The organism is Hymenobacter sp. YC55, assembly GCF_029433095.1.
In the GTDB taxonomy this organism is placed as follows: domain Bacteria; phylum Bacteroidota; class Bacteroidia; order Cytophagales; family Hymenobacteraceae; genus Hymenobacter.
Genome location: NZ_JARNTX010000001.1, coordinates 229844 through 286797, shown reverse-complemented (window position 1 = coordinate 286797; position 56954 = coordinate 229844). Strand labels below are relative to the sequence as shown.

54 protein-coding genes and 1 pseudogene (2 of these 55 running past the window's edge) are annotated in these 56954 nt (G+C 55.2%); 23 read left to right on the top strand and 32 right to left on the bottom strand.

The window, feature by feature from the left end; translation table 11 throughout:
* Window positions 1-732, top strand: partial view of a xanthine dehydrogenase family protein subunit M gene (locus P1X16_RS01340; RefSeq protein WP_277225689.1) — the 3' portion only. It extends 252 nt beyond the left edge of the window; 732 of the gene's 984 nt are visible here — the last part of the coding sequence; its start codon lies beyond the left edge, outside the window; the stop codon is at window positions 730-732.
* A gap of 12 nt (window positions 733-744) precedes the next feature.
* A complete protein-coding gene (locus P1X16_RS01335) occupies window positions 745-2985 on the top strand; it encodes a xanthine dehydrogenase family protein molybdopterin-binding subunit (RefSeq protein ID WP_277225687.1) in 2241 nt (746 codons plus the stop codon).
* Between the two features lie 111 nt (window positions 2986-3096).
* Here P1X16_RS01335 and P1X16_RS01330 read toward each other — a convergent pair whose 3' ends face one another.
* The 5 genes from P1X16_RS01330 to P1X16_RS01310 all read right to left on the bottom strand — a co-directional run bounded on the left by P1X16_RS01330 (window position 3097) and on the right by P1X16_RS01310 (window position 11922).
* Window positions 3097-3429, bottom strand: a complete 333-nt coding sequence (locus tag P1X16_RS01330; RefSeq protein ID WP_277225686.1) for a hypothetical protein — start codon at window positions 3427-3429, stop codon at window positions 3097-3099.
* Between the two features lie 276 nt (window positions 3430-3705).
* Window positions 3706-4719, bottom strand: a complete 1014-nt coding sequence (locus P1X16_RS01325; protein WP_277225685.1) for a DUF4249 domain-containing protein — start codon at window positions 4717-4719, stop codon at window positions 3706-3708.
* Window positions 4720-4788: 69 nt separating this feature from the next.
* Window positions 4789-7191 (bottom strand): TonB-dependent receptor, encoded by a 2403-nt coding sequence (locus P1X16_RS01320; RefSeq protein WP_277225684.1) that lies wholly within the window; start codon window positions 7189-7191, stop codon window positions 4789-4791.
* Between the two features lie 314 nt (window positions 7192-7505).
* The gene (locus tag P1X16_RS01315; RefSeq protein WP_277225682.1) at window positions 7506-10985 is read right to left on the bottom strand and encodes a PAS domain-containing protein; all 3480 of its coding nucleotides are present in this window, start codon (window positions 10983-10985) and stop codon (window positions 7506-7508) included.
* Window positions 10986-11268: 283 nt separating this feature from the next.
* Window positions 11269-11922 carry an OmpH family outer membrane protein gene (locus tag P1X16_RS01310; RefSeq protein WP_277225680.1) on the bottom strand — a complete coding sequence of 218 codons (654 nt, stop codon included), beginning with the start codon at window positions 11920-11922 and terminating at the stop codon, window positions 11269-11271.
* Window positions 11923-12078: 156 nt separating this feature from the next.
* On the opposite strand from P1X16_RS01310, the gene P1X16_RS01305 reads away from it, so the two are divergent.
* Window positions 12079-14124, top strand: a complete 2046-nt coding sequence (locus tag P1X16_RS01305) for a S9 family peptidase (RefSeq protein WP_277225678.1) — start codon at window positions 12079-12081, stop codon at window positions 14122-14124.
* Between the two features lie 75 nt (window positions 14125-14199).
* Here P1X16_RS01305 and P1X16_RS01300 read toward each other — a convergent pair whose 3' ends face one another.
* From P1X16_RS01300 to P1X16_RS01280, 5 genes are all read right to left on the bottom strand, one after another.
* Complete coding sequence (locus P1X16_RS01300; RefSeq protein WP_277225676.1) at window positions 14200-15270, bottom strand: succinylglutamate desuccinylase/aspartoacylase family protein; 1071 nt, start codon at window positions 15268-15270, stop codon at window positions 14200-14202.
* Window positions 15271-15366: 96 nt separating this feature from the next.
* Window positions 15367-16314 (bottom strand): 30S ribosomal protein S6--L-glutamate ligase, encoded by a 948-nt coding sequence (gene rimK / locus P1X16_RS01295; protein ID WP_277225675.1) that lies wholly within the window; start codon window positions 16312-16314, stop codon window positions 15367-15369.
* A 79-nt stretch (window positions 16315-16393) separates the two neighbouring features.
* On the bottom strand, window positions 16394-16870 hold the full coding sequence (locus P1X16_RS01290) for an ATP-dependent zinc protease (protein WP_277225673.1): 477 nt from the start codon (window positions 16868-16870) through the stop codon (window positions 16394-16396).
* A 114-nt stretch (window positions 16871-16984) separates the two neighbouring features.
* Entirely contained in the window at window positions 16985-18115 is a 1131-nt protein-coding gene (locus P1X16_RS01285; protein WP_277225671.1) for a PQQ-dependent sugar dehydrogenase, read from the bottom strand.
* A gap of 123 nt (window positions 18116-18238) precedes the next feature.
* A complete protein-coding gene (locus tag P1X16_RS01280; protein ID WP_277225670.1) occupies window positions 18239-18517 on the bottom strand; it encodes a 2TM domain-containing protein in 279 nt (92 codons plus the stop codon).
* Window positions 18518-18688: 171 nt separating this feature from the next.
* Here P1X16_RS01280 and P1X16_RS01275 point away from each other — a divergent pair, with 171 nt between their 5' ends.
* Both P1X16_RS01275 and P1X16_RS01270 read left to right on the top strand, forming a co-directional pair.
* Entirely contained in the window at window positions 18689-19258 is a 570-nt protein-coding gene (locus tag P1X16_RS01275) for an O-acetyl-ADP-ribose deacetylase (RefSeq protein WP_277225669.1), read from the top strand.
* Window positions 19259-19362: 104 nt separating this feature from the next.
* Window positions 19363-19821, top strand: a complete 459-nt coding sequence (locus P1X16_RS01270) for a DoxX family protein (protein WP_277225668.1) — start codon at window positions 19363-19365, stop codon at window positions 19819-19821.
* Between the two features lie 7 nt (window positions 19822-19828).
* Here the strand turns inward: P1X16_RS01270 and P1X16_RS01265 are convergent, their stop codons facing one another.
* The 8 genes from P1X16_RS01265 to P1X16_RS01230 form a co-directional block, all read right to left on the bottom strand.
* Window positions 19829-20620 (bottom strand): alpha/beta fold hydrolase, encoded by a 792-nt coding sequence (locus tag P1X16_RS01265; RefSeq protein WP_277225666.1) that lies wholly within the window; start codon window positions 20618-20620, stop codon window positions 19829-19831.
* Between the two features lie 101 nt (window positions 20621-20721).
* A complete protein-coding gene (locus tag P1X16_RS01260; RefSeq protein ID WP_277225665.1) occupies window positions 20722-21270 on the bottom strand; it encodes a DUF502 domain-containing protein in 549 nt (182 codons plus the stop codon).
* Window positions 21271-21379: 109 nt separating this feature from the next.
* The gene (locus tag P1X16_RS01255; RefSeq protein WP_277225664.1) at window positions 21380-22264 is read right to left on the bottom strand and encodes a 4-hydroxy-3-methylbut-2-enyl diphosphate reductase; all 885 of its coding nucleotides are present in this window, start codon (window positions 22262-22264) and stop codon (window positions 21380-21382) included.
* Between the two features lie 107 nt (window positions 22265-22371).
* Complete coding sequence (gene cmk / locus P1X16_RS01250; protein ID WP_277225663.1) at window positions 22372-23100, bottom strand: (d)CMP kinase; 729 nt, start codon at window positions 23098-23100, stop codon at window positions 22372-22374.
* Between the two features lie 2 nt (window positions 23101-23102).
* Entirely contained in the window at window positions 23103-23513 is a 411-nt protein-coding gene (locus P1X16_RS01245; RefSeq protein ID WP_277225661.1) for a hypothetical protein, read from the bottom strand.
* Window positions 23514-23627: 114 nt separating this feature from the next.
* Window positions 23628-24029 (bottom strand): hypothetical protein, encoded by a 402-nt coding sequence (locus P1X16_RS01240; protein ID WP_277225660.1) that lies wholly within the window; start codon window positions 24027-24029, stop codon window positions 23628-23630.
* A 9-nt stretch (window positions 24030-24038) separates the two neighbouring features.
* Window positions 24039-24443 (bottom strand): hypothetical protein, encoded by a 405-nt coding sequence (locus P1X16_RS01235; protein ID WP_277225659.1) that lies wholly within the window; start codon window positions 24441-24443, stop codon window positions 24039-24041.
* A gap of 317 nt (window positions 24444-24760) precedes the next feature.
* On the bottom strand, window positions 24761-25432 hold the full coding sequence (locus tag P1X16_RS01230) for a hypothetical protein (protein WP_277225657.1): 672 nt from the start codon (window positions 25430-25432) through the stop codon (window positions 24761-24763).
* A 295-nt stretch (window positions 25433-25727) separates the two neighbouring features.
* On the opposite strand from P1X16_RS01230, the gene ade reads away from it, so the two are divergent.
* Window positions 25728-27383, top strand: coding sequence for an adenine deaminase (gene ade / locus P1X16_RS01225; protein ID WP_277225655.1), 1656 nt, complete (start codon window positions 25728-25730; stop codon window positions 27381-27383).
* An 81-nt stretch (window positions 27384-27464) separates the two neighbouring features.
* On the opposite strand, the gene P1X16_RS01220 is transcribed toward ade, so the two are convergent.
* Both P1X16_RS01220 and P1X16_RS01215 read right to left on the bottom strand, forming a co-directional pair.
* Window positions 27465-27875: a response regulator gene (locus P1X16_RS01220; protein WP_277225653.1), complete on the bottom strand. Its 411-nt coding sequence runs from the start codon at window positions 27873-27875 to the stop codon at window positions 27465-27467.
* Between the two features lie 69 nt (window positions 27876-27944).
* Window positions 27945-28919: pseudogene (locus P1X16_RS01215) on the bottom strand (pyridoxal-phosphate dependent enzyme); the annotation flags it as partial.
* A 510-nt stretch (window positions 28920-29429) separates the two neighbouring features.
* Between P1X16_RS01215 and sucD the strand changes: the two are divergent.
* Window positions 29430-30311 (top strand): succinate--CoA ligase subunit alpha, encoded by an 882-nt coding sequence (gene sucD / locus P1X16_RS01210; RefSeq protein ID WP_187314684.1) that lies wholly within the window; start codon window positions 29430-29432, stop codon window positions 30309-30311.
* Window positions 30312-30388: 77 nt separating this feature from the next.
* Here sucD and P1X16_RS01205 read toward each other — a convergent pair whose 3' ends face one another.
* On the bottom strand, window positions 30389-31111 hold the full coding sequence (locus P1X16_RS01205) for a hypothetical protein (protein WP_277225652.1): 723 nt from the start codon (window positions 31109-31111) through the stop codon (window positions 30389-30391).
* Between the two features lie 237 nt (window positions 31112-31348).
* Window positions 31349-32113, bottom strand: a complete 765-nt coding sequence (locus P1X16_RS01200) for an outer membrane beta-barrel protein (RefSeq protein ID WP_277225651.1) — start codon at window positions 32111-32113, stop codon at window positions 31349-31351.
* 142 nt (window positions 32114-32255) lie between these two features.
* On the opposite strand from P1X16_RS01200, the gene P1X16_RS01195 reads away from it, so the two are divergent.
* The 3 genes from P1X16_RS01195 to P1X16_RS01185 all read left to right on the top strand — a co-directional run bounded on the left by P1X16_RS01195 (window position 32256) and on the right by P1X16_RS01185 (window position 34796).
* Window positions 32256-33656: a mercuric reductase gene (locus P1X16_RS01195; protein ID WP_277225650.1), complete on the top strand. Its 1401-nt coding sequence runs from the start codon at window positions 32256-32258 to the stop codon at window positions 33654-33656.
* A 61-nt stretch (window positions 33657-33717) separates the two neighbouring features.
* Window positions 33718-34278: a GNAT family N-acetyltransferase gene (locus tag P1X16_RS01190; protein ID WP_277225649.1), complete on the top strand. Its 561-nt coding sequence runs from the start codon at window positions 33718-33720 to the stop codon at window positions 34276-34278.
* A gap of 53 nt (window positions 34279-34331) precedes the next feature.
* Window positions 34332-34796, top strand: coding sequence for a hypothetical protein (locus tag P1X16_RS01185; RefSeq protein WP_277225647.1), 465 nt, complete (start codon window positions 34332-34334; stop codon window positions 34794-34796).
* 2 nt (window positions 34797-34798) lie between these two features.
* On the opposite strand, the gene P1X16_RS01180 is transcribed toward P1X16_RS01185, so the two are convergent.
* From P1X16_RS01180 to radC, 7 genes are all read right to left on the bottom strand, one after another.
* On the bottom strand, window positions 34799-35560 hold the full coding sequence (locus P1X16_RS01180; protein WP_277225646.1) for a hypothetical protein: 762 nt from the start codon (window positions 35558-35560) through the stop codon (window positions 34799-34801).
* Between the two features lie 193 nt (window positions 35561-35753).
* Window positions 35754-37451, bottom strand: a complete 1698-nt coding sequence (gene rny / locus P1X16_RS01175; protein WP_277225644.1) for a ribonuclease Y — start codon at window positions 37449-37451, stop codon at window positions 35754-35756.
* Window positions 37452-37584: 133 nt separating this feature from the next.
* Complete coding sequence (locus P1X16_RS01170) at window positions 37585-37875, bottom strand: cell division protein ZapA (RefSeq protein ID WP_245121825.1); 291 nt, start codon at window positions 37873-37875, stop codon at window positions 37585-37587.
* A gap of 36 nt (window positions 37876-37911) precedes the next feature.
* On the bottom strand, window positions 37912-38208 hold the full coding sequence (locus P1X16_RS01165; protein ID WP_243800066.1) for a hypothetical protein: 297 nt from the start codon (window positions 38206-38208) through the stop codon (window positions 37912-37914).
* 429 nt (window positions 38209-38637) lie between these two features.
* Window positions 38638-41073 carry a phenylalanine--tRNA ligase subunit beta gene (gene pheT, locus P1X16_RS01160; RefSeq protein ID WP_277225638.1) on the bottom strand — a complete coding sequence of 812 codons (2436 nt, stop codon included), beginning with the start codon at window positions 41071-41073 and terminating at the stop codon, window positions 38638-38640.
* A 285-nt stretch (window positions 41074-41358) separates the two neighbouring features.
* Complete coding sequence (locus P1X16_RS01155; RefSeq protein ID WP_277225635.1) at window positions 41359-42006, bottom strand: DUF1684 domain-containing protein; 648 nt, start codon at window positions 42004-42006, stop codon at window positions 41359-41361.
* A gap of 165 nt (window positions 42007-42171) precedes the next feature.
* Window positions 42172-42927, bottom strand: a complete 756-nt coding sequence (gene radC, locus P1X16_RS01150; RefSeq protein ID WP_277225632.1) for a DNA repair protein RadC — start codon at window positions 42925-42927, stop codon at window positions 42172-42174.
* A gap of 156 nt (window positions 42928-43083) precedes the next feature.
* On the opposite strand from radC, the gene P1X16_RS01145 reads away from it, so the two are divergent.
* From P1X16_RS01145 to P1X16_RS01125, 5 genes are all read left to right on the top strand, one after another.
* Window positions 43084-44343 (top strand): metallophosphoesterase, encoded by a 1260-nt coding sequence (locus tag P1X16_RS01145; RefSeq protein WP_277225630.1) that lies wholly within the window; start codon window positions 43084-43086, stop codon window positions 44341-44343.
* Between the two features lie 198 nt (window positions 44344-44541).
* Window positions 44542-45171, top strand: coding sequence for a hypothetical protein (locus tag P1X16_RS01140; RefSeq protein ID WP_277225627.1), 630 nt, complete (start codon window positions 44542-44544; stop codon window positions 45169-45171).
* Between the two features lie 190 nt (window positions 45172-45361).
* Window positions 45362-45964 carry a carboxypeptidase-like regulatory domain-containing protein gene (locus P1X16_RS01135; RefSeq protein WP_277225624.1) on the top strand — a complete coding sequence of 201 codons (603 nt, stop codon included), beginning with the start codon at window positions 45362-45364 and terminating at the stop codon, window positions 45962-45964.
* Between the two features lie 250 nt (window positions 45965-46214).
* Window positions 46215-47258 carry a UV DNA damage repair endonuclease UvsE gene (gene uvsE, locus P1X16_RS01130; RefSeq protein WP_277225621.1) on the top strand — a complete coding sequence of 348 codons (1044 nt, stop codon included), beginning with the start codon at window positions 46215-46217 and terminating at the stop codon, window positions 47256-47258.
* A gap of 47 nt (window positions 47259-47305) precedes the next feature.
* Window positions 47306-47641, top strand: a complete 336-nt coding sequence (locus tag P1X16_RS01125; protein WP_277225619.1) for a hypothetical protein — start codon at window positions 47306-47308, stop codon at window positions 47639-47641.
* A 194-nt stretch (window positions 47642-47835) separates the two neighbouring features.
* On the opposite strand, the gene P1X16_RS01120 is transcribed toward P1X16_RS01125, so the two are convergent.
* The 3 genes from P1X16_RS01120 to P1X16_RS01110 all read right to left on the bottom strand — a co-directional run bounded on the left by P1X16_RS01120 (window position 47836) and on the right by P1X16_RS01110 (window position 52717).
* Window positions 47836-48237 carry a hypothetical protein gene (locus tag P1X16_RS01120; RefSeq protein WP_277225616.1) on the bottom strand — a complete coding sequence of 134 codons (402 nt, stop codon included), beginning with the start codon at window positions 48235-48237 and terminating at the stop codon, window positions 47836-47838.
* 252 nt (window positions 48238-48489) lie between these two features.
* The gene (locus P1X16_RS01115) at window positions 48490-51105 is read right to left on the bottom strand and encodes a T9SS-dependent M36 family metallopeptidase (RefSeq protein ID WP_277225613.1); all 2616 of its coding nucleotides are present in this window, start codon (window positions 51103-51105) and stop codon (window positions 48490-48492) included.
* 1162 nt (window positions 51106-52267) lie between these two features.
* Window positions 52268-52717, bottom strand: coding sequence for a helix-turn-helix transcriptional regulator (locus P1X16_RS01110; RefSeq protein ID WP_277225612.1), 450 nt, complete (start codon window positions 52715-52717; stop codon window positions 52268-52270).
* Between the two features lie 126 nt (window positions 52718-52843).
* Between P1X16_RS01110 and P1X16_RS01105 the strand changes: the two genes are divergently transcribed.
* The 8 genes from P1X16_RS01105 to P1X16_RS01070 form a co-directional block, all read left to right on the top strand.
* Window positions 52844-53110 (top strand): hypothetical protein, encoded by a 267-nt coding sequence (locus tag P1X16_RS01105; protein WP_277225610.1) that lies wholly within the window; start codon window positions 52844-52846, stop codon window positions 53108-53110.
* Window positions 53111-53223: 113 nt separating this feature from the next.
* Window positions 53224-53463, top strand: a complete 240-nt coding sequence (locus tag P1X16_RS01100) for a hypothetical protein (protein ID WP_277225607.1) — start codon at window positions 53224-53226, stop codon at window positions 53461-53463.
* 40 nt (window positions 53464-53503) lie between these two features.
* Window positions 53504-53842 (top strand): hypothetical protein, encoded by a 339-nt coding sequence (locus tag P1X16_RS01095; protein ID WP_277225604.1) that lies wholly within the window; start codon window positions 53504-53506, stop codon window positions 53840-53842.
* A gap of 92 nt (window positions 53843-53934) precedes the next feature.
* Window positions 53935-54351 (top strand): hypothetical protein, encoded by a 417-nt coding sequence (locus tag P1X16_RS01090; RefSeq protein WP_277225602.1) that lies wholly within the window; start codon window positions 53935-53937, stop codon window positions 54349-54351.
* On the top strand, window positions 54348-54566 hold the full coding sequence (locus P1X16_RS01085) for a hypothetical protein (protein WP_277225600.1): 219 nt from the start codon (window positions 54348-54350) through the stop codon (window positions 54564-54566). Before P1X16_RS01090 ends, P1X16_RS01085 begins: the two co-directional genes overlap by 4 nt.
* Window positions 54563-55582: a hypothetical protein gene (locus tag P1X16_RS01080; protein WP_277225598.1), complete on the top strand. Its 1020-nt coding sequence runs from the start codon at window positions 54563-54565 to the stop codon at window positions 55580-55582. Before P1X16_RS01085 ends, P1X16_RS01080 begins: the two co-directional genes overlap by 4 nt.
* Complete coding sequence (locus tag P1X16_RS01075; protein ID WP_277225595.1) at window positions 55575-56552, top strand: hypothetical protein; 978 nt, start codon at window positions 55575-55577, stop codon at window positions 56550-56552. Before P1X16_RS01080 ends, P1X16_RS01075 begins: the two co-directional genes overlap by 8 nt.
* Before the next feature lie 168 nt (window positions 56553-56720).
* Window positions 56721-56954, top strand: partial view of a hypothetical protein gene (locus P1X16_RS01070; protein ID WP_277225592.1) — the 5' portion only. Its footprint extends 231 nt past the window's final position; the window shows 234 of its 465 coding nt (coding positions 1-234); the start codon lies at window positions 56721-56723; its stop codon lies beyond the right edge, outside the window.

The following is a 56954-nucleotide window of genomic DNA, read 5'->3' as shown; positions in this document are numbered from 1 at the left end:
GAAAAGCTGCCTCTCCTGGCGCAGGCGCTGAACGCTGGCGCTTCGGCCCAGTTGCGCAACATGGCCACCATCGGCGGCAACATGCTGCAACGCACCCGCTGCCCCTACTTCTACGATACGGCCCTGCCCTGCAACAAGCGGGAGCCTGGCTCGGGCTGCGGCGCCCTTGAAGGCTACAACCGCATGCACGCTATTTTCGGCTTTTCCGACAAGTGCATTGCCGTGCACCCATCCGACATGAGCGTGGCCTTGGTAGCACTGGATGCCACCGTGCTAGTGAGTGGCCCCAAAGGCGACCGGCGCATTCCTTTTGGGGAGTTGCACCGCCTGCCCGGCGACATGCCGCAGAAAGACACTACGCTGGAGCCCGGCGAACTAATTACGGCTGTGGAAGTGCCTGAGGGCCCTTTTACCAAAAACGTGCATTATCTGAAAGTGCGCGAGCGGGCTTCCTACGCCTTTGCGTTGGTGTCGGTAGCGGCAGCGCTGCAACTCGAAAACAACATCATCAAAGATGCCCGCCTGGCCATGGGCGGTGTGGCGCACAAACCTTGGCGCCTGACCGAAGCCGAGAAGTCGTTGGTGGGCAAACCGGCCACGGAAGCAACCTTCCAAGCGGCGGCAGCTATTGCCATGCAAGGAGCCAAGGCTTTCAAGCACAATGCCTACAAACTAAAGTTGGGTCCTAATGCCATTGTGCAGGCCCTCAAAAACGCTACTAATGTGGCGTAAGCCTCTATCCCTATGAACGAGCAACCTCTCTTCAAAGACGGCGTGGTAGGCGACCGAATGAACCGCGTAGACGGCCGACTGAAAGTAACCGGTGCGGCCCAATACTCGGCGGAATATCAGCTACCGGGCCTCGTGCACGGCTTTTTGGTGGGCAGCACCATTGCCAAAGGCCGCATCAAGAGCATCGATACCAAAGCAGCCGAGCGGGCCCCTGGCGTACTGGCCGTTATTACTCACGTGAATTCAATTAAGGTGCCTGGCTTTGCTAACCGCAGCCAGCCCGATGAGCCACCAACAGCCGGGCAACCGCTACGTGTATTTCACGACGAGAAAATCCTCTTCAACGACCAGCCCATTGCCATTGTAGTGGCCGATACACTGGAGCGCGCCCGTTATGCCGCTGGCTTGGTAAAAACGCAGTACGAAGCGGACCAGCACGCTACCAACTTCAACGCCCACATGGACCGGGCCAAGGTGCCAGCCCAGGCCAAAAAGAACCCGAAGTCGCCGCAGGCCGACCACGACCGTGGCCAGGTGGATGGCTACAAAACGGCTCCTGTGAAGCTGGAAATGGAATACGTGATTCCCACGGAGATGCACAACCCGATGGAGTTGCAATCCATTATTGCCCATTGGGAAGCACCCGACAAGCTCACGGTGTACGACAAAGTACAGGCCGTGAAAGGCACGCAACGCGCCTTTGCCAAAGATTGGGGCATTCCCGAGCAAAACGTGAAAGTAATTGCCACGTTTGTGGGCGGCGCATTCGGCAACGGCCTGCACAACTGGCCCCACGAAACGGCCGCCATTATTGCTGCCAAAACCGTGAACCGCCCGGTGAAGCTGGTGCTCACGCGCGAGCAGATGTTTACGATGGTAGGCTACCGCCCTTACACCTGGCAGCGCATCGGCATCGGGGCCACGCCCGATGGCAAGTTGGTGGGCATCACGCATGAGGCCACCGGCCAGACCTCTACTTATGAGGACTTCACCGAATCGACGGTGCAGCAGACGCGCATGATGTACCAGAGCCCCAACATAAGCACGCGCTACCGGATTTTGCCGCTGGATATCAGCACGCCCATCTGGATGCGCGGCCCCGGCGAGGCCACGGGTGCTTTCGCGCTGGAGTCGGCCATGGATGAGCTGGCGCACGCACTGAACCTGGACCCCATGGAGTTCCGCCTGCGCAACTACACCGATACTGACCCCGACAACGGCAAGCCCTGGTCGACCAAGTATCTGAAGGAGTGCTACCAAATGGGTGCCGAACGGATCGGCTGGAAAAACCGCCAAATGCAGCCTGGCACCAACAAGCAAGGCGACTGGCTGGTAGGTTACGGCATGGGCGTAGGTACCTTTGGTGCCAACCGCGGCAGCGCCAAAGCCGGCGCCCGGATGTTGGCTAATGGTACCGTAGTGCTGCAAAGCGCCACCACCGACATCGGCCCAGGCACGGGCACCGTAATGGTGCAGTTAGCTGCTGATGCACTTGGTATGCCACCCGAAAAAGTACGCTTCGAGCTAGGCAACTCGCTTTTCCCAGATGCTCCCTCGCAGGGTGGTTCGGCTACCGTAAATACCGTGGGCTCGGCCGTGGTAGCGGCCTGCGCGGCTCTCAAAGAGAAGCTGTACCAGTTGGCTGGCTCCACGTTCAGCGCCGCCAAGCCAGCGGACATCGTTATTAAGGGCACGCAGCTTTCGTTGGCCAACAACGCGAGTGCGAAGGTTGCCTATGCCGACCTCATCAAGCAGAACAACGGCCAGGAAGTGGCAGTGGTAACAGAGTCTAAGCCCGGCAACGAGCGGCAGAAGTACTCGATGTACTCGTTTTCGGTGCACTTCGTGGAGGTGCACGTGCACCAGCTAACCGGCGAAGTACGGGTAAAGAAAATGGTGGCTTGCGCCGACGCGGGCACCATCGTCAACCACAAAACAGCCGGCAACCAGATGCTAGGCGGTGCGGTAGGCGGCATCGGCATGGCCCTCACCGAAGGCGCCATGATAGACGACCGATTCGGCCGCTACGTCACCAAGGACCTCGCCGACTACCACGTACCAGTACACGCCGATGCGCCAGCCATCGAGGTAGCCTTCGTCGATAAACCCGACCTCATTGTGGACCCTATGGGTACCAAGGGCATCGGCGAAATTGCCATCATCGGGGCCGCCCCTGCCATTGCCAACGCCGTGTTCAACGCCACTGGCAAGCGTATCCGCGAATTGCCCATCACCCCCGACAAGCTGATTTAAGCTACGGCTTCTTCTCTCAGCAGAGGTGAAACTCAGTCTCTTATTCACAAAGCGTAAGTCATAAAAAAGACCGACCAGCATGCTGGTCGGTCTTTTTGTGTTAACCTCTTTTTAGTGACGTCCACCACGGCCGCCCCGATAAGTACCACCGCCGCGGTACCCACCATCCCGGTAGTAACCGCCGTTGTTCGAGCGGTTGTAGTAGCGTGGGTTAGGATGTACTACGCGAGGACGCACAATGACGGGTGCCGGACGTACAATCACGCGAGAAGGACGATAGTAGCGCGGGCCATAATAGGGCCGGTAACGAGGACCGTAATAGTCGCCGTAGTAACCGGCCGGGCCGGTAGAAACTACAGCTTGTGTGGAACCAGCACAACCTGTTAGCAGCGTACCTGCTAGCAACAGGGCAAGTATAAACGGAAATTTCAGGAGCTTTTTCATAGTCAATAGTGGCGGGCCACAACCGGGGCCCGCACTAGTACTTAGACGCAAAAACTGACCCAAAGTTTAATTCACCTCCACTAAAAATCGCTATATAGAAGCCTGCTACTCAACGCGAACCGCATCTAAAGCCTAGCTCCACAGAAGCAGTGAAGATGGTTGGCTAAGATTGAATTTACCGTCCGTCATTCCAACGCAGGAGGAATCTGGATGAATCCGTTGAATGCCTTCACTCAGCTTCTTCCGGCGTCGAAATGACAGCAGACATACTACCTACTACAGCGGAATCCGGTACGTAACATCGGTGGCGCCACCAAATATTCCGTAGCCGGGACGCACGTTGGAAAACAAGGGCGCCGGCTCAGCAAAGGGGTTGCCATCGGTATCGTTGTAGCGGTTTCGAGACTGGTAGAAACGATAGGTATCCGCCGTGATGCTGCTGACCACAATTTCGATGTACCCCGGCTCTGGAGTAATATAAGGCGACCTAGGATTGGTAGGATCAACTGGATAACTCCGAACAAAAAATGACACGTCGGTGCTGAGAGTAAGCCGTTGACCATTGCCCCCAACATCACTGAAAGGGTACTGGTCATAATTGCTGTTCGTGTTGGAAAGCTGAAAGAGACCTAAGTTCACATCGGGGCCTCCGCCATTGTTTCTATTGTTGTCACGCTGTACAGTCCCACAGAAGTTACCGTTACGATCAAGCACTCGGGCGTAGGCCATATAATAATCGGTGGTGGCTGCATTGTCGAGGATGCTGCACGTGAGCCTGCCTATTTTAAAGGTGGAGCCATTCTGAGTGACTTGCTGCTCGGAGTAGCTCCCGGTTTCGATAACTGTCGGAAAAGGCAAGGTCAAGGTAGATTCTACGGTTTCCAAGCCGGGTGCCGAGGCGCGCAGAGTATAGGTGTGGCCCGGCTCACCTACTAGCCCACGAGTAGGCACGTAATCGCCGTATAGGCTATCTACTTGACCGTAGTTGTTATATGTCCGCTTAGGTTTAGAACGAAACCGCTCTACTACCTGCCCAGACTCGTCTAGTACCTCCACCGTTGCATTGCCCCGGCCAGTGAGTTCCTTTACTTCCAGCACGCTTTGGCTGGTACTCACAAATAAGGCTCGGTTCGCGAAAAACTCCTGATTGTAAGCGTTTGGCAGTTGGTTGGAGAGCGTATAGTTAAGCGCTAGCCGGGGGGTGTGCGGCGGCGTATCTACGTCCACAATGGTTTCGCAACCGCTAAAAGCCAATGCAGTCAACGAGAGTAGTGTAACTAGCTTTTTCATAAGTAATTCTAAAGGGGAAGCGGCCTATTCACACGCAGCGAAGCAAACCCAATCAACACGAGTCAGTTATTAAAACTTAAAGGCCTTGCTGAATGAGGGAATAATCGGGAACAGGGAGACTTGTCGATAAACGCCCTTTGTCGTGTTGCCTCGGTCGTCGACAGAACCTGGATCAAAATAGAGGTAGTAGGGGTTGCGGCGGCTGTACACGTTGTAAATCGATAAGCTGTTCACCACCTCGCCCCACTTCTTCTTCTTGGTTTTGCTCAGGTCAAGGTCGAAGCGGTGGTAGGCGGCCATGCGGAAAGAATTCCGCTCGCCATAATCTTCATATTCTTGACCATAGCCTTGCCCTAGCATAAACCGCCCCTGTGATAAGGTGGTGGCGTTGCCAGTGCCGTACACCCAGGTACCTGATAGCGTGAAGGTGGGGCTGAACTTGTGGATGGCTACCACCGAAATATCGTGGCGCCGGTCGTATTTGTAGGGGAAGATGCGGCCTTGGTTGAGGTCGGGGAAGCGGCGCTTGCTCCAGGCCAGCGTGTAGCCGATCCAGCCGGTTGTACGGCCCGACTTCTTCTGGATGAAGAATTCACCGCCATAGGCCCAGCCTTTGCCACTGGTTACTTTGCTTTCCCAGTCGCTGTCCACAGTACCCAGGAAGCTAGCGCCCTCGCGGTACTCTACCAGGTTGCGCATGGGCTTGTAGTAGCTCTCGAAACTTAGCTCGTAGTCTTCGTCTTTGAAGCGTAACGTACGAGCCGCCCCCACGCTGTACTGCTGCGCACGCTGCGGCTTGATTTGGTTGGTAGCCGGCACCCACAAATCAGTCGGCAGGCCAATGCCGCTGTTGGTAAGTAAGTGAATAAACTGCGCGGTGCGGGCGTAAGAAGCTTTCAGCGCCCATTCCTCGGTGAGCAAGAAACGGGCAGCTACGCGTGGCTCTACGCTTGGGTAAAACTTGCCTTCCACCGCGAAGCCGTTTAGACGCAGGCCGCCGTTCACTTTCAGGCGGTCGGTGAGGCGGTAGTCGTCTTCCGCATACAGCCCCACTTCGCTAGCCATGGTGCGGGTGCCTGACTTAAGTTGGCTTTCTAGGTCGCTGACGTTGTCTTTGGAAGTAAGGGCACCCGGCCGAAACGAGTGCAGGATGTACTGGCCTCCGAACCGGATGTAGTGGTCGGGCGTGGGCGTGTAGTCGAAATCCGTTTTTAGGCTGAAGTCGCGGATGTTGGACAGGTAGCGCAGCGAGAACTTATCGGTGCGCGATTCGCCTTGGTCTTCGTAGCGCTGCTCGTCTTCCTCTCCTACATTGAACTGGTATTTGCTGTACGTGAAGTGGGTGTTCATGAACAACTGGTCGTTCACGATGTGGTTCCAGCGCAAACCTGCCGTGAGGTTGCCCCAGCCTAGGTTAGCTTCGGTGCGGCTATAGTCCTCAGCGGTATCCTCTTTGTCGCGGATGCGGGCGTAGAACTTGTCGTAGCCGGTGTAGCCACTCAAGTAGAGCCGGTCGCGGCTGCCGAGTTTCCAGTTCAGCTTGGCGTTGAGGTCGTGAAAAAAGTACCCTACTGACCCCTTGGTTCCCTCCGCCGAAAGCTGCGACTTGATGAAGGGCTGCGCCAGCACATCGAGGTAGGTGCGACGCGCCGAAATAATGAAAGAAGCCGTGTCTTTCTTGATAGGTCCTTCCAGCGTGATTTTGGAAGCCACAATGCCAATGGCGCCCTCACCATGAAATTCCTGCATGTTGCCTTCCTTCATCGAAATGTCGAGCACCGACGACAAACGCCCACCGTACCGCGCCGGAAAGCCGCCCTTAATCAGTTCCACATTATTGAGCGCATCCGCATTGAACACCGAGAAGAAGCCAAACAGGTGCGCCGCATTGTAGACGGGCGTGCCGTCGAGCAGAATCAGGTTTTGGTCGGGGGAGCCGCCGCGCACGTACAGGCCACTCTGTCCCTCGCCGCCGCTTTGCACGCCGGGCAGTAGTTGCAGCACCTTTAGCACGTCAGTTTCGCCGAACAGTTTGGGCAGGTTCTTGATTTGGGTGATGGGCACGTTGATGGTACCCATGCGCGTACTCTGCTCGATTCGCTCCTGGCGGTTGCCTACCACTTCCACATCGGCTAGCTCGTTGGTACTGGACCGCAGCCGAAAATCGTGTGTGACGTTGCGGGTGCCCACTGCGGCCCAACGGGCGCGCTCGTAGCCCAGGTAGCTAGCCACCAACCGCACCGAATCGGTGGCGGGAAGTGTGAGCGAGTAGAAGCCATAGGTGTTGGTGGCAGTGCCCTGCCCGGTGCCGGGGTTCACTACGGCTACGCCAATAAGATTTTCCCCGGTGGCCCCGTCGCGTACGTAGCCGCTGATAGTGATTTTGGAAGTAGCAACGGGTTGTTGCGCGTGCGCGGAAAGGGTGCCGAGCAAAAAACAGGGGATTATAAGAGCACGGAAAGTTGAACGCATAGAAAATCTAGAAAGGATAATTGCCTCTGTCTCGATCAATCAATAAGTATGTCCCCAACGCCCACAATTAGCCAGATGGTATATAGTAGAGCCAAGCTTAACGTGAAAGGTTGGCTGGGAAGAATGAGTTACTATTCTTCGCTGCGTATTAGGCGCTAAACTGTACCATTTTTCATTCGCTTCTCCACACTATCTGGTATAGAATGAAAGCAGCGCATACTCTTCTTTCCCAAACAGCACCGTGTTAGGGCCACCTTGGCCTTACTGTTTGTCTGCCGATACATAGCAGGCCAGATGCTAAAGCACTTTCTTCCCTACTTAGGGTGCAGTTCCAGCTTTATTGCTTGGCAGGTCAACTCCAATTGCTGGCACAGGAAAAGCGCCGCTTTACGAGCCTCTTCAGGCTTGGTGGTCGAAGCTTCGAGCGTTTGGATGGCACTAGCGCCACCGGCTATTCGGAGCAGGAGCACAATGGGCTTCACCCCGTGGGCAAGTTGGCCTACCGTAGGCCAGTCGTTGGCGGTACAGGCTTGTTGAAGCGCCACCAAAGTAGCAGGCGTCTCGCGCAGAAACACTTCCAGCATCCGCTCCACAAACTGCTCATTGCCGTTGCTCGTCTGCTTTAAGAAGCTCAGGTCGTAGAGGTCGCCCGAAGTGGCTTCGGTGGGTTGTGTTGCAGCACGGGTTACCACTGGCAGCCGCATTCCGTTCAGCACGCTTACTATGGTTTGGTGCAGGTGCTGCTCCTCGAAAGGCTTAATCAAGCAGGCATTCATTCCGGCAGCTAGGTACCGCTCCTGGTCCCGCCGCAGGGCGTTGGCCGTCAGGGCAATGATGGGAACATTGGCACGGCGTGGATCAGGGTGGCGGCGAATAACATCGGTTACTTCCACACCACTCATGCCAGGCATCTGAATGTCCATTAGCACCACGTCGTACAAGTGCACATCAAACAAGTCGAGGGCTTCGGGGCCGTTGCTGGCGCAGTCGACTTCCACGCCCCAGGGCTGCAGCATCAGGGTGGAAATGCGCTGATTGATTCGGTTGTCTTCGGCTAGCAGCACGCGCAGCTTGGCTAGCGCGGGTTGCTCGGCGGCTTTCAGCGCCCGCACCGGCGCGGCGGGCGTGCGGGCCAGCGTGATAGTGAACGAAAACGTGCTGCCTTGGCCAGGCACGCTGTCGACGAGCAGCTCGCCACCCATCAGCTGCACCAAATGCTGGCTGATCGACAAGCCCAGCCCCGAGCCGCCGAACCGCCGCGTGGTATCGGTGCTAGCCTGCGTGAAAATCTCGAAAATCTGCTCCTGCTTATCTTCCGGAATACCGATACCCGTGTCGCGCACCCAGAAGCGAATAGTGATGGCCACGGGGGTGTCGCAGAGTACTTCGCCGCCTAGCGTGACGCTTCCGTACTCGGTGAACTTGATGGCGTTGGATAGCAGATTAAGCAGCACTTGGTTGAGCCGGTGCGAGTCGCCAAGAACATAAGGCGGCTGAATGGTTAGAGGCACAACCGACAAATACAACCCTTTTTCCTCGGCCAAGTACGTCATGGTTTGCACGGCGCCCTGCACCGAAGCCCACAGGTCGAAGGCGGCGTGCTCGAGTTCGAGCTGGCCAGCCGTAATCTTGGCCATATCCAGCACATCATTCACAACCGCCAACAAGTGCTGCCCCGAATGATTGATGGTGTCCAGCAGTTCGCGCTGGGGCTTATTGAGTTCGGTTTTGGTAAGTAGCGCGGCCATGCCGAGCACCCCATTAAGCGGGGTCCGGATTTCGTGGCTCATGCTGGCTAAGAAGTTGTCTTTGGCGCGGGCACTTTCTTCTACTTCGAGTTTGGCTTGGCGCAGCGCCCGTTCGGTAAGCACACTTTCCGTAATGTCGTAGGCGGAAGCAACGATGTAGGTTGGGCGGCCTGCTTCTTTCACCTGATAGTTGTTGTACTGCAGGTAGCGCTTGTCGCCGGGGCGCGTTAGCAGGGCCATAATACTGCGTTGGCCGGGCTGCTGAGCAAACCCAGCCAGATACTCTTGTAGCTGACCCTGGTATTCGGCGGGCACCACCTCACGCAAGTTCCTGCCTACCAGCTTGTGGGCCGGCAGCCCCATCAGTCGCTCGATGGCAGGATTGACGGACAGCATGTTGCCTTCCAGGTCGTGGGTACAGATCAGCGCTTGCGAGTAGTACACCAGGTCGCGGTACTTCTTCTCGCTGTTTTCCAACTGCTGACGGGCCAGCTTGATGTCGGTGATGTCGGTTGTTACGCACAGCACGTTCAACGACCCGTCGCTGCGCATAAAGGGCCGCTTCATCGACTGCATCCACCGCTCCTCGCCGTCCGAGAGCGTGAACGTGGTAGCGTAGGTGAAATCCTGACGTGTGCTCAACACATAGTTGTGGCTATCGTTGATGCGCTTGATTTGCTGGCTTACTGAGGAGTCTTTGTCTTCCTCTACTAGGCCCTGCATGACGCTTCCGTGGCGAATGCGCTGCATGAGGTCGTCGTACGCCTTGTTCTTGAACACAACATTGCCGTCTTGGTCACGCAAGTAGATGACCGTTGGACTTACCTCAATCACTTGCCGGATAAGCTCTTGCTGCTCCGTCAGCTGGCGCCGGATCAATTCCTGATCGGTTACGTTCTGTAAGATAACCAGCACCGCCTGAGCACCTGGCAGCGCCACCACCCGAGCTGCGTGAAAGGACACCTTGTTTTGTTGGGTTTTGAGCTCAAATGTGCAGGCTCCCGGCTGGCCGGTTTGGCGCACTTGTTCTAGGCAAGGCAATAAGTGCTGCCCCGCCGAATGCGGCAATAATTGCTCTAGTGAGGCACCTATCAGCTCGGCTTCGGGCAACAGCAAAGGCGTATCCCCGAGTTTGGCGTCCCGCACCAGCCCGTTGGCATCGACCACCACAATCGTATCGGGCAGGGCCGCAAACAGTGCCCGAATATGCTCTTCGGCTTTGTAGCGCTGCGTGATGTCGGTGCCGTAGCCAATAAGCATTCGGGTCTGGTTATCCTCGCCCCGAATGACGTGTAAGTGGCGCAAAACGTAGCGCATAGCGCCGTCGGGGAGTTGAAAGGACTCTTCCCACTCCAGGTCGCCTTCCGTTACGGCCCGATTAAGTAGTTGCTGGCGGCGAATAGCTATTTCTGGGTTCCGCTTACGGTGTGCGACGTACTCGGCATCGGTCTTGCCAATTATCCAAGTGCGCACAGCCGGGTCAGCAATGGACTTCGCATTCACGTAACGGTAGCGATGATCGGGGCCGTACACGGCGGCCTCGCCAGGCAAAAGGTCGAGAATGGTTTCGTAGAAGTCCCGCTGCTCGTTGAGCTGACGGGCATTTTCCTTGCGTTCGGTCACGTCGCGGAAGCACACCAAACGGCTGTTGGGTATGGCCTGGCAACTGCCACTTGAAATGTAGTCGACTTGGATGGTACGCCCGTCGCGCAGTTGCAGCTCGGTGCTAATAGCGGCACAGTTTGAAGCCCATGCTTCCTCAACCCAAGCATCGAAAGCCGCTGTATCCTGCATCAAAGCTCGCACAGTAGGCACCATATCGGCCGAGGTTTTGCCGAGCCATTGACTAGCTGGTCCCTCTATGCCGAGCAGCGTACACGTTTGCTCGTTGATAAGGCTGATAATTCCTTCACTGTTATAAAGTAGTACGCCCTCTGGCAAGAAATCAGCTAAGGTAGCCAAGCGTTGCTCGGCCGTTGTTGCGGCGGCCCGTGCCACCCGCAGTTCCTGCTCTAGCTCCTGAATGCGCTGTTCGTGATAAGTCATGCGTATATCTATATCTCAAGGTATTCTACCATGAAAACGAAAGAGCAAAATTATTAGATTCTTTTCCTACATATAGCAGGTAAAACCGTCTTTATTGGCCATTTACCTAAATGGGAAGACGAAACCACAGATATTAATCTAAACCTGCTCGAATATGATTTTTACGCTATAGCTCCGTCTTTAGACAGTCCTATACCCCCTTTTCTGATACTAGATATTGCCTAAAAGCAAACCGCCCGCTTTCCCATCACGGGAAAGCGGGCGGTTACCAAAAACATCAACTTTATTTTTTTGTTGAGTACTCGGCATTCAGGTACTTAAGCACTTGGGGCGTGATGTCGAGGTCTTTGCGGCCATAGGCGATAGTGCCGCTCGGAGCCGCAATCAGAATCAGACGGTAGCCATTGGCTTTGCCGTACTTCTCGATCTGCTTGTTGAGGCGCTCGAGCACGCTCTGGGTCATTTTAGCTTCCTCTTCCTGGGCCTGCTGCTGAAGTTTTTGCTGGCCCATGCCCACTTGCTGCTGCTGGGCTTGTAGTTTCTGCTCGGTGGCAGCGCGCTGCTCGGCGGTTAGGCTCTCGGCTTGCTTTTGGTACTGCTGCACGGCGGTTTGGAATCCCTTCACCATGGTCTGGTTCTGGGCTTCCCAGCGCTTGGCTTTGGCTTCGAAAGCTTTACGAGCGTCCTGCATGCCTTTGTAGCCATCGAGCAGCTTGCTCGACTCCACGTACGCTACTTTATCGGTATCAGCTACGGCGGCTAGGTCGTCGGTGTCGGTGGTGGCAACGGTGCTGCTGGAATCCGTGGATTGAGTAGCTACAGCAGGAGTTTTACGGGCGGGAGCAGCGGCGGGCTTGTTGGCGAAGTGCAGATAAAACAACACGGCCACGGCAATGACCAGCACGGCATTGATAGCCAGTTGGAAGGAATTTTTCATGCGAGAAATAAGAAAAAGAACACAAAGCCGGAGTCGGCGGTCCAAAGAAACGCAAAAAGGGCTGTTCGATTATTCGACTACCGTTTAGTTGAACTATAAACTAGGATATGGCTATGTTTTATTATTAATTTATTGTTCCACTATTCCCGCTATTCCATGAAAGAATCTGTACTTGTTTTGCTGACTGTGGCCTTGGGCGCAGTGCTCGGGTCACCCGTTGCCGCCCAAACGAAACAGCCGGCTCTCATCGACCGTGAGCTATTGTTTGGAGACCCCGAAACCTCGGGCGCACAGCTCTCCCCCGATGGACGATTTATGTCGTTTATCAAACCCTACAAAGGCACGCGCAATGTGTGGGTGAAAGGCGTAGCCGAGCCGTTTACGGCGGCAAAACCGCTCACCGCGGATTTGGCTCGACCTGTGCGCAATTACTTCTGGAGCCGCGACAGTAAGTACGTGCTCTATGTTCAGGACAAAGGCGGGGATGAAAACTTCAACCTCTATGCCGTAGACCCATCCGCAGCGCCGCCTGCTGGCGCCGATGTGCCCGTAGCTCGTGACTTGACCGGGCTGAAGGGGGTACGCGTTCAGCTCTACCACGTGCCCAAATCAGACCCCAACACGCTTTACATCGGCCTCAACGACCGGGACAAAGCTTGGCACGACCTGTATAAGTTGAACTTGGCCACCGGCGAAAAAACGTTGCTGCGCGAGAACAAAGACCGCCTGCAAAGCTGGAGTTTCGACTGGAACGATCAGCTGCGGCTGGCCTCCCGGGCCAACCCCGATGGCAGCAACGAACTGCTGGCAGTGGCAGGCAACACGTTTACGCCCGTTTATCGCACCACCATCGATGAGCAGAGTTCCGTAGCTGGCTTCCACAAAGACAACAAGCACGTGTACCTGGTAACGAACGGCGGCCGCACCCGAGACCGAGCCGAACTAGTGCTCTTCGATCCTGCCACCAAGAAAGAAGAACTGCTCGATACCGACCCACAGAAACGAGTGGATTTTGGTGGGCTGATGCTGTCGGAGGTGACACACGAGCCGGTAGCCGTAACGTACGTAGACGACCGGATGCGCCGCGTATGGAAAGACAAAGCGTACGAAGCGGACTTCAAGACCATCCAAGCCAAGGTACCCGGTGCCGACCTCTACCCCGTATCCTCAACAACTGATGAGCGGCTGTGGCTGGTGTCGGCCACCAGTGCCACCATGCCTGGTACCGTTTACCTTTTCGACCGCCAAACCAAAGCCCTAACCAAGCAGTACGACTTACGGCCCAAGCTAAACGCTGCCGACCTAGCCGATATGAAAGCAGTGCGCTACAAGTCGTCGGATGGGCTGGAAATTCCGGCGTACCTGACCTTGCCTAAAGGCGTAGCGGCCAAAAATCTGCCCGTCATCATTGTACCGCACGGTGGCCCCTGGGCCCGCGACGTTTACGGTTTCAATTCTTTGCATCAGTTTTTGGCCAATCGGGGCTACGCAGTGCTTTCGCCCAACTTCCGCGCTAGTACCGGATATGGCAAGAAGTTCCTGGAAGCTGGCAACGGCGAATGGGGCCGCAAAATGCAAGACGATTTGACTTGGGGCGTGAAGTATTTGGTGGCCCAGGGAATTGCCGACCCTAAAAAGGTGGGCATTATGGGCGGCTCGTACGGCGGCTATGCCACGCTAGCCGGCGTTGCGTTTACGCCCGATTTGTATGCAGCAGGTGTGGCTATTGTGGCGCCTTCCAATCTAACGACCTTGCTTAATGCCATTCCGCCGTATTGGGAAGCAGGCCGGAAGCAGATGTACGCCCGCATGGCTGACCCTGGTACAGAAGCGGGCCGCACCGAGTTGGCTCGCATGTCGCCTCTAACGGCCGCCGACAAAATTAAAACTCCACTCATGGTCGTGCAGGGAGCCAACGACCCGCGCGTAAACAAAGCCGAAGCCGACCAGATAGTGGTAGCCCTGCGCGACCGCAACTACCCGGTGCAATACATCTGCGCCCCCGACGAAGGACACGGGTTTGCGCGCCCCGTAAACAACATGGCTATGTATGCGGCATCGGAGAAGTTCCTGGCGGGCCAGTTGGGCGGCCGTTACCAGGAAAGCATGAGTCCGGCCGTGGCGCAACGCCTCAAAGAAATTACCGTCGACCCGAAAACCGTAGTGCTAGCTAACAAGGCCAATCAGGCACTCATCAAGTAAAGCCGAATCAGCAATTGCTAAACTAAAAAGGCCCACCTCCTATCGAGGCGGGCCTTTTTAATTGAATTGAGTAGTCTACTGTGCCTCTTCCTCGTCGAGTTCCGGGTCGTCGGCCTCGGGCTCCTGAGGCTTGTTGGGCTTTTCCTCGAAAGGAGGAGCCAAGTCGGTACGGCTAGGAGCATTATCTAGACGGCCCACGTGGATGAGCGCATCCCCTTGATTGACGACGGGCATGTAGTTGACGCCAATGATGTAGCCCGCCACCGGCGACTCCAGCCGCACGGCCGTCTCGCCGTAGGGGTCGGCCACGGAGCCATATACCTGCCCTTTTTCGATGTATTCGCCATTCTGAACGAAGCTGCGGAAAAGTCCGGCGAACCGAGCCCGCAGCCAAGTAGAGCGCACACATATCACGCTTGCGTGCTCCGCCGGAGCAGATTCAGCCACCATGCCCAAGTGGTGCAACAGTCGAAAGGTGCCGGCCGTGGCCAGTTCGATACCGATTTCATCGAGCCGCAACGATTCGCCGGTTTCGTACACGATGATGCGCCGCCCCTGCTGCATGGCTGCTTCGCGCAAGGAACCGGGACGCAGCGAGGCATTCAGGGTGAAGGGAGCGGCAAAAGCCGCAGCCAGCGCGTCGGTTTCCGGGTCTTCGTGGAGCAGGCACCGAATTTGGGGCATATTGGAACGGGCCGCACCGCCTGTATGATAATCGATGCCATAGTCGATCAGCGGCATGATTTCGCGCATGAAGCGGTGCGCGACGCGGCTAGCCAACGAGCCCCGCGGGTTGCCGGGAAAACTGCGGTTTACGTCTTTGCCATCGGGCACCTCGCGGCTAAAATTTAGAAAGCCGTAGATGTTGAGAATCGGAATAGCAATGATGCTACCCCGCAACGGCCGCAGCATGTCCCGCCGAATCAGGCGGCGAATCGTTTCGATACCGTTTACTTCGTCGCCGTGCATGCCGGCCAGCAGCAGTACCGTTGGACCGGGCTTGTGCGAGCGGAATACGTGCACCGGAATGTCGATGACCGTACCCGAAGGGAGCCGCGAAATGACCAGCTTCGTTTGCACATCCTCGCCCGGCTTGATAACGAGGCCATTGAGCAACATATCTTCGGAGCGGGCAACTGGAGTCAAGAGGCAGCTTAAATAAAGTAGCGCAAAACCTAAGGCTACGCTTCGTTGAACATCTCTGTCAGGCAGTGCAGCATTGCCCGACACCACTTGCAAGCACTAGCGTGGCAAGTCTGGCTGGTTGTCAGGCAAGGCGGCCAAAGCGGCTTTGGATTTGGCTTTTGCCTTCTTTTTCTGAGCTATTTCCGCGGTGTATTCGATGATTTTGCCGGCAATATCGAGGCCGGTAGCTTTTTCAATGCCTTCAAGGCCGGGAGAGGAATTCACTTCAAGCACCAGCGGCCCCCGTTTGCTTTGCAGCATATCAACCCCCGCAATGCCCAGCCCCAACGACTTGGCGGCTAGCAAGGCGGCAGCTTTTTCGGCGCGGCTTAGCTTCACGAGCACCCCTGTACCGCCACGGTGTAAGTTCGAGCGGAACTCGCCTTCTTTGCCTTGGCGCTTCATGGCACCTACCACCTCCCCATTCACCACAAAAGCGCGTAAGTCGGCACCTTTGCTTTCGGCAATAAACTCCTGCACAATAATGCGGGCCTTCAGGTTGTGAAACGCTTCGATAACGGATTGTGCGGCCTTGGCGCTTTCGGCCAGCACCACCCCCAAGCCCTGCGTGCCTTCGAGCAGCTTGATAATAACCGGGGCGCCGCCTACCTGCTCGATCATTTCGGCCACTTCGTCGGAGTAATTGGTGAAAGCGGTTTTGGGCATGCCCACGCCGGCACGAGCCAGAATCTGCATGGAACGGAGCTTGTCGCGGCTGCGCACAATAGCTTGGCTCTCCACGGCCGTCCGCACTTTCATCATCTCGAACTGCCGCACTACGGCACAGCCGTAGAACGTAACGGAAGCTCCAATACGCGGAATAATGGCATCGACGCCCGTAAGGCGGTGGCCCTGATAAATAATGTCAGGCTTGCCTTTTTCGAGCACTAGGTTACAGTGTAGATGATCCACTACCAAGGCTTCGTGGCCGCGCTGTTCGGCGGCTTCCACAAGGCGCGTGGTGGAATATAGCTTGGGCTCACGCGATAGAATCGCCAGTTTCATTGGAAAAAGGATAGAGTAGATTGAAGCGAAGACCCGCGAGAGGCCTACGAAGCCGCAAGTAACAAATAAGCACGGCCGTTTAGGTGCGCGAGGGCTTAGCCGCCAGTTGAGCCTTATATGACATATTACGCCGGGCTACATCCACTACGAAATTCCCGTGCCGAAGCAGGCGTCGCCCGAGCAGCACGGGGTATTTCATATCGGAGCGGTCGGACAAGGAAAACTCGGTATTGAAATCTTCACCAAATATTCGCAGAACTGCCTGAATAACATAGCGTTCCTGCAAATCACCGTTGGAGCTTTTGATGTCCCGAAGCGTAAATTCGGTGAACTCCATTAGTGTGCCGTCGAAGTTGGGATGCGAAGGGTCTAAAAGCAACACGCGCAGGCAGGGCTTACCGTCGGCTCCGGTTATCACTTGTATGTCCGAGCAGTGAATAGCACTGGTATAGGCGCCGGTATCTACCTTGGCCTCCACTCCCCATAGTTGGAACTTCGGAAAATCCACCAGTTCCAACCGTCCCAGTACACGCTTCGGAACACGCTGTTTTTTCATGGCCTTAATGTAACGGGAAGTTCCACTTCGCGGGTACAAGCCCTGCAGAAAATTACTTGGCCAGCAACTACTGCGGTGCTTGTACCCATGAAAGGGCACCCGTTCGAAGGTCATTTATCCTTTGTAGCTGATCCGGTACACCGCATCATTCTGGTCGTCGGAGACGAGCATGGAGCCGTCGGGCAGCACGAGCAAGCACACAGGGCGGCCCCACGACTTTTGGCCTTGCAACCAGCCTTCGGCGAAGGTTTCGTAGCTCTTGGCTTGTTTGCCCGTTGCATCTAGGCGCACCAGCGAAATCCTGTAGCCGAGCTTACTGCTACGGTTCCAGGAGCCGTGTTCGGGTATGAAAATCTGGTTGCGGTAGGCGGCCGGGAATTTCTTGCCGGTATAGAATTTCATGCCGAGCGCCGCTACGTGCGGGCCAAGTTTGCGCGCTGGTTTGGTATACGTAGCAGCAGAACGACCCTTCCCAAATTCGGGGTCAGCTACGTCGCCGGCAAAAAAGTATGGAAACCCGAAGTGCAAACCCGCATTGGGGGCACGGTTCAGTTCGTCGGCCGGCAGGTTGTCGCCGAGCTGGTCGCGGCCGTTATCCGTAAACCACAACACTTTGTCTACGGGGCTCCAATCGAACCCCACAGTGTTGCGTACTCCTTGGGCAAACACTTCCTGGCCAGTACCATCGGGGTTCATGCGGGTGATGGTACCGATAACGGGCTCGGAGGGAATGCACGTGTTGCAGGGCGCCCCTACGGGCACATAGAGTTTGCCATCGGGCCCGAAAGCAATGTAGCGGTAGCCGTGCCACTCGTTGTTGGGTAGCTGGTCGAATACCAAGACAGGCTTGGGCGGCTGCTTAAGTTTCTGCGCAATGTTGTCGTAGCGCGTGATGCGGTTGACTTCGGCCACGTACAAGGCGCCATTGCGGACGGCTACACCATTCGGGCCGTTCAGCCCGTTGGCAATGGTAATCACCTCGTCGGCTTTGCCGTCTTTGTTGCGGTCGGGCAGGCCGTATACTTTTCCGGCGTCGCGGCTGCCTACGTACACCGTACCGTCGGGTCCGACGGCCAGCTCACGGGCGCTTTTCACGCCTTGCGCGAAGTAGGTAATACTAAAGCCAGCAGGCAGCTTTATTTTGCTTAGGTTGGCATCTGCGGCTGCCAGGGGCCGGTCGGGAGCAGAAGAAATCAGAGCCAGCGGCGCTAGCAACAGGAGGGGGAGCAATTGGCGTGTTTTCATGCAGCCCCTTAACCACCGACCCACTTATAAAGTTGCTGCTGGCCAGTTGGCACCACCCACCGCGAAACAAAGTACACGGCATTAAAACAAGCTCCCACTTTCCAGTTCTCCCTCCAACCTAGCTTACTGCCGCCGTTGGCGAATTAGGTTTTCATATTCACGCTCAATCTGTTGCTCTTCTCCGAAGCCAGCGTAGGCCCGGATTCCGCGCAGCAATAAGCCAAACCCCCAGAAGGCACCGACCCACAGCGGCCATGGCATAGGCACCGACTCGAACCCGGTTAGGGCCCAGATAGCCCAGAGCAGTGCATTCACTAGGATGTATGTCACCAACTGCGACTTGAATTTGGCCCGGTCTTTTGCGATATACCAAAGTTGCTGGTCACGATTAGGAGTTTCCATGACAGAAAGAGTATGTAGTGGATTGATGCCTAAACGTATAGCTTCTGCCGCACGCCTGCCACAATACCTTTCCCAAGCGGCATTTCAGGCCGCTGAAGCACAGAAAACCGCTACTCAACCGCAGCCCGCAACTTGGCCGGCGCGTATGAAACCTACTTACGCCCTACCACTATGCCAACCTCCCCCACTGCCGCTAACTGGCGCGCCGAAGCTAAATCATATGGCCGCATCTTGCTCTACCGCGGCGACATCACCCGCGTCGATACCGATGCCATTGTGAATGCAGCAAATTCCAGCTTGCTTGGTGGCGGCGGGGTCGACGGAGCCATCCACCGCGCTGGCGGCCCTGAAATTCTGGAAGCTTGCCGCCGCTTGCGTGCTGGCCACTATGGTAGAGGGCTGCCCACAGGTAAGGCGGTTATCACTACCGCGGGGCGGCTACCTGCCCGGCACGTCATTCATACGGTAGGGCCAGTCTGGAATGGAGGGCACAAGCAAGAGCCCGAACTGCTGGCCAATTGCTACCGCAACAGCCTGCACCTGGCGGCTGAAAACAAGCTTGCTAGTATTGCTTTCTCTAGCATCAGCACCGGTGTGTATGGCTACCCGAAAGCGGAAGCCACCACAATTGCAGTGCGCGAGGTGCGGGCGTTTCTGGAGCAGCACGACCTACCACAGGAAGTTGTGTTCGTGACGTTTGATGAGGCCAGCTTTCAGCTGTACGAGCGAGAATTAGAGTAGCAGCAACCGGTATTTATTGACATAAAAAACAATAAATTACAGGTAACTAAAACCGTTCAGATCTAGCCTACGACATCCCTCCCACCTTCTTAAACGAAAAAGTCATGGCACTCTCCAATCCCTCCCACCCCGCCGTACACAGAGCAAAGAACAGCGCAAGCAACCCCGTTTGGATGGACGCATTGCGCATCCTGCTGGGCCTGTTTCTATTCATCAAAGGCGTCTCGTTTCTAAGCAAGACCAGCGACGTATATTACCTACTGAGCCAGCAACAAAGCTTAGGAGAACTTAGCAAAGCGCCCCTCTTTTTCAGCATTGTGCACATGGTGGGCGGCTTAATGATTGCTTTTGGCGCCCTAACCCGGCTTGCACTTCTGTGCCAAATGCCCATCGTGTTTGGCGCCGCTCTAGTAGTTAATCCGCAGCAGGGTTTCAGGACCGACAACACAGAACTTTGGTTGTCGATACTCGTTTTGGGTTTGCTCTTGTTCTTTATGATTAAAGGTCCTGGCCGCCATTCCATAGACAACAAAGTATTCCGGCATCAGCCAGACTTATCGTAGCCTCGCGCTATAGCCTCACCTCCGGGTGCCGCCGCAAGTAGGCCGCTACGTTGTAGATAAGCCCGGCGTGGCCTGCTTCCAGCAGAACGGTTTGGGCTCCGTGCAATAGCTCGATAAAGCGCTGCAGCCCAGCGTGCGGAATCACTTGGTCGTGGCGGCCCAGAAAGAACGTAACGGGCGTCGGCCGCCGGTTGAGGAGTTGCGCTAAACCACGCAAGCTGAAAGTCAGCAATCGGAAACCAACCCAGCTGCGGTACACGCGCAGCCGTTTCTCACGGCTCTCTAGCTGCCACTCGGCAAAGCGCACAAGGTTGGAGGGCACCAACCGGCGCTGTTCGAGCGTGCCCAAAAACTGCAACAGCCGTTGGGGTCGCAGTACCGCCCGGCCCAACACCCCGCGCATCCAGGGCGGGTACGTAGCCAACGAATACCAGAACTGCCGCTGCAGACCATCTGGCGCAATCAGCCACACTTGCTGCACTCGGTCCGGAAAGGTCTCAACGGCTGTAAGAGCAAACTTGGCTCCCATGCTAAATGCCAAGAGGCTGAAGTTTCCGATGCTGTTTTCTTTTAGAAACTCCTTCAGCAGCTCGCCCAAGCGCTGTTTGGTAAGCGGGGCATCTATTTTGGCCAGCCGGCTGCGGCCGTGGTAGAACAGGTCAAACGCATACACCGTCACCTCCGGGCCTAGCCCGCCGATGAGCGTACGCCAGTGCCCTTCGCCTTGCCCATAGCCATGAAACGCCAAAATCACGCGAGGCCCCGAGCCGTAGGCACGGTAATACAGCTTAGTGGGCATAGGCGAGGCGGCAGTTGAAGGTCATAGCCTCTTCAACTACCCCACGAGAGGAACAGTTACGCCGAGCTTGCTGAAATGCCGTTCTATTAGCCGTCTACACCCTAAATCAACCGCGAAACGCCCCCAGACACGATGAACTTCATGACTTCGCTGCTTGGCAGGTCTAAGTAGGTGATGTTGGCGGTGGGCATCAGCACTAGCTCGCCCGAGAAGTTGTAAGAGTGCGGAAAGTATACAGCCAGTAATTCTTCGCGGTTGATAGCCAGCATGGCATCTTGCGTTACAAACCCCATTTTGTACACCTCGTCCTGCGCGTTCATGCGGGCTAGCACAGGGCAGTTGAATTTCTGGTTGTCGCCCACAAAGGCATCAAACAGGTCTTTGAGGCTGGAATAAATAATGCTGACCAAGGGCGTACGGTGCAAAACCCGCTCGGCAATAACCAAAAACGGCCGCACCATAAACGACTTGGCCACATAGCCTATCACCGTTACTATCACCACCGCTCCTAGCAGCCCCAAACCCGGCACGCCGTAGTTGGGAAACAAGTTGTCGAGCCAATGAAACACAGCGTACAGGATGTACCCGGTCAGGCCGATGGGCGCTACAATAAGAAAGCCGTTGAGGAAGTAATTGAAATATTTACGCATCACGCGAAGGTAGCATTGGGTTAAATGGATAAGGGGCTAAAAGATGCGGTTGAAATAGCCATTCCAGCCCCGCACCTTTTAGCCCCTTGTTTACTCGACTGTGCACCAACTATGCTACCGCCTCCGGTACCTGCTCGATTCGGTCTTTCACGCGCTGCATCAGCCACATCGGCGTGCTAGTAGCCCCACAGATGCCCACCGACTCGGCCCCATGAAACCAGTCTTCGTCGATTTCCTGCTCGTTCTCGACAAAGTAGCTGCGTTCGTTGGTTTTGTTGACCACCGAAAACAAGGCCTTTCCGTTGGAGCTTTTGCGGCCACTAACGAATACGACCACGTCGTGTACGGCAGCAAACTTAGCCAAGGCGGGCTCCCGGTTGCTTACTTGGCGGCAGATGCTGTCGTTGGCATCAAACGACTCCAGAGAGCCGCCCGCCGCTTTTATGCGCTCCTCGATAACGGCCTTCATATGGTAGAACCCAGCCGTGCTCTTGGTGGTCTGGCTGAAGAGCGTAACCGGCCGCGCGAAATCCACTTGGTCTAGATCGGCTTCGGTCATGACGATGAGGGCCCGGTTGCCGGTTTGGCCGTTCAGACCGGCTACTTCCGCGTGGCCTGGCTGGCCATAAATGACAATTTGCCCATCCTGGCGCCGACTGGTGTCGAAGGCGTGCTTTACGCGGTTTTGCAGCTTGAGCACGACGGGGCAAGAGGCGTCGATGAGCTCAATGTTATTGCGAAGAGCCAGCTGGTAGGTTTCGGGAGGTTCGCCGTGGGCCCGGATAAGCACTTTGCAGTCGTGCAGTTGCTCGAGCTGGGCCCGGTCGATGATGCGCAGGCCCTGTTCGTGCAGGCGCTCCACCTCCATGCGGTTGTGCACGATGTCGCCCAAGCAATACAGGGTTTCGTCGTGGGCTAATTCGTCTTCCGCCATCTGAATGGCGAATTCAACCCCAAAACAATAGCCGGAATTCTTATCGATGGTAACGTTCATGGATTCTCTGGTTGCGTAGGTGCGTGGTACTCGGTGCGTAGTGTTAGATTGACCGTCCTCACAATTCTAATGCCTAAGCACTACGCGCTAAGCATCAGGCACTAATCTTATACAACTACTTCGCTGCCGTTCCGTTCATTGTCGGCGCCGGAAGCCAAGGCAAATAGCATAGCCGACACGCGTTCCAACACAAAATCCACCTGTTCGTCGATCATCATATGCGTGGTGTCGAGCATTACGGCATCGGCGGCGCGGCGCAGCGGGCTTTCGGTGCGAGTAGAATCGAGGTAGTCGCGCTTGCGCAGGTTCTCCACTATCTCCTCCACGGGTACTTGCTCGCCTTTCACGGCCAACTCTTCTTGCCGCCGCTCGGCACGGGTCTGCACGTCGGCCGTCATAAATATTTTGACTTCGGCATCCGGAAAAACCGTGGTGCCAATGTCGCGGCCATCCATTACTACTCCCCGCTTGCGGCCCATACGCTGCTGTTGTGCCACCATGGCGTGACGCACAGCCGGTATGCTCGATACTTCACTCACCAAATTGGAAATGCGCATCTGCCGAATTTCATCTTCCCGAATATGCCCGTCCAGGCACAGTTCATTGCGCCCCGTTTTGCGGTTGCGCTTAAAGGAGATGTGCATTTCATGCAGAGCCTGCTCTACGCGAGGCAAATCGTCAAAGCGAATATTGTTTTCGAGCAGATACAGCGTCACGGCGCGGTACATAGCGCCGGTGTCGATGTAGGCATATCCTAGCTCGGCGGCCACGGCTTTGGCCGTGGTGCTTTTGCCACAAGAGGAGTAGCCGTCGATGGCAATGACGATTTTTCTCATAGTTACATCGGTCGGCGGAAAACCGGCACGGGTACCGGAATCCAAGTTCTGCGGGGTGGCGGCGGGTTCAGAAGCTTGGTTGGCAATGAAGCAAAAAACTCCGCTACCGACTCGGCCATTCCCCGCTTAAATTGTTGTTCGATAAAGAAATGAGGGTGCAGAAAGAAGTTTTGCCCGATCTGCACGCCTGCTGTGCCGCGGGTGTCAGTGCGCCACCAGCCCCCAAAGCTACGGATGATACACTCGCCTAAAAAACATCCCAACGCATTTACTACTGCTTCGCGGCTTTCGGCCGGCACATTAGAGCGCTCATTCTCAATGAAATCAGTCAGTGCTTGCACCGCCTTTTCATCGAACTGAGGTAGGTTAAGATTTTTTCGTACGGCTTCGGCCGCTTCTTGCAAATGGCGCATGGGTACAGGAGTTAATATTTCATCTGAAATGACTGCAAACCCCCTGCTTACAGACCTCCAGACTATTCTAATCTACTACCCGCGGCGTTTACCCCCTATTTTTTTGGGTGAATTTTACGAAATCCACTGTCTACGACCCGGATTTTCTAGGTGAATGGGCACAGATGCAAAAAAAGCAACGACCGATTCGGATAAGCCTTTATCGAGTTGTTCAGCCACTCGGAAGAAAGGATTGAAGAAGTGCTGCTGGTTGATACCCACTCCAGTGGTACCGTCGGGACCCTGCGCCCACGTGCCGCCGTAGGTTTCCACGAGGCACTGCCCCAAGAAGCAGCCCAGAGCCGTGGTTACACCCTGTCGGTCGGCAGCCGATAAGGCAGCACGTTGCGTTTCGATAAAGTCGGCTAGCTGTTGTACCGCTACGGCATCGAAAGAGCTAGCTCGCAATTGCTGACGTAAGGCATCGGCGGCAGCACGCAATGCAGCAACAGGAGATTCGGGAGCGGAAGCAGACATCAACAGAAATTAATGGCCCGGTTGAGTTATAGATTGCAAAAACTGGCGGGTCTGCCAATCGGCATAACGTTCCAGTAGCTGCGCAGCATCGCGCCGAGGGTGATACTGGCTGGCTCGCAAGCCCGTGGCTAGTTCCGGGTTATTACCGAGCAGCACGAGCATAAACTGGTTGAACTTCACGGTATTGGTAGGCAGCACTTGCCATGCCTCTTGCCCACGCCGGAGCAGCAACCGGCTGGAAAGCGCCGTTAGCAATGTAGCAGGCCGTTGCGGGTCGTAGTTGATTAGCTGAAATCCACCACCCCGGTACACTTGGCGTCCAAAGGCTGCAGGTAGCAGTCCCCGGCGTCGGCTAAAAGGAAAGTGGCGAGTAGGCACAATCAGGTCGCGCGCTGCCACCACGGTGTCGCCCATTGATACGAAACGTTTCAGCTCAGTAGGAAAATACGCTTTGTATGTGCTGCCTGCGTCGCTCAGGTAACCCGGTCATTTTCCCAATTTTCTATCTGCACAGAATGCCAAGTGCCATCATTGCCCTGATACATGCCTGCGTGGCCAGCGCCACGATGTAGTGCCGGATCTTCGGTTGGAGCGGGCGTAGGCGCAGGAAATGCTGCTGGCTTACGTTGCGCTTGTGTAGCACCGACCACCAAGAGCTAGAACGTGAGCACAAATAGCAAGTCCTTCCGTATCATTGGTCAGCCAACAGGACAGTGAGAATTGGAAAGTACCTATTTAGCAGATTGCTGCTTCCAGTTCACATACAATTCTATGATCTGCTTTGTATGCTTGGCCTTTAAATCGCCGGCCTGAAGTTGTTTTGCCAGGCCAGGATGATCTCCAAAAAGAGCCAACATTGTACGCTCAAATTCCTGGTGCTTTACGGGTACAGCTATAATTTCTGTTCCGTGGCTAATCATCAAACCGTCTCCATCCCAATCAGGAGAATTCATTCCACCCCATTGGTAAGCGGCTAATAAATAGCCACCTCCCTTATAAATCTGCTTCATGAAGCAAGCTTCAACTTGCTTATCAGGCTTCTTTGGATCGGCAAAGCTGCGTACAACTCGAAAGGTGTCGGTTCCAACAGCTAACGATTGTACTTCTCTAGCCAGCAAAATCTTTTTCTTTTTGCTCCCTTCTTCCTGAAGGTGCACTCTCTGCAAGCCTTCCATCCACATTTTGGCGGGATGCCAGCTTTGATCTGGTAATTGATACTGGCCTTTACCTACATTAGACATGCCCGTGGCGGCTGAAATTGCACCCATAGTTGCCAGCCGCACTCCTGCACTAATAAGGCCGACTTGCGCCTGCGTGCCTCTTGCCATGGAAAGCACAACAATAAGCAACAATAACGCACGGCCATTCAGAAACCGGCCCAGAACGGTAGAATTTGTATTCACTAACGAAGAAATATTCTAATATAAAATAAGCAACTAACGGACAATCACTACGCTAGTGACTATCGCAGGGGCACGGAATTTTGCCAATGGCCGCTTTGCGCTTATACGACGCGGTTTTCTTTTGCTGCGGCGTGCGACTGGCGCAACCCGTAGTAGCAAGGCCCGAACCTAAGAAGAGGGCAGTTATCAAGTAAGTGGCAATCTTTCTCACTGACGCAGATTTTAACAAATATACGGTTCTTTACCTGTCTGCCGCTTTTCTGCGGCCAGTCTTGTACAGCTTCTCCCCTAACTTATGCCCGCTGAATTTAGTTTACAGGCTAACGTCATCGACCTGTTTGCCAATACCATAGCCCCTAGCGTTGTGCACGTAGCCGACGGCCGCATTCAGGCTATTGAGCCGACGGGCGCCACTGCTCCCGACCCGAGTTTGCCGTATGCACTGCCCGGTTTCGTGGATGCGCACGTGCACATCGAAAGCTCGCTGCTGATACCGGCTGAATTTGCCCGGCTGGCCGTAGTGCACGGTACGGTAGCTACGGTGTCGGACCCGCATGAGATTGGCAATGTGCTGGGCGTGGCGGGATTGGAATTCATGCTGGAAAGTGGGCGGCAGGTACCGTTCAAGTTTTGCTTCGGTGCCCCGTCGTGCGTGCCGGCCACGCCTTTCGAGACAGCTGGCGCCGAGATAACGGCACAGGACATCGAGCAATTGTTTCAGAACCCGGAAATCGGGTATCTGGCGGAAATGATGAACTGGCCCGGCGTGCTGAACCGCGATGCGGGCGTGATGGAGAAAATTCGGCTGGCGCAACAGTACGGCCGCCCTGTAGACGGCCACGCTCCTGGCCTGCGCGGAGCCGATGCCCAACGCTATGCCGAAGCCGGCATCAGCACCGACCATGAATGCTTTACGGCCGAAGAAGCCCTCGATAAGCTGGCGGTCGGCATGAAGATTCTAATTCGGGAAGGCTCCGCAGCCCGCAACTTCGACGCCCTGATTGATCTGCTGCCGGAGCACTACGAGCACATGATGTTTTGCTCCGACGACAAGCACCCCGATACGCTGGTGCTCGGCCACATCAACCAACTGGTGCAGCGCGCCGTGGCCCGCGGCCAAGACGTGCTGAAGGTGTTACGCGTAGCTTGCCGCAACCCCGTCGAGCACTACCGCCTGCCCGTCGGCCTGCTCCGCGCCGGAGACCCCGCTGATTTTATTGTGGTAGACAACCTCACGGATTTCCAAGTGCGCCAAACGTACTTAAATGGTGAGCTAGTAGCCGAAAATGGCAACACCTTGATTACCTCGGTGCCTGGCCGCATCGTTAATAATTTCCATGCTCGGCCTGTCAAGGAAGAGGAATTTCAAGTACAAGCTCCCGCTAACGAACAATCAACTGTCAGGGTCATCGAGTGCTTTGATGGACAGCTTATCACTGCTCGTCACGACCTATCGGCTCGCGTGGAAAATGGACTGGTGGTACCCGACTTGACGCAGGATATTCTCAAGCTTACCGTTGTGAACCGCTACCAGCCTGCGTCGCCAGCGGTAGCTTTCATTCGCGGTTTCGGCCTGAAGCATGGGGCCTTAGCCAGTAGCGTCGGTCACGATTCGCACAATATCACGGCCGTTGGCTGCGACGATGAAAGCATAGCCCGTGCCGTAAACTTGGTAATGCAGGCCCGAGGTGGTTTAGCCGCTGTTGGGACCAACGGCGAGGAGCTTGTGCTGCCGCTGCCCGTTGCCGGACTAATGTCGGAGCAGGATGGTTACCGCGTGGCCGAATCGTATGCGGCTATTGATGCGCTGTCGAGGCAGCTTGGCTCTCCACTCGGGGCACCGTTTATGACCCTCTCCTTTATGGCCCTGCTGGTTATCCCGAGCTTGAAATTAAGCGACAAGGGGCTATTTGATGGCGAAGCATTTCGCTTTGTAGAGGCGGTAGTGTAAAATTATTTATTAACAGAAAAGCCGCTCCCATATTAAGGGAGCGGCTTTTGTTATAGTTGATATCCTAGTGCAAGTAGACAATTAAAACCGCTTTTTCAGCAGCTTTTCCATCTTCTCCTCGGTTAGCGGCTTTGCCAGATATTCTACGTCCGGGTATTGGGCTACGCGGGCGGTGTCGGCGGCGTGCATGGAGGTGGTAAGCACCGCCATGACGGTTTTGGCCTTCGATTGATCGGGCAAGGCGTCGTAGAGCTTCAAGAACTCGAAACCATCCATGCCCGGCATCTTCAGATCGACGAACACGAGTGCAGGTACCGCATCCGGGTCGACGGGTGCGTTTTCCTCGCCCCACAAAAATTGAAACGCCTGCTCTGCTTTCCGGAAAGTGTGCACTTGGTCGGCAACGTCGAGACGACTAAGCAAGCGGTTGTTCAGAAAACTAGTGGTTTCGTTATCATCAACCAGTACTATGCTGCGCAGCTTCTTCGACATAAGACAGTTTGGTTTCACTAAAGCTCGAACGGGAACAGGAGAAAGATGCTAAAGCAAGGTTTTGTTTTACAACCAGCCTTGCTCCCGCATCCAATCATCATTGTAAATCTTACCCAGGTAACGGGTGCCGTGGTCAGGCAGGATGACAACCATGGTATCGTCTTCCTGGAGGTGTTCCCGGGCGTATTCCAGCGCCCCGTATACTGCCGAGCCGCAAGACCATCCGACGAACAAGCCCTCTTCCTTCGCTAGGCGGCGCGTCATGACGGCTCCGTCCTGGTCTGTGACTTTGATGAACAGATCAATGACATCGAAGTTAACATTCTTAGGCAAAATATCTTCGCCAATACCCTCGGTCTTGTAAGGATAGATTTCATTTTTGTCGAAAATTCCGGTCTCCTTGTACTTCTTAAAAACCGAGCCGTAGGTATCAATACCCACCGTCACGAGGTCGGCATTTTGTTCTTTCAAATACTTGGAGGTACCGCAAATGGTACCGCCAGTGCCCACCCCGCACGCAAGGTGCGTGATTTTGCCGTCGGTCTGTTTCCAGAGCTCGGGACCGGTGTTTTCGTAGTGGGCGGCTGTGTTCGAGAGGTTGTCGTACTGGTTCGGGTAGAAGGAGTTGGGCGTTTCGGCCGTGATGCGGCGGGCCACTGAGTAGTAGGAACGCGGATCGTCGGGCTCCACGTCAACGGGGCAGATGACCACCTCGGCACCCACTGCCCGCAAGATGTCTTGCTTTTCTTTGCTTTGCTTGTCGCTCATCACAAAGATGCATTTGTAGCCTTTGGAAATAGCTGCCAGCGCCAGCCCCATGCCGGTGTTGCCGGAAGTTCCCTCCACGATAGTACCGCCAGGCTTCAGGATGCCCGCTTTTTCGGCGTCCTCTATCATCCGCACTGCCATGCGGTCCTTCACGGAGTTGCCGGGGTTGAAGTATTCTACTTTGGCCAGAACGGTGCCTTTGATACCGTCCGTAACCTTGTTGAGCCGCACCAGGGGCGTGTTGCCAATGGCCTCGACTATATTATTCAGGTACATGAGAGGGGAATTGTTGATGAGAGGGGGCCACAAAGGTACGGATTTGCTGTGGTAGCCCCGGGAAGTCACTTAGTTTCCCAAGCTTCCTTCCACTATAACCCTAGAAATTAGGGACTTGTTGCAGTTAAGCGGAGCGTTCCTCCGGTACCGTAGCTGACAGGCGACTGCCAATACAACTCAGCGGATGTAGAGCTTGTGTCTGGTCGATGAACGGCAAAGCATCCTATCGGTTAGGTAAATTGCTTGACACATAGTTCCCCGATTCCCGTTCAGCATCATAAACTACTCCAATAGCTCGGTGGCCGCAGCTTTGCGTCAACTGGTTGTTGTTGCGACAGTCCTGTAGCAAAATCAATTTGTTACGAGCCTCTTTTTCGTGTGGCGCCGCTTCCCATGAATCAGTTAGTGGCTTGTCACCGCCGCAAAAAGGGCTACTTTTGCGCACCGGGTGCTTTAAATAGCATCTTTTTCGCACTCCCAACCGCAACCTATCTCTAACCCCCTCTCTACATGAGTGTTCTGGTCAACAAGGATTCTAAAGTGATTGTGCAGGGCTTTACTGGCTCCGAAGGCTCGTTCCATGCCCAGCAGATGATTGAGTATGGCACCAACGTGGTGGGCGGCGTTACGCCCGGCAAAGGCGGCACTCAGCACCTCGACCGTCCGGTGTTCAACACCGTAGCCGAGGCAGTAGAGCAAGCCGGCGCCGACACTAGCATCATCTTCGTGCCCCCAGCTTTCGCCGCCGACGCCATCATGGAAGCCGCCGACGCTGGTATCAAGGTCATCGTCACCATCACCGAAGGTATTCCAACCAAGGACATGATTGCGGTGAAGGAATACCTAAAAGGCCGCGAAGGCCTCCGCATGATCGGGCCAAACTGCCCCGGCGTCATGACAGCTGGTGAGTGCAAAGTGGGCATCATGCCCGGCTTTATCTTCACGAAAGGCAAAATCGGTATCGTTTCAAAATCAGGCACCCTGACATATGAGGCGGTTGACCAGCTAACCAAGGCCGGTCTCGGCCAAACCACCGCCATCGGCATCGGCGGTGACCCTATCATTGGCACTACCACCAAAGAAGCCGTGGAACTGCTCATGAACGACCCCGAAACGGAAGGCATCGTCATGATTGGTGAAATCGGCGGCGGCATGGAAGCCGAAGCTGCTCGCTGGATCAAAGAAACCGGCAACAAGAAGCCAGTAGTAGGCTTTATTGCTGGTCAAACGGCACCTCCCGGCCGCCGCATGGGCCACGCCGGTGCTATCGTAGGTGGCGCCGACGACACGGCTGCTGCTAAGATGGCTATCATGCGCGAGTGCGGCATCCACGTAGTGGATTCGCCCGCCGAAATCGGCGACACGATGCTGCGCGTATTGGGCGGCAAGTAATTGCTTTCTAATTCAGCCTGATTGCAAAGCCCCGGCGTAAGTCGGGGCTTTTTTGTTGTGTTGTATGTAACAGCTGGCTATCGCAGTGGCTGTTGGGGTTGCCAAACGACACCGATACCAAGTATCACTGCCGGGATTCCGGCGGCAAACCATTGATCATCGAGTGTTTCAGTTCGGTTTGCCGAGCTAGAAGGCTCGAGATTGCTACTCGACAATCCTATTGAAGATTGTAAGTACCAGCTTTCATTTTGGCCTAGCCGGCGGCGATTGTTTACTACTAATTGATGACGATAGCTACCCATATTAGGAATAGCCCCCTTCCTATTAGCTAGTCCGCTGAAGGACACACGGTCTACTCGATATGTGAGACTGTACGTACTGAATGGCAATTCACAGGCAGTTCCTATTTGGCCAAATGCCTTGCTGTATCGACCTCGCTTGTACTCACCACCCAATAAACCATCCTGACGGTTAGTCATAGCATAGCCACCGCCAGCCGTGGCATTCAGCAGCCAGTTCTCTCCAATATTCCAATACCCTCCCATTCCTAGCTCCGCCTGACGGTGCCGGACATAGTGGTCTCCACCTGTGTTGAGACCAATTTTTCCGGCACCAGTTAGCAAAACGTGGGGCAAGGGCGAGTAAGCTCCTACAGTTTCCACCAAAACTGCAGGGTGCATACTGGCGGCTACTTCAAGCTGCCCCTGGCGTTCTATGAGGGGCATAGTGGACTGCATAGGTACGTATACTGTACAGCCGGTTATAGATACAAAACTTAAAACGAGTAAGGTATTCTTCATATGCAACTCAACTAATAGATGCGTCAAGTTGCTTGTCTTTGCATTGGCTGCGAAACCAATACATCAATCCTTTAGACTTCTTCCGGTTGACTTCCTGGTAGCATGGTGTTGAATAATTCTAGCAGGCAAAGAATAGAGAGGGTTTTTCTGAATTATAAATAGACTTTTAAGATCATCCTTAACAAAAAAGGAATCTGCTTTAAAAACTGAATTTGCTCAGTTCTCGCTTTCGAATCTCTACTTCCGTCCTTCCTGACCGCCTACATTTACTACTATACCCAGCTGAAATACCGAGTTGGAAGCTTTCAGAAACTTGCGGGTTCGTAAACCAAAATTGCTGCCGCTGATAAACTGGAGTTGGAGGGGCCCCGCTACTTTGATGCGGGTATAGGTGATAGGTTCGAGAAAAACGTTGTCCTCAGGGGCTTGAGCAACACCGCCCAAGCGAAAATCATTGAGCTGCATATAGCTGGCCCGAAGCGCTGTACCATAGTTGAAGTCCCAGTCGCGACCTAATGCGTGGAAGGTTTTCTCGTCTTTCGAAGTATAGTTGACCTGCACGAAATACTTTTTGAGCTTTCCTTCCGCACTCTGCTCGGTGATGTTGGTTTCGTTGTTGAACCTGGTGCGCTTGGTGTTGCCCGCGCCTATGCCCCCGTACACTTCCAGCACGCGCTGGTCTTTGCGCAGGCGCGTGAAATAGCCGACTCCGGCCTCCACGAAATCGTGGTCTATGGATTCCCGGTCGGCTTTCTTGCCGAAGAAATTCTCTTTCTTATTAGAATGCAGGAAAGACGCCGAACCAATGACACCAATATGGTCACCAACGGCGTAGGCGCCCTGCAAAGCAGTGTTTTGGCTGAAATTACTATGAATACCGGCGCTCCATTCGCCTTTTTGCGTGAGGAGCGGCACTTGCGGCGGCGGCGGGAAATAAAGGGACGAACAACTAGCTAACAGAGGCAAGCTCAACAAGAAGACTGCACGAAGCAAATGAATCATAAAGGACAAACAGGAACGGGATAAGTGAAGGCAAAACGTGTGAATCCGTACTTCCTTGTGTGGCCATAGGCTCAACAGTTGCGTACAGTTCAACAGGTGGCTGCTACTGAGGCAGCCCCTCATTGTCCAAACTTCGCGTTTTATGCCCAATACTTCTTACGATGCCCTCATTATTGGCTCCGGCCAGGCAGGTAATCCTCTTGCCACTGCGCTTGCCGATGCCGGCCAACGGGTAGCCCTTATCGAGGAAAACTTGCTCGGTGGCTCTTGTATCAACTATGGTTGCTCCCCAGTGAAAGCCATGCTCGCGTCGGCTGAGCGGGCCCACCAACTCCGCACCGCCACCGATTTCGGGATTAAGGACGCCGAGCCCAAAACCAATATAAAGGCAGTAGTAGCCCGCAAAGATGAAATAATCGGGACGATGCGCGAAGGCGTCCGCAGCAACCTTACCGAAGAACACAAAGGCATTACGGTGCTAGAAGGCCACGCCACCTTTACCGGGCCGCGCAACATCCTCTTCACCCCGCCTACTGGTCCGCTACAGGAACTTAGCGCCAAGCGCATTTTTATCAATACCGGTACGCGCGCTGCCATTCCCGACATCGAAGGACTGGATGGCTTACCTTACCTCTCCACCACTCAACTACTCGACCTCAAAGAGCTACCCAAGCACCTGCTCATCGTGGGAGGCGGCTACATCGGGTTGGAGTTCAGTCAGATGTATCGGCGCTTTGGTTGTGACGTGACGATCATCGAATCGGGCACGCAATTGCTGGAGCGCGAAGACGATGATGTGTGTGAAGCCCTCAGCAAGATCTTGACCGACGAAGGAGTGGAGATTGTGCTTGGCGCCGACGTGCGGCACGTCTCGCGCAACGAAGAAGGCATCTTCACGCTTACGGCCAGTACCAAGCAGGGCGACCGACGCCTGCGCGGCACTCACTTACTCGTGGCTACTGGCCGCACTCCCAATACTGATACGCTCGGCCTCGACCAAGCTGGCATCAAACTCGACGAGAAGGGCTTCATTGAAGTCAACGAGCGCCTGGAAACCAACGTCCGCGGCGTATACGCCCTCGGCGACATACACGGTGGCCCCCAATTCACCCACATCAGCTACGACGACTTCCGCGTGGTTCGCGACAACCTTCTCAAGCGTGGTAAGCGACGTTCGGCCAAGCAACGGCCCCTGCCCTACTGCGTCTACACCGAGCCGCAGCTCGGCCGCATCGGCCTCAACGAAAGCCAGGCGCAGGAGCAAGGCCTCGACTACCGCGTTGCCAGCATGCCCGTTCACACCATCGGCCGTGCCCGCGAAACCGGCCGTACCAACGGCTTCTGGAAGGTGCTAGTTGACCCGCAGGATAGAATTGTGGGTGCCTCCATACTTTGCGCCGAAGGTGGTGAGCTAATGACTATGTTTCAGCTTGTAATGATGGGCAAGCTGAAATATCAGCAGCTTCAGAACATGGTTATTGCGCACCCAAGCTGGGCCGAGGGTTTAAATAATGTGTTTGCCAAGCTGGCAAAACCAGAATAACGGAAGCTGTTATTTTCGAGCGTCTTTTGGGCTATCATAGCTCCCCCTTACCTCGACTCTCATGAAGATATTTGCCGAAACAGAAAGGCTGCTACTACGCGAGTTGTTACCCACCGACGCGCCGGGCATGTTCGCGCTGGACTCCGACCCGCTGGTGCACCGCTACTTAGGCAATAACCCGGTTCAAACCATCGAGCAAAGCCAGGAAACTATAGCCTTTATTCGGAAACAGTATCTGGAAAATGGTATTGGGCGCTGGGCCGTCATCCAGAAAGCAACCAACGAGTTCATCGGTTGGGCGGGCCTCAAGCTGGTGCGCGAGCCCGTCAACCATCACGTCGATTTCTACGATGTAGGCTACCGGTTTATTCATCAGTATTGGGGCCAAGGCTTTGCCACAGAAGCGGCACGGGCCTCGGTAGCCTATGGGTTTGAGGTGCTGCGGGCGCCCGTACTCTACGCCATAGCCGACATGCAAAATACAGCCTCGCGGGCGGTGCTGGCCAAGGTTGGGCTGCACCACGTTAGCGTTTTCGACCATGAGGGCGTGCCCACAGCTTGGTTGGAGGCTCGGCGCTCCTCATCGAAAATTGCTTCAGCCAGCTATCAAGCTTTTACTTAGAATCAAAAGCAGGTCTTCTTTACTTCTCTTCAAAAACCAAGCTACCCGGGTTTATGCGTCCTATCAGCTGTTTCGTAGCACTTACCTGCCTGAGCGCAACACTGACAGCTTGCGAACAGAAAGCAGCTACTTCTACTACGCCCACAACCATAGCACCAGCCGTGGCAACCGACACGGCGTTACCACAAGCGTCTTCGCTCCTACCTACGCCCACCTATGCAGGCACGTACACAGTGCAGGACACGGCCGTGTGTGCCCTTTCCATCACCATTACTAAGCAGGCTAATGCCTATCGGTTTGTCATGGGTGAAACGCGTGGGCCGGTTCGGGTAGACCGGCAAGGCTCCGAAACTTACCTCACCTTTTTGGGCCTAAAAGGAGCGGACCCGCAGGACAATGTAGAAGCCGTTTGGCAGGACAGCCTACTCCTGATTCAGAACTACGGCAACTCCATGAACGAGTACACGCGCTTCGAGCAGTGCGACGCCAAGTATCTGGAACTGGTTCGGCAGCGGTAGTCTTACTCGCTCTTCTGGACGAACAGATGCGGGAGTAGAATAACACTTACCGCCAAGAAGCCATGCCCTTGTCTGATACGATTATATGCATACGGTTCATTAGGACCATATGTACCGCTTGGCCTACCTGAAGCGCCCCATGCGGCCTGCAACCGCAGCCAAGGCACTGCCCCGTCTTCACGGCCAAAGCGCAAAAACAACATAGGTTCAATACGCGTCATGTGGCGCAAGCCGATGGGCTGGCTATTATAGGTGAGCGAAGAAAATGTAACCCTTGAAAGCCGAGAAGTTGCTCCCATCGTTAACAGCCGCGCTTGATAAGAAATGACGGCTTCACCGTAGAGTCGGTGGTAGCCAGCTTGCAAGTCCACTCGTCTATTCAGTTCTAATAAATCACTGTATTCAGAGTAACCACGGCTATTGCGTGCCTCCCCGTACCCTCCAAGCGCGCTTATTAGCCAACGTTCACCAAGCGTATAATAGCCTCCCACTCCTAGCTCGTACTGTCGAACTCGAAAGTATGTACTATCCCGGTCATCGGTCTTGAGGCCGCCAGCGGCCCGCACCAGCAGATGCTTTACCGGTGAATAAGTGGCTCCCGCCTCCCAACGCCCATTCAGAAATGTTGTTCCCTGCACCTCCACCTGCCCTTTGTCCCGAATTTGGGGAGCCGCAGGAAGCATAGGAGCATACACAGAACAACTGCTCAAGGTGAGTACAGACAGCAGCAGAAAGCAGGAATAGCGAAGTAGCAGTTGGAGCATATAAGAGAGTAGTAATAAAATAACCAATTGAAGATCAACACATAATCCAAGCTTTCAAACAGTAAAGAAAGATTAAATAGCTAGACTAAGCGCAGTAGCAGGATACCTGATTAAGCAGTTTAGTTGCACGCCTGAAAGCACAAAAGCTGTTGTGGCCGGAACCACAACAGCTTTTGCATTGCTTGCTTTGTCTCTACTTGGCGTAGGCGACAGCGCGCATTTCGCGGATTACCGTGATTTTGATCTGACCGGGATACTGCATTTCCTTCTCGATTTTCTGCGAGATTTCATAGCTCAGCTCCTGCGCACGCTCGTCCGATACGTTGTCGGCGTTCACCATCACGCGCAGCTCGCGGCCGGCCTGAATGGCGTAGCATTGCAGTACACCGTCGAAGCTGACGGCAGTTTCTTCGAGTTGCTTGAGGCGCTTGATGTAGCTTTCCATCATCTCGCGGCGGGCACCCGGGCGCGAGCCAGAAATGGCGTCGCAGGCTTGCACGAGCGGCGAAATCATGGCCGTCATTTCCATTTCGTCGTGGTGGGCGCCGATGGCGTTTACCACGTCGGGGTGCTCTTTGTATTTCTTGGCTAGCTCCATGCCTAGGATGGCGTGGGGCAGTTCGGGCTCTTCGGTGCTTACCTTGCCGATGTCGTGTAGGAGGCCGGCGCGCTTGGCGTGCTTCACGTTCAGGCCCAACTCGGCGGCCATAGTGGCGCAGAGGTTGGCTACTTCGCGCGAGTGTTGGAGCAGGTTTTGGCCGTAGCTGGAGCGGAAACGCATCCGGCCCACCATCTTGATTAGCTCGGGGTGCAGGCCGTGAATCCCGAGGTCGATGATGGTTTTCTCCCCGATTTCCACGATTTCCTCGTCGATGTTCTTGCGGGTTTTGGCCACAATTTCCTCGATGCGGGCCGGGTGAATCCGGCCGTCCTTCACCAGCAAGTGCAAGCTCAAGCGAGCTACTTCGCGGCGCACCGGGTCGAAGCCCGAGATGATAATAGCTTCGGGCGTATCATCCACAATGATTTCCACACCCGTAGCCGCTTCCAGCGCCCGGATGTTGCGGCCTTCCCGGCCGATAATCTTACCCTTCACGTCGTCGGATTCGATGTTGAATACCGACACGCAGTTTTCAATAGCATGTTCTGCCGCAGTGCGCTGAATGGTTTCCAGCACCACTTTCTTGGCGTCTTTGGTGGCCGAAAGCTTGGCTTGGGCTACTACATCTTTGATGTAAGAAGAAGCCTGAATCTGCGCTTCATTCTTCAACGACTCTACTAGCTGTTCCCGTGCTTCGGCAGCCGTCAAGCCTGAAATGGTTTCCAGTTGGCTTTGCACTTGATGCAGTTGCTCATTCAAGTGGTGGCGGGTCTGCTCTAGCTCGGTTTCCACTTCTTCCTCGCGCTGCTGAAGCTTGGCTAGTTGCGCTTCCAGTGTGGCGCGGCGCTTTTCGTCTTGGGCCTCCAGCTTCTCGCGCTGTGCTTGGCTCTGCGCTTCTATCCGCTCCCGGGTGGCATCCAACTCGGTTTCCTTGCGCTGAATCTGCTCAAGCTGCCGCTGCGTGGTGTCGGTTAGCTTCTTGATGGCTTGCTCTTGCTCCACTACAGTGGCGCGGCGCTCGGTTAGCTCCTGCTCTAGCGCCTGCTTTTGGCGGCGGCTCTCTTGCTCAAACTCTTGCTTAAGGGTGCGAAACTTGTCTTTCGACTGCTGAATTCGCTCGTCGCGGGTACGGTTGGCTTGCTGCTCGGCTTCGGCCAGCAGTTGTTGAGCGCGGGCTTTGGCCTCGGCTTCGTGGTCCTTGTTGGCCTTGCCGGCCAGCAAGCGCCCCACCACGATGCCGACCACAAGGGCCAGCACAGCGGCTAAGACAATATAGATAGTGGTGGACATGAGCTATGGTTTTGGAAGGATGATTGAAAACCATAACCAGCAGTAGGGCCGTATGCCAAACAACCCCGCCGCGCTTGTCGCACTGTCGGGGTTCAAACTAAAATTACGCTGATGCGTCGTCTGTTTCTCTTTTTCAGACGAGCACCACTCCTGATAACAACTCATCGAGACGCGCTAGGCGCTCGGTCAGTACTGTATCAGTACCATCTTTTTCCTTGCTAACTTTCAAACGGTCAGCCATCGTGGACAGCGCAATCATGGCCAGCAGGTCTTGCTTGTCCTGAATGCCGTATTGCTCGCGAAATTCCTTGATCCGCTCACCTAATAGGCGACCAGCCATACGCAACCGTTCCTCGTCCTGAGGTTCGACGCGCATTGGGTAGTCCCGATCGGCTATGCGGATTTTGATGGATAGTTCGCTCATGGGAGCAGTCGTGGGTGGGGTGGATGGTGGTTGCGGTTACTCCCTCAAATAGGCAAGGCACTTATCTATTTCGCGGATGTATTCGTTGAGGCGCAGTTTTAGCTCGTTGACATTGGCCGGTTCTCCGGCTATGGTATTGACAAGTTTAACTATATTCTCCTGATTCTGGAAATCCTTAAGCTGCCGCTCCCGGTCGCGCACGTCGGCCCGAAGCTGCTCGACAGTAGTTTGCGCATCAGCCAATTCCTCGCGCAACCGCTGATAGGCAGACACTAAGGTGTTCACCTGCCGCTCCAGGCGGTCGAGTTGAGCAAGCTGCTGAGAGGAGGCCATGCGAATAGAAGTTTTTGCTAGAACGCATTTGTATGCGTTCGTCGTTCGGGCAAGTTGGCAGTTTTTCGTTGTTACCCAAAATGTGGGAAAGCTATCCACATGCTTGTTCAACCAAGCTAGGCTTCATACTTATCACAACTTGACAGTTATGATGAGTATACCCAAGTACAACTCCTTTCACCAAGGAGTTGATAAGCGGAAAGCAATCCGGCGACATAGGCTCGTCAGTTGATTCCTTGAAATCTGGAATTCGTATGAGTCCCCTTACTGTTGGATAATCTATGTCCACAAACACTCCGAAGTGCGCATGGATTAAAACTCTCCCTTTTATACATTGACCCACGGGAAAGCGCAGATGCACTTCGGCCCAATCCACCATAGGAAAGTTGTCCTCTGATTTTTCCATTAGGTCTAGGAATACAAGCTGTACTACCGCCGGATAACGGCGCCGGCCTGCTGTTCGAACTGCTGAATTAGGCGCTGCATCACCGAGTCGATGGCCTGGTCGGTGAGGGTCTGGGTGGTATCTTGGAGCAGGAAGCTCACTGAATACGACTTCTTGCCCGCGCCGAGGTTCTCGCCTTCGTACACGTCGAACACGTTCACCGATTGCAGCAGCTTCTTCTCGGTGCGGCGGGCAATCTGCTGGAGCTGGTCGAAGGTGATGGTTTTGTCGACCACCAACGACAGGTCGCGGCGGACCTCCGGGAACTTCGGTAGCTCACGGGCCACGAGGGTGTTCTTGTACTTCTTAACCAGCCAATCCCAATCCAGCTCGGCGTACCACACCGGCTGCGTTACGTCCACTTGCTTGAGCACCGCGCCCGACACGGCACCGAGCTGTGCTACGGGTTGGTTTTGAGCAAGCAACGTCAGGCCTCCAGCCAAATACGGGTGCTGCACCGGCTGCGAGGTAGGCGAACCGAAGCCAAGCGCCGCCAACACCTGCTGTACGGCACCTGCCAATTGGTGATACGTCGCCTTCTCCGACTTTTGCTGCCAGGTTTCGGCGGTAGCGTTGCCGGTCAGGTAAATCACGAGTTGGTTCTTTTCCTGATACTGGCCGTCGGCTACGCGGTGGTAAGTTTTGCCGAACTCGTAAAGCTTCAGGTCGCGCTGGCGACGGTTGATGTTGTAGCGCACCACTTCCAGGCCGCTGTGCAGCATGGTGGGGCGCATCACGTCGAGGTCGGCGCTGTTGAAGTTGAGCAGCGGCACCAACCCCTCGTTCTTCTCGCCTGGCTTCTGGAAGTAGGCGGAGTTGGTGATGGAGTTGGTGATAATTTCCGAAAAGCCTATGCCACTCAGCAAGCGCGAAATGTTCTGGCGCAAGATTTCTGGGTCGGGCTTCACGAAACTAGCCAGGAACGACGCCGAGTTGTGCGGCCGCAAGGCCACGTGGTCGAAACCATAGATGCGCAGGATTTCCTCGATAACATCAGCCTCACGGGTCACGTCTACCTTGTGCGGCGGCACCGACAGAATCCATTCGGCGTGGCCGTTGGCATCCTGGTTTTCTTCGGCAATCAGAATATCAAGGTCGGTCAGGATCTGACGAATACGCTCGGGCGCGATGAACTGGCCGACCAACTTCTCGACGCGGGGCAAACGCAAACGCACTGGCGTGTGGCCGATATGATTTGGGTACTCGTCCACGATGGGCGCGGCTACGGTAGCGCCAGCCACTTCTTGCAGCAGCAGAGCCGCCCGCTTCAGGGCCGGCAGCACCATGTTGGGGTCGGTGCCCCGCTCGAAGCGGAACGAAGCGTCAGTTTTCAGCTGATGCGTTTGGCTGGTTTTGCGCACGGCAGCAGGCTGGAAGTAGGCGCTTTCCAAGAACACCCGGGTGGTGTCATTGGACACGCCCGACGTCTTGCCCCCGAATACACCGGCCAGCGCCATCGGGGCGCCGTTGGCATCGGCAATAACCAAGTCTTCGCCTTTCAATGGGCGTTCGGCGCTGTCGAGGGTAACGAACTTCTCCCCCGCGATGGCGCGCTTTACCCGGATTTGGTTGCCTGTAATCTGGTTGGCGTCGAAGGCGTGCAGGGGCTGGCCCAACTCGTGCAGCACGAAGTTGGTGACGTCTACCACGTTGTTGATGGGCGAGAGGCCAATGCTGCGCAAGCGCCGCTGCAACCACTCCGGCGAAGGTCCTACCTGCACGTTCTCCATCAGCACCCCCGCATAGCGTGGGCAGGCCTCGGTGTCCTCAATCGTAACGGCTATGTTCTGAGTAGCTTCGGTGGGCGCGTGAAACTTGCTCACATCCGGCAGGTGGCAGGGCTGACGCAGCAAGGCGCGTAGTTCGCGGGCCACGCCGTAGTGGGAGGCCGCGTCGGCGCGGTTAGGCGTCAAGCCAATTTCGAATACTGAATCAGAGCCAAGGCCGAAGTAGTCGGCGGCGGGGGTGCCGTTGGGCAGGTCAGTATCAAGCACCATGATGCCAGCGTGGGATGTACCGAGGCCGATTTCGTCTTCGGCGCAGATCATGCCTTCGGAAGCGGCGCCCCTGATTTTCGACTTCTTGATCTTGAATGGCTCGCCTTGGCTTGGGTGCAGCACGGCGCCATCCAGGGCCACTACCACGCGCTGGCCGGCCGCTACGTTGGGCGCGCCGCACACAATTTGGCGGGGCGTACCGTCGCCTACATCTACTGTGGTCAGGCTTAGCTTGTCGGCATCAGGGTGCTTCTCGCGGGTAAGCACAGTGCCGAGCACCACGCCGCGTAGGCCACCCGGCACGCTTTCCAGCTCTTCAATGCCTTCCACTTCCAGCCCGGAACCTGTCAGCAGCTTGCCGATTTCCACGGCGGGTTTGTCGGTGGGAATGAGCGTGCGGAGCCAGTCGAGGGATATTTTCATTTTACTTGTTGAAGGCTGGTTGTTGATTGTTGGCTTTGGAGGCCAGTAGTCGAATAAACTGATAACTGGCAACTGGCAACAGCGGCGGCAAAGGTACGGATTCAGACGAGCGGCTTCAATGCCCCAAAGACTGCTGCGTTTACGTCTGTTAATTAATGGCTAGTCCATATCTAAATAGAACGTTGTCACTCCAACGCAGAAGTAATCTGGATAAGGTCGTTGAGGGCTTAACATCAGCTTCCTCTCTCCGCTTGATGCGCGGAATGTCGGAATGACATTGAACCCTTAATGAGTTGCCTCCTCGCCATGCGCGGCGTGGTCGTGGAAGGCTTGTTCGCCGGCCTTGATTTCCACGGCCAAGCGGTTGTCTTGGGGCGGCACGGGGCAGGCAAAACCGTCGTTGTAGGCGCAGAAGGGGTTGTAGGCTTCGTTGAAATCGAGCGTAATTTCGGTATCGCCGGCGGCTGGCTTGGCGGCATCGAGGTAGCGGCCGCCGCCGTAGGTAGCGAAGCCGTTGGTTTTGTCGGTGAAGGGGATGAAGAGCGTGGAATCTTTGCCGTCGGCCTTCAGAAACAGGGTTAGTTTCTGCGGCTGATTATCGAGCGCAAAGGAAGCACGGCCCCACCGCAGGTATTTATCGGATTTGCCTCCAGTCAAGGGGATTTCAACCGTATCTCGCTGACTGAAAGGCTCTAGCTGAGCCTCGACGCGATACGCTATGTTGGGCGTGTAGTAGCGCAGGCTGTCGAAAACGTTGCGCTGCTCCTGACTCAGCGGTGAGCCTTGCACCCGCCGGAAGCTGTCGGATTTCTCTTGGCGGGCCTTGCGGAGCCGGGCCGCGTATTGGTCGTCGTTGAAAACAAGGTCTTTCAGAAAATAACTGAAGACTATCAGTAGGCCGAGTCCAATAAGCAATTTAGGGTTGAGGCGCATGGGGTAATTGGTGATTGTTGGGAAGCTGCTTGTTAGTTGTTGAAGCTGTGAGGAAGTTGAAAGAACGTCATGCCTGACTTGGACAACTTCTTAAACAGCTTCATTGCAATCAGCGCACAAAGCAACTATCTAAACAATCAACAACCAGCAATCCTCCATCACCAATCATAACATTCCTTCGTCGGCGAAGCTAAAATAGCCGGCGTCCGTGTAAATCAGGTGGTCGAGGATGGGCAGGTCGAGGAACTGGCCGGCTTCCTTGAGCTTGCGGGTGAGGGCAATGTCGGCGGCGCTTGGGTTGCGGTTGCCGCTGGGGTGGTTGTGTACCAGTATCACCGACGAAGCCAACTGCTCCAGCGCCTCCTTGAAAATCAGCTTCGGGTCGGCAACGGTGCCCGCTACCCCGCCGCGGCTGATACTGACGGTGCGCATCACCACATTGGCCCGGTTGAGTAGCACTACCCAAAACTCCTCGTGCGGCAAATCCTGCAAATGGGGCTGCACCACCCGGTAGATGTCGCGCGAGTTGGTGATGGTGGTGCGGGCCGGGGCATCGGCTTCTTTGCGGCGCCGGCCTAGTTCTAGGGCTGCCACAATGGTAATGGCCTTGGCTTCCCCAATGCCTTTGTGGCGCATCAACTCCTTGATGGATAACCTTGCCAGCGCATTCAAATCGTTGTTGACGGCTTTGAGAATCAGCTTGGATACATCCACGGCCGATAGTTTGGCGGTGCCCGAGCCGAGCAGAATAGCCATCAGTTCGGCGTCCGATAAAGCGGCGCGGCCCTTTTGCATCAGCTTTTCGCGGGGCCGGTCTTCCTCGGCCCAACTCTTGATGCCGAAGGAAGCCGGGGTTTCGTAGCGCACGGGCGTGGCTTCTTCGGCGGGCTGATTTTCGGACAGATGGTCAGGGTTTTGCATGCGGCATCGGGATTGCAGGGCCCGGAAAATAAAGTAAAAACCCCATTCCGCCGTCTGCGTTGTTACGCTCGGCGGGTTTGTAGTTGGTGGACCTAGCAACAGTGTTTGCTTGGCCATCAACTTTTCCTTCTGGCCGACGGCTCTTCTTTCCCTACTATGTTTCGCTCCCTCACTGGCATTCTGTTTCTGCTTCTGTTTTTATTGGCTGAGTGGTACGGCTTCCAAGCTGTCCGCATGGCGCTTCACAGCGCGGCTCCGGTAGCCCGCAAAACAGCTGGCTATCTATACTGGCTGATTACTATTCTGGTCTGGGGCTTAGGCATGTGGTCGTTGGCCACCCGAGGCCAAGGCCATGCGCCCTACAAAGCTTACATGACCAGCGTGTTGCTGTCTTTGCTGCTGTTCAAGCTGGTTGTGCTGCTGTTCTTGTTTCCCGAAGACTTGGTGCGTGGCGTGCGCTGGGTGGTGAGCCGCGTTTCCGGCACTCCTACTGCTACCGGCACCGGACGCGCTATTCCGCGCAGCGAATTTCTTAGCAAACTGGCCTTAGTGGTAGCAGCCGTGCCGTTTCTCTCCTTGATCTGGGGCGTGGTAAAAGGCGGCACCGACTATCAAGTGAAGCGCGTAACGTTGCGTTTTCCCAATTTACCCGCTTCATTCGACGGGTTCAAATTGCTCCAGATTTCCGACCTGCACACCGGCAGCTTCGCCTCGACCGAGCCTCTGCAGCGGGCCGTGGCCCTCATCAACCAGCAAAATGCCGACCTCGTGGTGATGACCGGCGACTTGGTGAACAACATTGCCACCGAAGTGGAAGACCATATCCCGACGCTGGCCCAAATTCAAAGCAAACTGCCAAAGCTCTCCATCCTCGGCAACCACGACTACGCCGACTATGTGGACTGGACCGAGCAAGGCGGCATCGAGGCCAAACGCGCCAACTTGGAACGCCTTAAGCGCAACCACGCTCAAATAGGCTGGAAGCTGCTGCTCGACGAAACGCACCATTTGGAACGCAACGGCGAGAAAATTGCCATCCTGGGCATCCAGAACTGGGGGGCTGCCATGCGCTTCCCTAAGTACGGCAACCTAGCCAAAGCCCACGCTGCTGTAGAACCCGACGCGCCATTCAAAATTTTGCTTTCCCACGATCCTTCGCACTGGGATGCGCAGGTACGCCCCGAATTCCCGGATATTGATTTGATGCTAGCTGGCCACACCCACGGCATGCAGTTCGGCATCAACCTGCCGTTTCTGAAGTGGAGCCCGGTGCAGTACGTGTACAAGCAGTGGGCTGGCCTCTACCAGCAGGGCAAGCAGTATCTGTACGTCAATACCGGCCTCGGCTTCCTGGGCTACCCCGGTCGGGTGGGTTTCCTGCCCGAAATAACGGTATTCGAGCTGCGTCGGGCCTAATAGAAATATGGCGCCTTCTGCGCTGTCTTCTGTGTCCTCTCTAGGCTAAGAACATCACTAGTAAGAAAGCAGCCGTGGCAATTAGTTGTCGCGGCTGCTTTGTTTTTGGATGGTCGGGAAAGAGCCTAGGTAACCGCTGTGGAGCTCTGGGCGTATACGCGCAATTCATAATCTCTCCCTCTTACCAATTCCACACTTATGAAAAAGCTCCTGTTTATTCTGCCGGTTGCGGCAGTCTTTGGCCTTGCCTCGTGCGGCGACAACAAAACCGCCGAAACGACTACCACCACCGAAACCCCTACGACCAGCACTGCCGCTACCGGCGACATGGATGCCCAGTATCGGACCCGCGCTCAGCGCATTGCCGATAAAATGGCGGCCGACATGAAGATTTCGGATACGGCTATGGTGTCGCGCATTCGCAACACGTACTACACCCGAGCGCAACGCCTCGGCGACCTGCGCACCAAATACGCTTCCGACACCGTAGGCATGGCTGCCGACATGCGCAATGCCTATTCGGAAACCGACAACGAGTTCAAAGGCTACTTGCCTGCTGAGTCATACACAGTGTACGAAACCAGCCGCCCCACTTACTACGAGGAAGCGTACATGGACGACGCTAGCGCGCCAGCCGAAACCGATAACTCGGCCAGCGCCTCCACCGAAGCCGGTAGCACGAGCGGCGGCGAAGGCGGCAAGCTGAAAGTGAAAGCCGATGGCGACGTAAAAATCAAGGACGCCGAAGGCAACAAAGCCAAGATTGACGGCGACGACGGCACGGTGAAACTGAAGCCCGAAAACGGCAAGGACGTCAAGATTAAGTAACTTTGTCTTGCCCCAAAGTGCCCCAGAGCCCGCACCTGCAACGGTGTGGGCTTTTTTTGTCTCTGTTATGAGATAACTTGCCCGTTGCTTGCGTTTGTATAGGCCAATGAACTTACCGAAATCTATTTCAAGCGGAATTGCTGCAAGCAAGCCGAGCAGGTGGCTGTTTGCATGGCTGCTGTTCTTGCTCTTGCCGCTAGGAGCCGCAGCGCAGGTCCGCGTAACGGGCTCGGTATCGGAGGCGGGTACCAAGCAACCTGTGCCGGGAGCGGCCGTGCTGGTGCAGCGCAGCGGCCGGGGCGTGGTAGCCAACGCCGAAGGCGACTTCCGAATTGAAGTGCAAAACACCGACACGTTGGTGTTCCGGGCGGTGGGCTTCAAGACGCGCCGCTTTCCTATGGGCGGCACCGGCCTTTCGCAACTTGTTATTCAGGTCTCGTTGATGCGCGACAGTGTGATGTTGGGGGAAGTGCGCGTAACGGAAGGCCGCCCCGACCGAGCGGCCATCAACAAAGCTCTGCGCAACATGAGGCGCCCAAGTACGGCGCCGACCAGCGCCGTGAAGCGCCCACCCGCTCCCAAACCCTTGTTCAAGGTGGACTCCACGGCACCAGCAGCCCCCACTCCTAGCCTAGCCAGCCCCGTCAGCCTGATTTATGATCAGTTTTCGCGGGCTGGCAAGGAGCGCCGCAAGATGGAAGAAATTCAGGCCGCCGAAGCCGCCGAAAAAGCCCGCAAAGCCCGGCAGAAATACAACAAGAACTTCAAGGACAACCGAGGTTACGAGCCATAACCGTGCGTTCCAAAACCAGGGTAGCAGGCCCTGACGAACCTCGTTATTCGTGTTGAAACCACCACAGCAGCAAGCCCTTGACGCCCGTATTGGCCACAAGGGCTTGCTGCTTTTCATGGCTTTGAGTTGTTATGAAAAAGGCTACCACGAGTTCTAGCCTTGCCATGGCAGCGCATCCATTCCAATCACTCATTGCTTTACTCATCCCTACTTTACCAACCCGTCGCCCCACTACCGCGTAAGCTCGAAGATGAAAATCGGGTATCCTTGCATGAATAATTCGCTGGACTGCACCTCGGCGTCCACGTTCCGGTTGGCTTCCTACTCCGACGAGCGAGTAGAGCAAACCGTGGCATCCAACCTGGCGTGCCTGAAACGCATTCTGGAGTATAATCTGGAGCACGGGCTAATGTTCTTTCGCATCGGTTCCGATATCGTACCGTTCGGCTCGCACCCCGTCAATACCTTTCCCTGGCAAACCCGCTTCGCGCCGGAATTCAAGGAAATCGGCGACTTCATCAAAACCCACAATATGCGCGTGTCGCTGCACCCCGACCAATTCGTGGTGCTCAATTCGCCTAATCCCGACATTGTGGGGCGCAGTGTTGCGGAGCTAGTGTATCAGGGCTCGATGCTGGATTTGATGCAACTGGACAGTACGGCCAAGCTTCAAATCCACCTCGGCGGCCTCTACGGCGACCGTGACAGTGCCATTGCGCGCTTTATCGACGTGTGGCGCACGTTGCCGCCAGCCGTGCAAATACGGGTGGTGGTCGAAAACGATGACCGCCTGTTCAGCTTGCGTGACTGCCTGGAACTGCACGCCGCCACCGGCATTCCCATCCTCTTCGACAACTTCCACCATGAGTGCCTCAACAACGGGGAGCCTATGGCAGAAGCCCTGCGCCTAGCCGCTGCCACCTGGCACCCCACCCGCGACGGCATCATGATGATGGACTATAGTTCACAGTCGCACGGCGAGCGGCGGGGCAAGCACGTAGCGGCCATCGAAGAAGACTTGTTCCGGGACTTCTTGCGCGAGTTAGGCGACTTGGACGTTGACATCATGCTTGAAATCAAAGACAAGGAAGCCAGTGCCCACCGCGCTTGCGGCGTAATGCGGGAATTGGCACTGCTCCCACCCGCACCAGAGGGCTACGAGCCGCCCGTGTTTACGCCCAAGCAGATTTTGGAGATTGATGCCACGGTCCCTAAGCCGCGGAAACCACGCGCCAAAAAAGAAAAAGCGCCCACTGCCGAAGCAGAGCAGCCCGGAGCTACGGATGGTAAGTAGCTTTTTCTAAATTCTACAGAACAACTTTCTCTTATACTTCCCTTACCATGAACCACGAACTCCTAGGCGCTACTATTCACGCGCTGCGAAATGGCCTGACTACCATCCCCATCAGCGGCGCCCTCGACAACACTGAAACTTGGCAGCAGCACCTACTTCAGAGTGGCGAGCCCGCATTGCAAGACGTTGGGCGAGAAGTAGGCAACCTTCAATCTTTGCTCAGCAGCGGCAACCTCAACCCTGAAGCCATCGGCAATTCTCTGAGCATGCTAGGCTCCCAAACCAACCAAGCTGCTATCAAAGCCTCCCCCGATTTCAAAGCCCAGCTCAACGAACTCGGCGACTTGCTTCTCCAACTCGGTGCCAAGTTGCAAGCAGCCTGATACTGTTTCGCTACCCCTGTAGTAACCAAAAACAGAGAAGCCTCTGACGCTAGCGTCAGAGGCTTCTCTGTTTTTGGTTATGGCCACTCTACTAAGCCGCAGCCCCTGCCCAAGCCGTAGAAAGCTCGAACAGGGGCTGGGCTGCGCGGCAAACTATCAACAGAGGATGGCTACCGAAGCTATAGGCAATACGGCTATGGACGGGGCGTAGTAGTTTCGGCGGTACGCCGATTAGGCATGGTTTCGCGCCGCTGGTTTACACCCGTATTAGCAGGCTGGGTAGTAGCGGGCTGCACAACGGTGCCAGTGCGCTGGTCCACGCGTTGTTCTAATGTTCCCGAGCGCTGGATGATCGGTGCTTGGTCAATAGTGCTGGTGCCTATCTGCGTTGGAGTACCCGTGCTCGTTTGAGTTGGGTTGGTGGTAATAGGAGTACGTTGGTCGATGGTGCCAGGGTTGGTGGGGCTGGCTGCTGGCACGGTGGTTTGGTTCATCACGCCTCCCCTTTGGGGTGAGGTTGGCGTAACCTGGGCTTGCACAGTGGCGGTAGCGCCTAAGATGAGGGCAGCAGCTAGTATTAGGTTTTTCGTTTTCATAGGAACGGCAATTGGGTCTACAAAACACATACAGCTCGAAAGCCATTGTTGAGGTTTGTACGTCCGTTGCCTGGCCAAAACCGAAAAGCCCGGAATTTTATAACTACAATATATTACTAGTCAGCTACTTGAAACCACATTCTATACCCCACGTCAACTAAGCCTCTAGCTAGAAGTATTCGGCAATAAAAACCCCGGTAAGCTACTGCCTACCGGGGTTCGAATGCTAGTACTAGCTACTGTGCTTCAGGCTTAGCGCTGAATCTGCACCTTCTTGGTGAAAGTACCAGCCGATGAACGCAGCTGCACTACGTACAGGCCAGGTGCCAAGGTGCTGGTATTGATGTGGAAGCCACGCTGCAATTCGGCAGATGGAGCAGCGGCCGATTGTACGGTCTTGCCGAGCATATCCACTACAGTTACCTGTACCGGCGTCTTGCTGCTAACAGGCAAGCGTACGGTCAGCTCGCTGCTGGCGGGGTTCGGATACACCTCCACCAGCTCGTCGCGCTGCTGTTGCGACTGCGTAGCCAGTACGCGGGTCGGAATCAGATAGCCGGCTACTTGGTCGGTGAGAACGTTGCTCGAACCTTGCACGGCGTCAATGCCCATGCCCCGGCGAGCGAATACCTGCCAGATCAGGTAGGTGTTGGCCTTGTTGTTATAGATGGAGTCGGCTTTCAGGATGGCGTCGCGGCCATCGAGGAAGCCGGGGCGGCACACTTGCAGCTTCAAGCCATCAAGCACCAGCTTCAGGGCAATGTTGTTGCCGCCAGTAGTCGCCTTCAGGTTGCGGTTGTAGCCGTACTTTTCAATCAGCTTCCAGTTCAAATCCCAAAGCGTAGCCGCCCACACCGAGCCGTTGGCGTGTACTGCCGTATAAACCCCTGTTCCAATCAGGGCATACGTTTGGTTGTTAACGGCGAAGTCGGTGGAGTAGCGCTGCGGACGAATACCCACACCATCGGGGTTGCGGGAAGTGGCATAATTGCCAATGCCGCGTGGCGTAGCCCCTTGGTCGCCGGGCTTGGTGGTCATCCAGAGGCCGAAGAAGTCACTCCAGCCTTCGCCCATTTGCTCGGCGTTGCCGAGGCAGCTTGAGTTGGCGGGGCCACCCGTCAGGCGGTTGGAAATACCGTGCCCATATTCGTGGGCGATGATGCCGTTGTCGAAGTCGCCGTCGCGGGGAAGACCAGCAACCAGCGAACCACTTGGGGTGTTGCCTGCCGCCAAGGAAGCCTTGAGTGCATTGCCGTCAGCCAGCGAAACCATAACCGATGGAATGCCCGTGTTGGTGGTATCGGCACCAGCACCCATGGTAATAGGATCGCCAGGAACGTTGTTTACCACTACTACACCTTTAGCACCAGCCAGCTTAGCATTGCGAACTTTAGCTGAAAAGTCGCAAGAACCACGATCCAGCACGGCTATTTTACCGCTGATAGCGTCGGCATTGAGGAAGGGAGTTGTGCATCCTAAGCTAGTAGCACTGGCATCATTTACCAGCACAAACTGCCCAGTGACAGGAGCATTGGGAACAAGTTGCTTACCAAAGGAGGCAGTTGTTGTCTTGTAGGTGCCAGCAATTCCAGACGGCGAAGTGATAACGAGGGAGGCAGGTGCCGTCCACAGATACATCTGCATGCGGGGCCGAGCACCATCAACCGGAGTCGAGAAGTTGGCATTGTCGATGCCGCCGCCGTCCTGCGCTTCGGCCCGCACATCGTCGTTACCGAGGCCCGTGTCGGTGTAGTTTTTCACCTGGAAGTTGCCGCTGACCTCATCGAAGCCATGGGTTGCCATGACGTCGTGCATCATGTTGTTCCAGTAGAACAAGTTGGTAATGGCGGCGTTCTGGTTGGCCAGCGGAACCTGCGTTTGGTCGAAGGGAAAATCGAATGCCAAGTCCGTGCCGCCTTCGGGGCTGTAGCCGGGTGTATTTACGTTTGCCCGGTCTTCGTAGGCGTGTACGTTGTTGCCGCGGGTGATGGTATACTCCGGTCCGGTCACACCATTGGTATCGTGCCACCCGAAAGGCGAATACGTCGGATCGGCTGGGTTTACTACCAGTTGGCGGTTACCGTAGAGTGGGCTTTCTATCGTGATGGGATAGACGTTGTAGCTATTGGGCGTAGCCGCCGCACCACTGGTTTTGGGCTCAGTTCCGACCACTGCCAGGGCCCGCTGAGTTAACTCCAGAAAATTGACCGGCTCGGAGACCGTATAGTCGGTCTTGTCTACTAGCTGGCCCGTACGCGCATCCACCCGCACGTTCCAGTAATGGTCGCCGCTTTTGGGAGCAATAGTTACGTCCCATACCAATACCAGCTCGCCGCTAGGCCGGGCCTGGTACATGAGCTTAACGGGGATGGGGTCCAGGGAAATACCACCTTCCGAGAAAGTTAATCCTTCGGCAGAAGCACCTGGTTTGGTTACTGCTAAGCTGCCGGGAGCGGGTAGATTTAAGGCGCTAGCAGCAGCAGCTACAGCTTGCACCGCCGAAAGCGAAGGCACAGTAGCCGCGCTACGAGCCGCCGACGCCACATTGGCCACAAACTTGGTGTGCATGCTCACCACCTTCTCGCTGCGGTCGAGGTGTAAGTCGGCTTCAGCGCCATACACCTCAATGCCCTGGTAGCGCTGCCGTAAGTACATGTGGGTAATGCCAGAGCCAGCATCGGTGTACGAGCTAGTCACGGCCGGATTAGCTACATCAGCTTCGCTCAGGCCAAGCTTAGCATACTGGCTGCTCACTTGGCGCATAGCGCTGCTGAGCGGAGTAGTTTGCGCCGCTGCAATACCTGGCATAGCTAGCAGAGCAGCTACAACGAAAGGACGACAGATAGTTGGCGTAAAGGATGTTTTCATAGAAAAATTTAGGATGGAAGAAATCAGGTCAAGTACTACCTAGAGTGTAGTTCCCAAACCTATCCACGAAATGTGACAATAAGAAATTTACTTTTTCACATAATTGTGGCATTTACCGCTAGCTCAGCACTTGGGTATGCTGCGTGCTGAAATCTTGGCAGCGCTCTACCAAAAAGCTCATATACCCTATGCTACAGCGAGTTACGGGGAATTCATGCAAAGTATGAATGACCTACTATTTACAAGACGCGTAACAAGCTGAAACAGCCATTATCCTGAGTTGCCACCACTAGATACCACTGTTGTAGTTGCTGTTCATTCCAGTGTTGTGCTTGCTTAGTAGCAGAGGTGTTACCTGCCTTGCAAACCCGAATTTTCCAGTTTTGCATCACAAGGCTAACAGCGAGAAGCCACATATACTATGCAGCATGTTATTCACTGAATATCAATACATTGCTTCAGATATTGCCACTGTATCAGCATCACCTTAAAGCTCGAAAACGCCGTTTATTGCAGCAGTAACCTACATTCCCAGTACACTTGTTTAAACAAGACTTAAAGCATAGTAGGCTAAGCTTAATTTTTATAATTATCCCACTACCTATACTGTAAGCGCTTATACCATTCGTCTGCTATATATGGCTGTTAGCCAATTCAAATCCGTCATTAGTCTAGGAATTTTCTGGATCAAGAAATCTATAATTATACTGCAGCACGTATATCAAGTACCACTCAAAAAACGCCGCTATGCCCGAAAAACGCCGACGCCGACGTTCGAAAAAACGAAAGGTAGCCACGAGCACAATCATTGGCTTTCTGCTTGTCACGCTGGTTTTCTCGTTTCTAACGTATGCCGTGTCCACTTACGGCTGGTAATCAAGCCCTGATTATCAAAAAATCCTTTTTAAGTACTAGCAATACATTTCCTGAGCCCTGCCCCATATGGCAGGGCTTTTTGTGCATTATGAAAGAAGTGAAGGGCCACCATTTCATACTGTTAGACTTACGACAGTAGCACGTCGTGTAAAAACAAAAACGCCGCTCCCAAACTGGAAGCGGCGTTTTCTGTGGAGCTGCAGGCTCATGAACCCTACTGCTATTAACATCTTCTTGTACAGCACCTTATGAATCGTGCATAAGGCGGAGTAACCGATAGAGTTACCTAAGACACCATTTTCAAAGGGGTGGCCGGGGTAAGCTCCGCTGCCAGTCGGTTACTCATGACGAAATTTAAATCATCGGTACCCGTGGCAGCGGAGAGGCCGGCGCTGGGTGACTTGGCCAATGTGAGGGCCATCTCACGCCACATATCCCGATCCTTGCGCATCTCGCGTAGTTCCTGGCTTTCCTGCAGCGGGCTCATTACCGGCTGCTTTACTACGTCCGGTTTGAGCTCAGTGAACATTTGGCCTTTTCCGGTGAGCAGCCAATGAAAATTGAGATTTGGGATTCTCTCGGCAAGCAGTGCAAGCGCATCCTGTGCCGGCTTGTTTTTACCGCTTTCGAAATTAGAGTAGCGGCTCTGCTCAATGCCGGTGAACCGGGCAAAATCGGTTTTAGTCTTGCCGGTTGCTTCCCGCAACTGAGCAAGCCTTTCATTAATCCCTTCCATTAATACGATTAATACACTCTATGATTAATTTCATGTTAGACAAAACTTCTCATATATTTGAGCCGTTATTGTCCACAACTAAGGGACAAACGTAGAGTAAATTTCATAAAATACAAAGCCTTTCATATGGAAGTATCTCAGAATAACCTTACTGCTATCCTTGAGCTACCCAAGGAGCAACGCCTAAGGCTCTTTAGAGAGCAGCTGGCTAAGGTTACGCCGCATATGCCAGATGATTACGGCGCCTTTACCCGGCGTGAATTTCCTCATCTAAAGACCAAGAAAGGCCGCACTCATATGTACAATGTGAAATTGTACGGATCGGAGGATTGGGAGCTCCTTTTCTTCTGGCAGCGTCTTTTTGTGCCGGCGCAGACATTGGCGGCAGCCTAGGGCGTGTGAGGGCATGATATTTTTTTGCCCTCGCTAATGAATGTTTTCATGTATCCTATTGTGAAATATGAAATGCTTCATAAATTTGGCTCATCAATAATATACCACTACCGATGAGCTACACCCTTACTCTTACTACTGATCAACGGCCCGCACTGCCTAGCATCATTGACTACTCGGAACTGATAGCCAAGTATTTACCGGAGGCTCTGGTACGACTGGCAGATATGGAACAATTGGAGCGCCGCTGTGAGGAAATCAACATCACAATGCCGCGCTTCAAAGAAGAAACGCCAATAGTGCTCAAAACGGAACGCGCCCGCCGCGCTGCTTTTCAAATGCAAGCTCACTAGTCCTTTCATACATTTTTTCACCCTTAACCCATTCTCGCCGATGGAAGCTAAAGGTATCATCATCATCAACTCCACTCTCAAAAATGGGGAGTGGACTGCAACGGCCACCATTGACGGCCAATTTGCCGGCAGCGCTACAGCCTCAGGCACCAGTGCCCGCGCTAAGAAGTACGCCGAAGCGGAGGCCCGCCGGGCCGGTGAATCATTCCGCCGGGAACTGCAGCAGAGCTCTACCTGGGTGGGCTCCGGCTCCTACCACGTAGCCTCCATTGCAGAGCTACCGGAAACCGTTCGGCGTAGCCACCGCCGGCCCCAACAACAATTCGATCAGGTTTCAGCCATCAGCCTCCTACCGGCACGGTTTGAAGCTGCTGCTTAAAAAAACAAAGCGGCCACCCCTCGCCGGGTGGCCGCTTTAAGTTTTGCTTGCCTACAAATAGCAGGCATTCATGAAAGCTTAGAACAAAACTAATGGATACTTTCGAAAAAACCAGCGATAGCAAGATAAAAAATAAGGTAGAAAGCTATGATATAGCGCATTCCGAAAAGTCCACGCCGGCGCCGATGCAAGTAAGCAGGCCGGCCACGGCCGCGGAGGCTGTAGCGGCCAAGAATGCCGCCGATGCCGCGGCCGGGGTGGTGTACCTCTCGGATCTGCAAAGAGAGCTAATCATGCTGCTGCTCAATAACAGCGTTGTCTCTCGTTCTGCAAAGCTTAGCTATCTACTCAATATCAACCGCGTAACCAGAGAGCGGGCTGAGATCAGTATCACCCGGCTGATCAAAACCATAACGGAACTCAAAGGGGATCTGCCGGCAGATCTGGCAGAGCGCCGGGCCGCTATTGCCGCGGAGGTTGCTCAACCTGTAGAAAGCGCTGCAGCATGAGCTACTTAGGCCCGTTCCCCAAAGTTGATACGGAGGCTGTGCTCACTGAGCTCCGGCGTGAGCTCGGCATGCGTGAGCGCTGCTATCCTGATTGGGTGCGCCAAGGCAAGTACCAGCTTACCCGCGAAACCGCCGCCCTACGCATTGCCGTGCTCCGGCATGCCATCACTCTGCTTAAGGCTACGATACCTCAGCAGCAAACCTTACCGCTATGACTTCCGCGCCCGCTCTGATGGTGCCTCACATCGGTGACGCGCACCCAGCCACCCGAATGAGCTATATCGATTACATGAATCAGTTTAACGTGTTGGATCAGGTTGAGGCCTTTGATCTATACGAAACCCGCCTTTACATCAAACTGCTAGCCTTTTTCAATGATCGGAAGTGGCAGCAGCCGCAGCAGTTTGCTGATACATTCCTGTGCATGGCCACCGGCATCAAGTCAGTGAACGGGCTCAAAAAAGCTCGCGCCGGCTTGATGGCCCGGGGTATAGTTGAGTTTGAAGGTGGCCACCACGGCGCCGGCAAAAAGGGAGAGTACCGGCTCCGGCAGGTGAATGAAAACGGCACCGAAAAACTGTCACCGAATCTATCACATAAACTATCATACAGTGACAGTTTATGTGATAGTTTTTCTACTGCTGAGGCTGAAAAACTGTCACCGAAACTATCACAAAAACTATCATCCGGTGACACCAACATTAAGAGTATAGATAAAAAGATTGACGTAACAGAGAGGGGCGCCTCGGCAACTGAAAAAAAAATAGTTGAGGCTGATTTTTCCCCTAACGGCGCTACCGCGTCGGCTCCGCACACCGGGGGGGGCGCGGCGCCAGCTGCAGCTGATGAGCCAGTGCAGTACCGCGGTGGTTTCGTTGATCCGCGGCTTTCCGATGATGATCCGCGCAAGTGGGAAGGTGGCCGGCCGAAAGATGCCGCCATGGTAGATGAATACCTGGCTAGCCATCATGATCCGGAGGTAAGCAAGCATGCCGGCAAAGGGCACCTGTTCTTTGATTACTATGATGGTTTCGGGTGGTGCGCTGGGGAGCACGGCAAGCCAATTCGTAATTGGCGGGCCGTTGCCCGGCAGTTTAGCTATATCGACTACAAAGCAAATCGGCAGGCCGCCGCAGCTTTGAAATCGGGCTCACAAGTGGAAAAGCGCACCGATTCAGTGAGTGAGGCCCGGGCATTGCTCAGAGCTCAAACCGGGGGAAATCATGGCTGAAATTCAACGACTCGGAAGCATGCTGCAGGTGGCCAGTGCCGCCGGCATGCAGGTGGCCACGGTGCACCGGCACCTGCCGGCGGTGCCATCTTTCACGCCGGACATGGTGCCGGCCGGCCTCATGCCATCGGTTGAGAGTGCGGCCCTGCTGATCTGCTCTCAGCAGCCGGCGGTGAGCCGGATGGCCACCACGGATCTGATTGAGGATCTATTTGAGCCGCTGAGCATGGTGCCTTTCCTGCTAGGGCATAGCAATACGCTGCTTTCTGGCAAGGATCTGCTAGTGCTCAGCACGGCAGTGGCGGAGATGGTACAGCGTGACTTTCCGGCCCTCAAACTGATGGAAATCAGCGCCGCACTCCGGCAGGGGTGCTCCGGCAAGTGGAAAGGTGAAAAAGACATTCTGCAGTGCAGCCTGCCGCAGATTGCCGGGTGGCTCCGCTCTTACCAGCTGAGCCAACGGGCGCCGGCGCTGAAAGTGCTGCAGGCCTGTGCTGAGCAGCGCCTGCAGCTGCCGCCGCCGGATCTGAGCGCCGGCTTTCCTCGGCAGGTGGCAGAGCTTGCCGCCTGGGCAAGTGGCAACGCCACGCCGGAGCACCCGATTGCCTTTTTCCCAGAGCCCTTGGATCAGGGCAATGTGCTCTACAATTGGCTGAAAAAGGTCGGAGCCTTCAACGGTTTCAAAACGCCGGCTCAGTATGTGGACATGCGCCGGAAAGAGGCCATACTCCGCGCCCAACGGCCGCCGCAATCAATGGATGATTACCGGCACGGCCGCTCCTTTTGGGATCTGCTACGCGCCGGCAAGTGGCCGGAGAACCACCCCTTTGCTGATTCAGTGGTGAATGCTTGCCGCAAACGACTGCTCAGAGATTGGATAAAATATCATCTGAGCATTGGTACCGACATAGAGCAGCACCTGCACCAGCTGAGGGACAACTACCGACACCGACAAAGCAGCGCCGCCTGATGAGCACGATCCTGAGTCAGATCCGCACTCGCCTCCGGCAAGTCGATGAAGCTGAATTACAGCGGCTGCAGCGGCTGTACGCCGGAGACGAGCAAACCCGAAAATTCATTGAGCAGCTGAGGCGCCAAAGAGAGCAGCAACAGCAGCGAAACCGTTAAAACTGAACAGATGAGCAGTGTTTTCTACTCGCAGGAAGATAAGGAGAGAGAGCAGCGCTACCGGGTGCAAGGTGATATAGACCGTGAGCACCAGCTGCAGCGGTCCCTGGCTTTACGCCGGCAGCATGAGCAGGCCAATGAGAGCCTGAGGCGCCGGCTGCCGTTCCGCTGGCAGGGTGGCATCCGGAAACCCCGCTATCAGGGTGAGCCAATGTGGGAGCAAAACCTGCCGGCGGTGCACATC

What these genes read in the sequence shown, in the direction of transcription:
- P1X16_RS01335 (WP_277225687.1), top strand. Translation starts at nt 745, where the DNA reads ATGAACGAGCAACCTCTCTTCAAAGACGGCGTGGTAGGCGACCGAATG.
- P1X16_RS01330 (WP_277225686.1), bottom strand. Translation starts at nt 3,429, where the DNA reads ATGAAAAAGCTCCTGAAATTTCCGTTTATACTTGCCCTGTTGCTAGCA.
- P1X16_RS01325 (WP_277225685.1), bottom strand. Translation starts at nt 4,719, where the DNA reads ATGAAAAAGCTAGTTACACTACTCTCGTTGACTGCATTGGCTTTTAGC.
- P1X16_RS01320 (WP_277225684.1), bottom strand. Translation starts at nt 7,191, where the DNA reads ATGCGTTCAACTTTCCGTGCTCTTATAATCCCCTGTTTTTTGCTCGGC.
- P1X16_RS01315 (WP_277225682.1), bottom strand. Translation starts at nt 10,985, where the DNA reads ATGACTTATCACGAACAGCGCATTCAGGAGCTAGAGCAGGAACTGCGG.
- P1X16_RS01310 (WP_277225680.1), bottom strand. Translation starts at nt 11,922, where the DNA reads ATGAAAAATTCCTTCCAACTGGCTATCAATGCCGTGCTGGTCATTGCC.
- P1X16_RS01305 (WP_277225678.1), top strand. Translation starts at nt 12,079, where the DNA reads ATGAAAGAATCTGTACTTGTTTTGCTGACTGTGGCCTTGGGCGCAGTG.
- rimK (WP_277225675.1), bottom strand. Translation starts at nt 16,314, where the DNA reads ATGAAACTGGCGATTCTATCGCGTGAGCCCAAGCTATATTCCACCACG.
- P1X16_RS01290 (WP_277225673.1), bottom strand. Translation starts at nt 16,870, where the DNA reads ATGAAAAAACAGCGTGTTCCGAAGCGTGTACTGGGACGGTTGGAACTG.
- P1X16_RS01285 (WP_277225671.1), bottom strand. Translation starts at nt 18,115, where the DNA reads ATGAAAACACGCCAATTGCTCCCCCTCCTGTTGCTAGCGCCGCTGGCT.
- P1X16_RS01280 (WP_277225670.1), bottom strand. Translation starts at nt 18,517, where the DNA reads ATGGAAACTCCTAATCGTGACCAGCAACTTTGGTATATCGCAAAAGAC.
- P1X16_RS01275 (WP_277225669.1), top strand. Translation starts at nt 18,689, where the DNA reads ATGCCAACCTCCCCCACTGCCGCTAACTGGCGCGCCGAAGCTAAATCA.
- P1X16_RS01270 (WP_277225668.1), top strand. Translation starts at nt 19,363, where the DNA reads ATGGCACTCTCCAATCCCTCCCACCCCGCCGTACACAGAGCAAAGAAC.
- P1X16_RS01265 (WP_277225666.1), bottom strand. Translation starts at nt 20,620, where the DNA reads ATGCCCACTAAGCTGTATTACCGTGCCTACGGCTCGGGGCCTCGCGTG.
- P1X16_RS01260 (WP_277225665.1), bottom strand. Translation starts at nt 21,270, where the DNA reads ATGCGTAAATATTTCAATTACTTCCTCAACGGCTTTCTTATTGTAGCG.
- P1X16_RS01255 (WP_277225664.1), bottom strand. Translation starts at nt 22,264, where the DNA reads ATGAACGTTACCATCGATAAGAATTCCGGCTATTGTTTTGGGGTTGAA.
- cmk (WP_277225663.1), bottom strand. Translation starts at nt 23,100, where the DNA reads ATGAGAAAAATCGTCATTGCCATCGACGGCTACTCCTCTTGTGGCAAA.
- P1X16_RS01245 (WP_277225661.1), bottom strand. Translation starts at nt 23,513, where the DNA reads ATGCGCCATTTGCAAGAAGCGGCCGAAGCCGTACGAAAAAATCTTAAC.
- P1X16_RS01240 (WP_277225660.1), bottom strand. Translation starts at nt 24,029, where the DNA reads ATGTCTGCTTCCGCTCCCGAATCTCCTGTTGCTGCATTGCGTGCTGCC.
- P1X16_RS01235 (WP_277225659.1), bottom strand. Translation starts at nt 24,443, where the DNA reads ATGGGCGACACCGTGGTGGCAGCGCGCGACCTGATTGTGCCTACTCGC.
- ade (WP_277225655.1), top strand. Translation starts at nt 25,728, where the DNA reads ATGCCCGCTGAATTTAGTTTACAGGCTAACGTCATCGACCTGTTTGCC.
- P1X16_RS01220 (WP_277225653.1), bottom strand. Translation starts at nt 27,875, where the DNA reads ATGTCGAAGAAGCTGCGCAGCATAGTACTGGTTGATGATAACGAAACC.
- sucD (WP_187314684.1), top strand. Translation starts at nt 29,430, where the DNA reads ATGAGTGTTCTGGTCAACAAGGATTCTAAAGTGATTGTGCAGGGCTTT.
- P1X16_RS01205 (WP_277225652.1), bottom strand. Translation starts at nt 31,111, where the DNA reads ATGAAGAATACCTTACTCGTTTTAAGTTTTGTATCTATAACCGGCTGT.
- P1X16_RS01200 (WP_277225651.1), bottom strand. Translation starts at nt 32,113, where the DNA reads ATGATTCATTTGCTTCGTGCAGTCTTCTTGTTGAGCTTGCCTCTGTTA.
- P1X16_RS01195 (WP_277225650.1), top strand. Translation starts at nt 32,256, where the DNA reads ATGCCCAATACTTCTTACGATGCCCTCATTATTGGCTCCGGCCAGGCA.
- P1X16_RS01190 (WP_277225649.1), top strand. Translation starts at nt 33,718, where the DNA reads ATGAAGATATTTGCCGAAACAGAAAGGCTGCTACTACGCGAGTTGTTA.
- P1X16_RS01185 (WP_277225647.1), top strand. Translation starts at nt 34,332, where the DNA reads ATGCGTCCTATCAGCTGTTTCGTAGCACTTACCTGCCTGAGCGCAACA.
- P1X16_RS01180 (WP_277225646.1), bottom strand. Translation starts at nt 35,560, where the DNA reads ATGCTCCAACTGCTACTTCGCTATTCCTGCTTTCTGCTGCTGTCTGTA.
- rny (WP_277225644.1), bottom strand. Translation starts at nt 37,451, where the DNA reads ATGTCCACCACTATCTATATTGTCTTAGCCGCTGTGCTGGCCCTTGTG.
- P1X16_RS01170 (WP_245121825.1), bottom strand. Translation starts at nt 37,875, where the DNA reads ATGAGCGAACTATCCATCAAAATCCGCATAGCCGATCGGGACTACCCA.
- P1X16_RS01165 (WP_243800066.1), bottom strand. Translation starts at nt 38,208, where the DNA reads ATGGCCTCCTCTCAGCAGCTTGCTCAACTCGACCGCCTGGAGCGGCAG.
- pheT (WP_277225638.1), bottom strand. Translation starts at nt 41,073, where the DNA reads ATGAAAATATCCCTCGACTGGCTCCGCACGCTCATTCCCACCGACAAA.
- P1X16_RS01155 (WP_277225635.1), bottom strand. Translation starts at nt 42,006, where the DNA reads ATGCGCCTCAACCCTAAATTGCTTATTGGACTCGGCCTACTGATAGTC.
- radC (WP_277225632.1), bottom strand. Translation starts at nt 42,927, where the DNA reads ATGCAAAACCCTGACCATCTGTCCGAAAATCAGCCCGCCGAAGAAGCC.
- P1X16_RS01145 (WP_277225630.1), top strand. Translation starts at nt 43,084, where the DNA reads ATGTTTCGCTCCCTCACTGGCATTCTGTTTCTGCTTCTGTTTTTATTG.
- P1X16_RS01140 (WP_277225627.1), top strand. Translation starts at nt 44,542, where the DNA reads ATGAAAAAGCTCCTGTTTATTCTGCCGGTTGCGGCAGTCTTTGGCCTT.
- uvsE (WP_277225621.1), top strand. Translation starts at nt 46,215, where the DNA reads ATGAAAATCGGGTATCCTTGCATGAATAATTCGCTGGACTGCACCTCG.
- P1X16_RS01125 (WP_277225619.1), top strand. Translation starts at nt 47,306, where the DNA reads ATGAACCACGAACTCCTAGGCGCTACTATTCACGCGCTGCGAAATGGC.
- P1X16_RS01120 (WP_277225616.1), bottom strand. Translation starts at nt 48,237, where the DNA reads ATGAAAACGAAAAACCTAATACTAGCTGCTGCCCTCATCTTAGGCGCT.
- P1X16_RS01115 (WP_277225613.1), bottom strand. Translation starts at nt 51,105, where the DNA reads ATGAAAACATCCTTTACGCCAACTATCTGTCGTCCTTTCGTTGTAGCT.
- P1X16_RS01110 (WP_277225612.1), bottom strand. Translation starts at nt 52,717, where the DNA reads ATGGAAGGGATTAATGAAAGGCTTGCTCAGTTGCGGGAAGCAACCGGC.
- P1X16_RS01105 (WP_277225610.1), top strand. Translation starts at nt 52,844, where the DNA reads ATGGAAGTATCTCAGAATAACCTTACTGCTATCCTTGAGCTACCCAAG.
- P1X16_RS01100 (WP_277225607.1), top strand. Translation starts at nt 53,224, where the DNA reads ATGAGCTACACCCTTACTCTTACTACTGATCAACGGCCCGCACTGCCT.
- P1X16_RS01095 (WP_277225604.1), top strand. Translation starts at nt 53,504, where the DNA reads ATGGAAGCTAAAGGTATCATCATCATCAACTCCACTCTCAAAAATGGG.
- P1X16_RS01090 (WP_277225602.1), top strand. Translation starts at nt 53,935, where the DNA reads ATGGATACTTTCGAAAAAACCAGCGATAGCAAGATAAAAAATAAGGTA.
- P1X16_RS01085 (WP_277225600.1), top strand. Translation starts at nt 54,348, where the DNA reads ATGAGCTACTTAGGCCCGTTCCCCAAAGTTGATACGGAGGCTGTGCTC.
- P1X16_RS01080 (WP_277225598.1), top strand. Translation starts at nt 54,563, where the DNA reads ATGACTTCCGCGCCCGCTCTGATGGTGCCTCACATCGGTGACGCGCAC.
- P1X16_RS01075 (WP_277225595.1), top strand. Translation starts at nt 55,575, where the DNA reads ATGGCTGAAATTCAACGACTCGGAAGCATGCTGCAGGTGGCCAGTGCC.